This window comes from Shinella sp. GW821-FHT10F02 (assembly GCF_058809275.1).
Map to the genome: position 1 here is coordinate 336391 of NZ_JBXASL010000004.1, position 55430 is coordinate 391820.

Consider the following 55430-nt stretch of genomic DNA (forward strand, 5'->3'; position numbering starts at 1 on the left):
ATTGCGTGATCTCGCCGGGCGCTGCCCCTACCGAGGCGATCTCGACGCCCTGGCCGGGTGCCACCTGCCGCGTGACGCCGCCGCCGGTGACGTCCACGAGGCCATGCTCGACGAAGACCGCGAAGGCGCCGCGGCTGGGGCCTGCGAAGAACTTCGTGCCGCGCACGCCGATCATGCCGAAGGCGGTGCGCACCGTGAGGTCGATCTTGGCGAGGCCCTCCGGACGATCGAAGACCATCTGGCCGGTGCCGAGCTCGATGACGCCGCCCTGCCCGGCGATGAAGGTGTCAATCAGTAGTTCCGTCTCGCTGCCGAGCAGCAGGCTCGTATCGTCGCCGAGTTCGAGCGAGGCGAAGCTCTCCTTGCCGGTCTTCACGAAATCATGGTCCATGAGGCTCGCGCCGGCCTTCAGGCCTTCGAGCCGCTCCGCCTGCTTGCGGGTGACCTCACCGGTGATCTCCACCGCCTTGCCAATGATCGCATTGGCCTGCGTGGCGCGAACGCCGATGCCGGTCAGCGCAAGCGCCGCGCCGGCGATGAAGAACCGGCGGCTGAGGGTGACCGGAGAGAAAGCGTTGAGCGTTCGCATGACATGCCTTTCGCGCGAGCACAAACCCGACGGATGGAATTGAACCAATACAGGCCGACGCGTCAATCGCGTTTGCCGCCTGACCTGCAAACCATATGCGCCGCCCTGCCCCTCTCCCACTGTTCCCGCGGAAACAGCCTTGTTTCGCCGGTCCACTAAGGTGCGGTCATCCAACGAAGGGAGACGGATCATGATTTCGCGATCCACAGGAGTAAAGACGGCTGGCCGCGCCCTTTTCTTCGCGGTCCTGCTTTCCGGCGCCGCAGGCAGCGTCCAGGCCAACACGCTTTCGATCGAAGCCCGCTGCGATGCCAGCGCCGGCAGCCGCTACGACATGACCCGCAACACGGCCTTCGCGCCGGTTGCGCTTGAGGATATCGAGATCGGCGCGGCCCTTTCCGCCTGCCGCGAGGCCTACAATGCCGGCGGCGGTGCCCGCATGGCCTTCCAGCTTGCCCGCGCCCTGGAGCGCGCCGGCCAGGATCTCGAAGCCATGAAGCTCTATGCCGAAGCGTCGGCCCTCGGCCACACCGTTGCGATGGTGAATTACGGCGCCATGCTCGGCAAACGCGGCGATCCCGCCGCCGAATTCAGCCACTACAAGAAGGCCGCGGAACTGGGCGATATGCTCGGCGCCTACAATCTCGGCGTCGCCTATCGCGATGGCATCGGCACCGAGATCAACGGCGCGGAAGCGGCCCGCTGGTTCGACAAGGCGGCGGCAGCCGGCGACGAGACGGCGGCCTTCAATCTCGGCGTGCTGCTCGACGACGGCAGCCTCGTCACCGAGGACAATGCCCGCGCGGCGGCCTTCTACCGGCTGGCCGTCGAGGGCGGCAGCGTCGATGCGATGATCAATCTCGGCCTCATGCTGGAATCCGGCGAGGGCGTTTCGCAGGATCTTCCCGCTGCCGCCGGCTATTTCAAGCAGGCCGCCGACCGTGGCGACAGCTACGGCAAGCTGAAATTCGGCCTGATGCAGCAGAGTGGCACCGGCATCGTGAAGAATGTCGAGCAGGCGGTAAACAGCCTGGTCGCCGCCTTCGAGATGCGCGACGTCGATCTCGAAGTGATCCTGCGCGATGCGCCGGAAAAGCTCAGCGCCGATGCCCGCCTCGCCATCAAGCAGGTGCTGGCCCAGCGCAAGCTGATCGCCGGCGCCGAGAATGCCGAGATCGACCCGATCACGCTCGGCGCGATCGAGAAGCACTACGCGGAGAAATAAGGGTCAGCCGATCTCGCCGGCCTGCGGACCCCAGGTGTCCGTCATCGCAAAACCGTTGGCGAGCGGGTCGGTCGGATCGAGCGCGATTTGGTGCAGGCCAAAGGTCCAGCCGCGGCCGGTAATGGTGGGGATGATCGCCTTGCGGCCGGCAACCTCGGTTTCGGCCGCGAGCCCCACCTCGAACTCGGACCCGATGATCGAGCGCGAGCGGAACGTGTCGCCGACCTTGGCCAGACCACGGGCGTGCAGCGTCGCGAGGTTGGCGGAATTGCCGGTGCCGCAGGGCGAGCGGTCGACGCGGCCAGGCCACATGGTGGTGGCGGTGCGCACCAGGCCATCCGGGTCGCGATCGCGGAACATCACATAGGCGATGCCGCTGATTTCCGGGATTTCAGGATGCACAACCTTCATCGACTTATTGATGAGATCCTTCAGCGCCATGCCCGCATCGACGAGCGCGCGGGCATTCGCCTTCTCGATCTTCGTGCCGATCTGGTCGACATCGACCAGCGCATAGAAAATGCCGCCATAGGAAATGTCGAAGCGCACGCGGCCCCAGTGCGGCGTGTCGATCTCGACGTCGAGCGCCTCGACGAAGGAGGGCACCATGGTGAGTTTCACCTTCTCGCAGCGCCCGTCGCGGCAGGTCGCCGTCGCCTTGACCAGGCCGGCGGCGGTATCGAGGATCACCACCGTCTCCGGCTCCTTCATCTCGACGATGCCGGATTCGAGCAGCGCCGTGGTGACGCAGATGGAGTTGGAGCCGGACGAGGCGTGCGCCTGGTCCGCCTGCAGGATGATGAAGCCGGCATCGGCCTCCGGGCGCTTGGCCGGCACCAGCAGGTTGACCGAGCCGGTCGCGGCCGCGCGCGGCTCCAGGCAGAGGAAGCGGCGCAGGCTGTCATCGACCGTGTTGATATGGTTGAGCTGCTCGGCGATCGTGTTGCCGGGGATTTTCGGCACGCCGCCGATCGCCACCTTGCCGATCTCGCCTTCGCAATGAACGTCCAGCAACTGGATCGTGCGCTTCCATCTCATGTCGTCTCGCTCCGTCTTTGCCGGCTCGCCGGCGCTGTCGACTCTCTGATATATCAGATCGTCATCTGTTCCAACTGCTTTTCATGCGACAGCATTGCGCGCTACGAAATAGCGCCCGCAACGAGATCCTTTTCATGACCAAGCTCATTGTTTTCACCGACCTGCACATGGTGCCCGAGGGCACGACGATCATTGGCCTCGATCCTTACCAGCGGCTGCTCGCCGGCATCGAGCATGTCAACCGATACCATGCCGATGCCGACCGGGTCATCTTCACCGGCGACCTGACGCACCGCGCCGACACGATGTCCTACGAGCGGCTGCGCGACCTGCTCTCCCTGCTCGTGCCGCCCGCCGCCATCACCATCGGCAACCATGATTATCGCGAGCGTTTCCTGGAAACCTTCACTCATGTGGCGCCGGACGAAAACGGCTTCGTGCAGCAGGCGATCGACTTTGCCGATTGCCGCGTCGTGCTGCTCGACACGCTGTTCGCGCCGCCCTACGACTATCCCATGAGCCATGCCGGTTACCTCTGCGAGACGCGCCTCGCCTGGCTCGACCGCACGCTTTCAAGCGCCGGCGGCCGGCCGGTGCTCCTCTTCATGCACCACCCGCCGCACAAGACGGGCTTTACCGGCATGGACGCGATCCGGCTCGGCAACGAGGACGCCTTCTACGAGCTTGTGCTGAAACACGGCAATGTCCGCCATATCTTCGCCGGCCATGTGCACCGCACGATCGGCGGCTCGCATCGCGGCATTCCCTTCTCGATCTTCAAGAGCCCGGTGCACCAGCAGCCGATGCCCTTCGACGCGCCGAACGCCTCGCTCTCGGTGGACGAGCCGGCCGCCTATGGCATCGTCGTGGTGACGGAGGAGGGTCTACTGGTGCACCACGAGGATTATGAAATCGCGCGGCGCGATTCCGAAATTGCCTGAGGGCGCCGGTTAACGCGCGTTACACAACGTGAGACGCCCGGGCGCGGCCCTTGGGGAACCGCGCAGGGCCTATCCCGTTGTCTCCGCCGAAGGGGTGGGAAACCCAACTTTCGAAGGAGAAAGACATGCGCAAGATTCTCATGGCCGGTGCCGCCCTGGCACTCATCGGCGCCACGGTCGCCCATGCAGACGACGGCGACAAGGAAGTTCTCGGCGGTGCCGCCGGCGGCGCTGCGGGTGCTGCCGTCGGCGCCGTCGTCGGCGGCCCGGTCGGCGCCATCGTCGGCGGTGTGGCGGGTGTCGCAATCGGCGCGGAAGCCGCCGTTCCGGATGATGCCCGCGTCTATGTGATGGAAAACCCGACGCCGCCGGTGGTGCTGGAAGGCCAGGTCACCGCCGATACGCGCTTCGACGACACCGTCACGCTGACGCCGATCCCCGATCACCCGGACCTCGCCTATGTCTATGTCGATAATCGTCCGGTGATCGTGCGCACGGACAGCCGCCAGGTCGTCTACGCGCCTGAGGTCGAGACGACGGCGAGCATTTCCAGCGACATTCCGGAAGCGACCATCACCTATGTCGAGCGCCATCCGCTCGATCCCGTCCTGCTGGAAGGCCCGGTCGAGGCCGGCGTCGTGATCCCGGAAACCGTGCAGATCGTCGAAGTGCCGGAAAACCCGAACTACGGCTACATCTACGTCGACGAGCGCCCTGTTCTCGTCGACCGCGGCACCCGCGAGGTCATCTGGGTCCGCTGACCCTTGCGGGATGAGTGGAGGGCGGCCCTTGCGGGGGCCGCCTTTTCCATGCGCGCGGTTTACTGGCCTGTCGCGGTGACCGCCGTGTTCTCCACCGAACTGCCGAAGCGCAGCCATTGGTCGTTGTAGTTCTTGCGTGTCACCGGATCGAAGACGGCGATCGGCGTCGAGACCGCGATGCTGGCCGCACTGCCGACCGTCTGCGCCGTGCCGAGCGCCACGGCGCCCAGCCGGTCGCCGATGCCGACCTCGGAATCCGTGACGGTCTGGCCGGCGATCAGGCGATTGCCGATGAGCTGCACCACCTCCGGGCTTTCGGCAAACTTGCCGTGGTTCAGGCTGTCGCCGGATTTCAGCGCCGTGAGGTCGAGCACCGTGATGCCCTGCTTTTCCAGCATGGAGCGATAGGGCTCCTTCGACGGATCGATCTGGCCGAGGCGGTCGACATTGCCGGAAATGCGCCGTGACAGCGTCAGCGCCCGGTCGTCCTGCGAGACGAAGAGCGTGAAATTCGGCCGGTCATTGCCGATGGCGCGAAGCTGCTGGCCGAAGACGTCGACGTCGAGATCGGGCGAGGCCAGGATGACCTGCTGGATCTTCTTCGGCACGCGCCCGTCGCGGATCGCCATCTGGCGCAGCGTCTCGACCGCCAGCCAAGTGCCCATGGAATGGGCCATGATGGTGATTTCGCCGACTTCCGGCGTGTTGACGGCCGCGCGCAGCAACTCCTCCAGCGCATCGCGCGAATAGTTGGTGCTTTCCTTGTCGTAGGAATAATCGAAGATGCTGGCGCGCGACGGCCAGGTGAAGATCACCGGCGCGGCATCGGTCTTCGAATCGTGCACGATCTGCGCGAAACGGTAGACGGCATCCTCATAGCGGTTGTTGAAGCCGTGCACGAAGACGAGCACGCGGCGGCTCTTCGGCAGGTGCCCGTCGAGCCAGGCGCGGCCGGCCTTGGCGCTGTCGACCGGCGTCACGCTGACGGTGGAAAAATCCTTCAGCGGATCGGCGGGCAGCTTTTCGGGCCATTGCACCTGGCCAACCTTGCGCTTGTCATCCGCCGGAATGGAGATCGTGATCTCGCGCATCTGGAGATCGGAACCGCGCTCGCCGGAAAACAGCACGCCCGGCTGTTTCGAGGGCGCGCGCGTGGTGGCGACGAGCAGGTCGACCGTCGAAACCCCCGCCGGCGGCTCGCCGCCCGGCAGCAGCACGCCTTCCGGCCGGCCGGCACAACCCGCCAGCGCCAGCAGCCCGGCCATGATCACGCGACGCAATACGCGCGGCCTTTCGCGGTTCGTCATGCCCCGCTTCCTTCCGCTTTCCAGGTTTCGCCGGTGCGGCCTCACCCATTCGCCCCTGCTTAGCGGAGCGGCGGGCGGTTTTGAAGCGAAGCGAGGCGACGGGGGCCTTGCGCGCGGCATGAGCAAGGCAGGCCGTGGCATATCGGTCACGGCCGGCGGCCTTTTCAGGCCTCTGGCGGCCCCAAAGCCTCCATCATCCGGCCCCGGCCGACGCGGATGACGTTTTCCATGGCGCGCCGCGCACCGTCCTCGTCGCGACGGCGGATTTCTTCCACGATGCGCATGTGGCTGGCCGCGACATCGCCGATCTTGCCGCGATCGGCGGCCGGCGAGCTCAGCTTGAAGACGCCGGCAAGCGCCGCCTCGATGAGGCTGCCGATGGTGCGCATGAAGGGATTGCGCGAGGCCTCCATGACGGCGAGATGGAAGCGCAGGTCGGCAAGCGCCAGGGTTTCCGGCGTGTGATCCGGATCGCCCATGGCGACGGCGAGCAGCATCATCTGGTTGATATCCGCTTCTGCCGCATGGCGGGCAGCGAGCGCTGCGGCATGCGGCTCGAAACCGAGGCGGATGTCGCTCAGGTGGATGAGGAAACCGTCATCGACGCCCACGGCGAAATGCCAGGTGAGGATGTCGCCGTCGAAGAGGTTCCACTCGGCCTTCGGCATCACCCGGGTGCCGATGCGCGCCCGCGGCACGATAAGCCCCTTGGCGGCGAGCGTCTTCATCGCCTCGCGCAGCACGGTGCGCGACACGCCGAAACGCACCTCCAGCTCCGCATCGCCCGGCAGCGTCGCACCGACCGCGAATTCGCCGGAAACGATCGCCTTGCCGAGCGCGTCGACGACCTGCGAATGGCTGGAATGCGCCGCCGCACCGTTCATCATGGTTTCGAGCAGGCCCTTTTTGCGCACGGCTCCGCCCTCTTCGATGAAGGAAACTCCTCAGCAGTCCGCGTAAAACATCATATTATATTACTATCGTAAACCGCCAAATTCGCCCCCGTCCGCTTTCCGCCCTTGCGACAGACAAGCCTCAGGTAAGTCGGCGCCCGTAAGGAGGAGTGAAAGATTGCCGTCGCCTTGAGCGCAACGGGAACTCGCCAGGACAAAGGAACCATGCATGCTCAAGACCGTACGGCACGTCTTCCAGAACCCGTTCATCGCCAACGAATGCAATACGTTCGGCATCAATCCCGCGCCGATCCCGACGAACATCTACGAGACCTACGGGCAATGTAACGAGGACTTCATCGTCGAATCGGTTCTGCGCGCCCAGATGCGCCGCGCCGGCCGGTCGATGGACTCGATCCGCTACATCGAGATCGGCGCCAACCACCCGTTCCAGACGAGCGCGACCTACCTGCTCTACAAGCTCTACGGCGCCACGGGCGTGCTGGTGGAGGCGATCCCGTCGCTCGCCGAAACGCTGCAGAAGGCGCGCCCCAACGACACCGTCGTCAACTGCGCCATCAGCGTCTCTCACGAGAGGACGATCAAGCTGCACATCCACGAGAAGAACGAGCTGTCCTCCATTTCGACGGACCACATCTCGATGTTCCAGAATTTCGGCGGCACCGACAATATCGTCGAGTCCATCGAATGCGAGAACATGCACATCAACGACTTCCTGAAGAAGCACTACGGCACCCATTGCGACTATCTCTCGGTCGACGTGGAAGGCCTCGACGCCGCCGTGCTTTCGGAGATGGACCACGTCTTCCAGCCCACCATCATCCAGTGCGAACACGAGGGCCGCTTCGAGGAATTCGTGCAGATCCTCAAACCCCGCGGCTACGGCTTCCTCGCCCACACGGACGTGAACTCGATCTTCATCAAGACCACGGTGATCTGACGCTCAACGCGACCAGCAATCGCGAGCGAGAACTGAGAAGGGTCCGGATTCGGACCCTTTTTTTCTTTTCTGAGTACCGTCAAGACGCTAGCCAGGATCAACGTCGCTAGCATCCGGTGATTTTGGTGGGAAGAATCTAAGACCGGATTATCCGGACTGGAAGGAAATGGCGCACCCGAAGAGATTCGAACTCCTGACCCCCAGATTCGTAGTCTGGTGCTCTATCCAGCTGAGCTACGGGTGCGCTGGCAACAAGGCGTCTACTGCCCGGCTGCGAGGCGGTTCCTAAAGGGATCGCCGGCTTATTGCAAGCGGATTTCTGAGAAAAGATGTACTTTTTTCATCGTGCCGTCACATGCCGCCCGCAACGCGCGGCGATCAGGCCCGGTGGCGGAAGGCGTCGAGGGGGACGGGGCGGTCGGGCAACTCGATACGGAAGAGCGTGCCGGGCGTCGCCTTTTCCACAAGCGCGATCGTGCCGCCATGAGCGAGCACCAGTTCGCGGGCGATCGCAAGACCGAGCCCGGTGCCGCCGGAGCGCACGGAACCGCGGAAGGCCGCGAAGAGGTTGTCGCGCGCCTTGGCGGGCATGCCGGGGCCGTTGTCGTCAATGGCGATCGACACCACGCTGCCGGTGCGAAGCCCCGTGACGAGCACGGTGCGGCGGTCGGCGGCGGTATCCTGCGCCAGAGCTTCCACCGCGTTGCGGCAGAGATTGTGGATGACACGGAAGAGCTGCTCGCTATCGGCATCGACCTGGAGACCGGGCTCGACCTGGAGCACGAATTCGATATCGCCGCGCGCATCGATCGCCAGCACCTCGGAGACCTCCTGCACCAGCGGGCGCAGGGCCACGAAACGGCGGCGCGGCTCCGGCTCGCGCATGCGGCCGTAGGAGAGCACCTCGTTCGTGTAACCCACCGCCCGGTCGATGCTGCGCAAGAGTTTTGGCGCAACGCGTTTGACCACCGGGTCGTCGACATCCGACAGGCGGTCGGACATCAGCTGGGCGGAGGACAGGATGTTGCGCATGTCGTGGTTGATCTTTGACACGGCGAGGCCAAGGTCGGCGAGGTTCTTTTGTTCCTTCAGCGTGCGCTGCAGCGTCTGCTGCATGGCGGCCAAATGAATGCCGGCCACCGCGATCTCGTCACGCCCGCCGGAGGGTTTTAGCACACGGCTCGGATTTGATGGGTCGACGGCGAATTCCTGGATGTTCGCCGTCATGCGACGCATCGGGCGGATCAGCAGGCGGTTGAGCGCGAAGAAGATCGGGCTGGCGGTGACCAGCGAGATGATCATCGACAGGATGAAGACGTTGCGTGCATAGCCGAGCATGGCGCGGCGCAGAGCGCGTTCGTCGAGCAGCAGTTCGATGCGCGTGCTCGATTCGCCGACGGGGCCATAGACGCGGATGACACGGTCGCCGCCGAAGATCAGCGTGTCGAAGGCGTCGTAGACGGCGGTGAGTGTCGAGACGTCGGAGAGGTCGTATTCCGCATCGATGCTCGGCGGCATCTCGACGGCGGCGACCATGCGCGAGGCGTCCTGCTTCTTGAGGATGATCGCCTTGGCGCCGGTCGCCATCAGCGTCTCCTGCTGCACGGCGCGCGGCAGCTCCTGGTCCGGCAGGCCTTCGATGACGACGCTGGCGGCTGCCGCCGTGTTCAGGCGGTCGCGCAGCCATTGCAGGCGCATATTGGCGACCGAGGGCACGAAGATCAGCACTTCGGCAATCATGACGAAGACGGCGGTGAGGAGGAGCAGCCTGCCCGAAAGCCCGGACAGGAAGCCGACCGCCGGCACCGGCGTCTCGGTCAAGGACGGCGTCCCGTCTCTGTCCACCATGACTCAACTCCTGGACACGCCGCAGAACGGCAAACGGCGTCGCCATCCGAGGATCGACGACGCATTTTCGGCATCAGCCAATAGCCAATCATAGGAGATTACGGCAATTTTTCCAACGCCGTTGCAGGCCGCAACAAAAAGCGCGGCGATCCAACGACCGCCGCGCCTGGGTTCTGCGGATCCTGCCGGGGAATCCGGCTATCGATCAGAACTCTTCCCAGTTCTCCTGGGCGACGACCGCCGTTGCGGTGGCGCGGTTGCCGCCGAAGGCGCGGGTGACATTGCCGATCATGCGGCGGGCCGGCGATTCGACCGGGCGGGTATCGGCCCGGACCGGCGCCATGCGCTGCACGGTGTCGCCGGTGCGGAAGCGCCCCATGAGATCGGCCAGGCTGTCGGCCTCGCTCTTCAGCTTGTGCGTGGCGGCGGAGGTTTCCTCCACCATCGCGGCATTGTGCTGGGTGACCTGGTCCATCTGGTTGATGGCGGTGCTGATTTCCTGCAGGCCCGTCGCCTGTTCGCGGGCGGCGGTGGCGATGGCGTGGATGCGGTCGTTGATGGTGACGACGCGGGTTTCGATATCCGAAAGCGCCAAACCGGTTTCCTGCACATATTTCACGCCGACGGCCACTTCACTGCCGGACTTGGTGATGAGGCCCTTGATGTCCTTGGCGGCACTCGCGGCGCGCTGCGCCAGTTCGCGCACTTCCTGCGCGACGACGGCAAAGCCCTTGCCGGCCTCACCCGCGCGGGCTGCCTCGACGCCGGCATTGAGTGCCAGCAGGTTGGTCTGGAAGGCGATCTCGTCGATCACCGAGATGATCTGGCTGATCTCGTTAGAGGCCTGCTCGATGCGGCTCATCGCGCCGATGGCGTTGCGCACGATATCGCCGGACTGTTTTGCGCTCTGCGTCGCCTCGCCGACCATGCTGGTCGCCTCGTTCGCCCGCTCCGTCGAATTCTTGACGGCGGCGGTGATCTCTTCGAGCGCGGCGGAGGTTTCCTCAAGCGCTGCGGCCTGCTGCTCGGTGCGCTTGGAGAGGTCGTCGGAGGCGGTGCGCAGCTCGCCGGAATTGGCATTGATCGCGTCCGTCGAAGCACGCACCTCGCGCATGGTGCGCTGGAGGGTGGCGAAGGTGGCGTTGACGTTCTGCTGCAACTCGGCGAAGGCGCCGCGGAACGAACCGTCCATGGTCTGCGTCAGGTCGCCCTCAGCCAGCGCGCCGATGACGCGGCGGGTTTCGGCAATGCCTTCCTCGACGCCGGCAACGAGTTCGTTGACGCTGCGGGCGAAGCGGTTGAGGTCCTCGTTCTGGTAGTCCTTGCCGATGCGCGAGGAGAAATCGCCGGCGGCGGCGGCATGCACGACGGTGGCGATGGACGACTGGAGGTCGGCGCTCTTTTCGCGCAGCACCTGCTCCTGGGCGTTGAGATCGCGCACGGTGATGGCGTTCTGGCGGAAGATCGCGACGGCGCCGGCCATTTCGCCGATCTCGTCCTTGCGGCCGGCATAGGGCACTTCCGTGTCGAGGTCGCCGCCGGCAAGCCGGTTCATCGTGTGCGTGACGTTCTGGATCGGGCGGCTCAGCTCGTTGGTCGCGATATAGAAAGCCGCGCCGCCGCCGATGAGCAGGCCGGCGCCGACCGTGCCGAGCACCAGCGTCAGCATGAGGGTCTCGAAGGCGGCGATTTCGGCCTTGATCGCGGTCAGGTTCTCGTTGTCCGTCTGGACGACAGCATCGATTTCCTTCTGGAAGGCCTTGCGGTTGGCGCGGTTGAGCTCGTTGTTGCCCTGTTCGTTGGCGGCGGCGATCGAGACCGTCGTGCCGAGGCGGGCGGTTTCCGTGCGGAAGGTGCGGAATTCGGCGGAGCGCGCCACGACGGCGTCGAAGGCGGGCTTCTGCTCGGCGGGCACGATCGGCTGCCATTCCTTCAGCGTCTCGTCGATGCCGTTCAGTTCCTTGGCAATGCCTTCGGCGAATTTCTGTGCGCCTTCCATATCCTTGGAGGCGTAGATGCCGCGGGCTTCCATCACCACGGCGGTGACCTGGCGGTTCAGGTGCTCGCCGAGGAAGGCGCGGTCGGCGGCGTTCTCATACTGGTGGAGCTTCTCGCTGAATTCCGAGACCACATGCACGGCGATACCGCCGATGCAGACGGAGATGAGGCCCATCACGCCCACGATGAGGTAAATCTTGCCGCGTATTTTCACGTCGAACTCCAAAAGGCACGGATACAGGATCGACAAAACGGCACGCCCGCTCTGTCCGTGGATATGAAAGGTAAACGCTAAAGGTTAATTAGATTTTGAGGGAACCCGCTCAAACGGGAGGCGAGTGAATTTCCGCTAATATTCTGAAGTACGGAATTTCCCAAGAAAATCAGGCGATTTTCCTTACGTAAGGTGAGGCAAACATGACGATCTGCACGTTGCGCTCAACCGCAGGTGGCTGGCGTTTTAACGATTGTGACAGTTAAAGCCGTGGTCCGCCGGCAATTGACTTTCCACCGGCTTTGCCCTTATAAGCCGCGCACGTCTGGAAACTGCCTTCCCGCGAGGGCCGGGCTGTGCCGGACTTTGAACGCTGCTTGCGTTAACGCAAAACCCAAGAAGGGCCGCACACCGCGGTATTAAATAAATGACCAAGCGTACCTACCAACCCTCCAAGCTTGTTCGCAAGCGTCGTCACGGCTTCCGTGCCCGCATGGCTACCAAGGGCGGCCGCAAGGTTCTGTCCGCACGCCGTGCACGCGGCCGCGCAAGCCTCTCGGCCTAAGGCCGTGAATGCCCGGAACCGAGGCGACGGGCAATGACGAAAACTGTTAGACAATCTGCTGTCGGACGGCTGAAAAGCCGTCCGCAGTTTCTTTTTGTGCGCGAGGGAGAGAAGCGCAGGGGATCGCTGTTCCTTCTCGAAGTGCGCGACCGGCAGATGCCGGAAGAACAGCCCCGCGTCGGCTTTACCGTTACCAAGAAACACGGCAATGCCGTGGAACGCAATCGCATGCGGCGGCGCCTGAAAGAGGCGGTGCGGCTATCCGCCGGGTTTGCAATGGAGCCCGGACACGACTATGTGGTTGTCGCCAGACGGGACGTGTTGCACGCGCCGTTCAAAACCCTTGTGGCCGGTCTCAAGGAGAGGATCGCGACAAGGCAGAAACAGAAGCAGCAGCAGCGCCCTGCTGCTCCCGGGAAAGAGTGATGGAAAACAACCGCAATTATTTCGTGGCGATCGCGCTGTCCGTGCTGATCCTCGTTGCCTGGCAGTTCCTCTATGTGAACCCGAAGCTTGAAAAGGACCGCGCCGCGCTCGAAGCGCAGCAGGCCCAGAGCGGGCAGACGACCACCGCCGGCGGCACGACCACGACGGGCACGGGCACGGCGACTGGAACGGGCACGGCGACTGGAACGGGCACGGCGACGAGCGGCGCGCTGCCGGGCGGTGCCGCGACGGCCACCACGACCGAGACGCGCGAGGCAGCCCTTGCCAAGTCCGCCCGCGTCGAGATCGACACGCCCTCGCTTTCCGGCTCCATCGCGCTCACCGGTTCCCGCTTCGACGACCTGAAGCTCAAGGGCTTCCACCAGACCGTCGACAAGTCGAGCCCGATCATCACCCTGCTCAGCCCGGCCGAAGCCGAACACGGTTACTTTGCCGAAATCGGCTATGTCGGCAGCGAGACGACCGGCCAGGTTCCCGGCCCGCAGACGGTCTGGACGCAGGACGGCACCGGCAAACTGACGCAGACCACCCCGGTCAAGCTCACCTATACCAACGACAAGAACATCACCTTCACCCGCACGATCTCGGTCGACGAACATTACATGTTCACGATCGCCGACAGCATCGAGAACCGCACGGAAGCGGCGATCGCGCTGTCGCCCTACGGCCGCTCGACGCGCTTCTTCAAGCCGACGGAACCCTCCGTCTACGTGCTGCACGAAGGCTTCATCGGCGTGCTCGGCAATCTCGGCCTGCATGAGGTGAAGTACACCACGACCGAGGAAGACACGACGGTAGCGCCCGGCAAGGCGACCGGCGGCTGGCTCGGCATCACCGACAAATATTGGGCGACGGCCATCGTGCCGCCGCAGGCGACGCCCTACGAGACGCGCTTCTCCTACTTCAAGGACGGCCGCCCGCGCTACCAGGCGGATTACCGCCAGGACGACATTTCCATTGCGCCCGGCCAGACGATCGAGGTGAAGAACCTGTTCTTCGGCGGCGCCAAGGAAGTGCCGATCATCGACCAGTACGAGACGTCCTATTCGATCCCGCAGTTCGACCTGATGATCGACTGGGGCTGGTTCTGGTTCTTCACCAAGCCGATGTTCCAGCTGATGGACTTCTTCTTCCGCTATTTCGGCAATTTCGGCATCGCGATCCTGATCACCACGATCGTCGTCAAGGGCCTGTTCTTCCCGCTTGCCAACAAGCAGTACGCTTCCATGGCGAACATGAAGAAGATGCAGCCGAAGATGGAGGAGCTGAAGGCGAAGCACGGCGACGACCGCATGGCGCTGCAGCAGGCGACGATGCAGCTCTACAAGGAAGAGAAGATCAATCCGCTCGCGGGCTGCTGGCCGATCCTGCTGCAGATCCCGGTCTTCTTCGCGCTCTACAAGGTCATCTACGTCACGATCGAGATGCGGCATGCGCCGTTCTTCGGCTGGATCCAGGACCTTTCCGCGCCCGATCCGACGTCGCTGTTCAACCTGTTCGGCCTGCTGCCCTACGACGTGCCGCACTTCCTGATGATCGGCGTCTGGCCCATCATCATGGGCATCACGATGTTCCTGCAGATGCGCATGAACCCGACGCCGCCGGATCCGACCCAGGCGATGATCTTCACCTGGATGCCGCTGATCTTCACCTTCATGCTGGCGACCTTCCCGGCCGGCCTCGTGATCTACTGGGCCTGGAACAACACGCTCTCGATCATCCAGCAGGCGATCATCATGAAGCGCCAGGGCGTCAAGATCGAGCTCTTCGACAATCTCAAGGGATTGTTCGGGAAAAAAGCCGGATCACCCTGACGGCCCTTCCGACGTAACATCAGAAACCCCGGCCTCGCGCCGGGGTTTTCTTTTGCCGTTTTTTTATGCACGGCCCGCTTGCGACATCGCCTCGTCGCTGGCATGGAAGCGCCGCAGGCGCGGCTTCTGGCATGCTTGCGACAATCCCCAACCTGCGAGCGCCCCATGTCCGCCTCATCGCTTCCGCTCACCCCCACCGTTCCGGACAGCCGGGGGCAAGGGTATGGCGCCGCCCTGGTGCTCGGCTCCGCCGTCGTGTGGAGCTTTGGCGGCACGCTGGCGCGGTTTCTCACCATCGAGGACGGCTGGATCGTCGTCTTCTGGCGCTCGCTCTTCGCCGCCCTCTTCCTGCTCGGCTTCATGCTGGTGCGCGACGGGCCGCGCGGCACGGTGCAGCTCTTCAAGGGCATGGGCTTGGCCGGCGTCGCCGTCGGCGTCTGTTTCGCTGTCGCCTCCACCGCCTTCATCCTGGCGCTCGCCTATACGACCGTCGCCAATGTCGTGCTGATCCAGGCCGGCGTGCCGCTGATCGCGGCGCTGATGGCCTGGCTGCTCTTTCGCGAACGGATCGCCGTCCACACCTGGATCGCGATTGCGGCCGTGATCGGCGGCGTCGCCATCATGGTGTCGGAATCGCTCGGCGGCAGCGTGTCGATGATGGGCGACGCGCTCGCCATCCTGATTGCCTTCGCCTTTGCCACCGCGACCATCATCACCCGCCGCTTCGCCCATGTGCGCATGACGCCCGCCGTCTTCCTCGGCACGGTCATTGCCTGCCTCACGGCGGCAAGCCAGGCCTCCGGCTTTGCCGTGACGGCAAGCGAACTCGGCATCCTCATCGTCTTCGGCGCACTCAATTTCGGCCTTGGCCTTGCGCTCTTCGTCACCGGGGCGCGCCTCATCCCCTCCGCTCTTGCCGCATTGCTGGGCACGGCCGAGACCGTGCTGGGGCCTCTCTGGGTGGCCGTCATCCATGGTGAGATCCCCGGTCTGAGGACCGTCATCGGCGGCGTGATCGTGCTTGCGGCGCTGCTGTGTTATCTCGGCGTGGAGCTCTGGCGCCAGCGCCGCGCTTGACTTTCGCGGCCAAAACCCGGAAGCGGGGGGCTGACAACAAAGGCGAGATTTATGACCGAGACGACATCCCCGGACGACAAGCCGCTGTTCGGCAGGCCGTGGATCTTCATCCGCGGCGTGCCGGCCATGAAGTTCCTGCCGCCGGAAGGCCCGGCCGAGGTCGCCTTTGCCGGGCGGTCGAATGTCGGGAAATCGTCGCTGATCAACGCGCTCGTCGGCCACAAGGGCCTGGCGCGCACCTCGAACACGCCCGGCCGCACGCAGGAACTCAACTATTTCGTCCCGGACGGGTTTTCGGGGGCGGAAGGCGACCTGCCGCCGATGGCGCTCGTCGACATGCCCGGCTACGGCTATGCCCAGGCGCCGAAGGAACAGGTCGACAACTGGACCAAGCTCGTCTTCGATTACCTGCGCGGACGCTCGACGCTGAAGCGCGTCTATGTGCTGATCGACAGCCGCCACGGCGTCAAGCCGAATGACGAGGAGGTCTTCGCGCTGCTCGACAAGGCCGCCGTCTCCTACCAGCTCGTGCTGACCAAGACCGACAAGATCAAGGATGTCGGCGTGCCGCGCCTTGTCGAGGAAACGCTGCTGAAGATCAAGAAGCGCCCGGCCGCCTATCCGGAGGTGCTGGCCACCTCATCGGAAAAAGGCCGCGGGCTCGACAGCCTGCGCAGCGCCATCATCACCGCCATCCAGCGCTAGTTTTTCTTGCCGCATTGTCCGACGCCGAAGCGATGCCGCTTCGGCTGGAAATGCTCTAGTCGAAACGCGCCGCACCCGAAGCAATGACCGGGCCGGTCACGCTGCCGGTCTGCGAGCCGCCGAAGGGCTCGACGCTGACGGCAAGCTGGGCGCCCTGCACGAGGCGGGTGCGCATCTCCGCCGGCACCGCGAGTTCACCCTCGCCGGTCTGCGGCAGCACGCCGAGCGAGACCGGTGCCCTGCCCTCCTGCGTCAGCCAAAGTTCCAGCGACTTTTCCTTCTCCTTGCCGCCGGCGACGGGGGTAACGCGGATCGCGCCGCTCGTGTCGTCGTAGCGCGCCACCAGATTGACTGCCGCCCCCTCGCCCGTGAGATCCGCGACCAGCCGGCCGCCGCTCATCGGGCGCGGCGCCAGGAGCGCGCTCATCGAAAAGGCGAGGCCCGCGGTTACGGCAAAGGAGGCGAGGGCAAAGGCCCGCCAGAAGGCGAGCGAGCCCCAGCAGCCGCCGGCGACCTTGCCGGAAAACGCGGCGTCGCGCATATCCGCGCCGAGCAGGCGCTGCTCCATCGGGGAGCGGGCGCGCGGCGGCAGGTGCAGCGCCTCGTAGTCGTCGTTGAAGGTGGAGAGGTTTTCTTCCCAGCGGTTGACCATGGCGGCGAACTGGCGATCCTTCGCCAGCCGCGCCTCGACCTTGCGGCGGTCTTCGGCGGAAAGCACCCCGAGCACATATTCGCCGGCGATCACCTCGTCGCGGCGGGGGTCTTTCATATCTTTGTCAGGCGCCGTCATCGGCTCATGCACTCTCTCGATTTCGACCGGTTTCCGTCAGGCGCGGTCCTCGTCTTGCCTATATAAGCATGCAGGCGCGGTTTTGCTCATGAAACGAACGAGCAGCGCATCATATTCCCCATCGGCTTTCGTTGCCACCGATCCGGCATTGCGACGCGCCATCCTTTCTTCTTTTTCTCCCCCTGGGCCGCAATGTGGCCGACGGATCATTCCATCGTCACAAAACATGCGTTAAACAGGCGCCCACCCATTCCCACGAGGCCGCCATGTCCCTATCCGAAAGCGAAACCCAAGCCCGCCTTCTCGCGCAAGCCCTGCCCTACATGCAGCGCTACGAGAACAAGACCATCGTGGTGAAATATGGCGGCCACGCCATGGGCAATGCGGAACTCGGCAAGGCTTTTGCAAGCGACGTGGCACTGCTCAAGCAATCCGGCGTCAACCCGATCGTCGTGCATGGCGGCGGCCCGCAGATCGGCGCCATGCTGACCAAGATGGGCATCGAATCGAAGTTCGAGGGCGGCCTGCGCGTCACCGACCAGAAGACGGTCGAGATCGTCGAGATGGTGCTTGCCGGCTCGATCAACAAGGAGATCGTCGCGCTCATCAACCAGACGGGCGAATGGGCGATCGGCCTTTGCGGCAAGGACGGCAACATGGTCTTCGCCGAAAAGGCCAAGAAAACCGTCATCGACCCGGACAGCAATATCGAGCGCATCCTCGATCTCGGCTTCGTCGGCGAAGTGGTGGAAGTCGACCGCACGCTGATCGACCTGCTGGCGAAATCCGAAATGATCCCGGTCATCGCCCCGGTGGCGCCCGGCCGTGATGGCCACACCTACAACATCAATGCCGACACCTTCGCCGGTGCCATCGCCGGCGCGCTGAACGCCACGCGCCTGCTGTTCCTCACCGACGTGCCGGGCGTGCTCGACAGACAAGGCCAGCTCATCAAGGAGCTTTCGGTCGCCCAGGCCCGCGAACTCATCAAGGACGGCACGATTTCCGGCGGCATGATCCCCAAGGTCGAGACCTGCATCGACGCCATCAAGGCGGGCGTTCAGGGCGTCGTCATCCTCAACGGCAAGACCGCCCATTCCGTGCTGCTCGAAATCTTCACCGAACACGGCGCCGGCACGCTGATCGTGCCCTGATCTAGAAGAACAAAAGCCCGAGGATGCCGCAGACGATCAGCAGGCATCCCACCACTTCCGTGCGGTTCACCCGTTCGTGGAAGAGGAAATACGAGGCCATGAAGGTGAAGACCAGCTCGATCTGGCCGAGTGCCCGCACATAGGCGACCTGCTGGAGGCTCATCGCGGTGAACCAGCAGGCCGAGCCCAGCACGCCGGCAATGCCGACCAGCGCGGAGGAGCGCCAGCTTCTCAAGACCTGCACGATCTCGTTCTTGTCCTTCCACAACATCCAGACCAGCATGAAAGCGGTCTGGAAGGTTGTGACGCAGGCGAGCGTGACGGCGGCGTTCATGATCGGGCCGGGGCCGTCCAGCGACAGGGACGCGCTGCGATAGGCGACTGCCGAGACGCCGAAGACGGCGCCGGAGGCGATGCCGATCAGCGCGGTGCGGCTGCTCAGGGCGGCGAATGTGTTGCGCCAGGAGAGCGGCGCGCGGGCGACCGAGATCAGCATCACGCCGATGACGCCGACCACGATGGCGATGACGGCGCCGAAGGTGATGCGCTCGCCGAGCAGCACGAAGCCGAAGATTGCCGCCTGCACCGGTTCCGTCTTGGAATAGGCCGTGCCGACGGCGAAGTTCCGGAGCGAGAACAGGTAGACCAGCAGCATGGTCGCAAAGATCTGCGCGAGGCCGCCGACCACCGCCCAGAACGCGAAGGTCCAGTTGAGCACCGGGAAGGCAAAGCCGACGATCCAGTGCAGCACCACCACATAGAGGATCGCCAGCGGGAAGCCGTAGCCGAAGCGCACGAAGCTCGCGCCGCGCGTGCCGAGCTTGCCCTGAAGGTGCTTTTGCAGGGCCGAGCGCAGGTTTTGCAGGAAGGCGGCGGCGATGGTGATGGGGATCCAGAGTTCCATGCCCTGCCGCTAGCATGCGGGCCGGGCCAAATCCATCACCCGCGCCGTCCGCCACGGAAAATTCCGTTTCCCTCTGCTTTGGCCCGTGTCATAAGACGGCCCATGACCGACCTTCCGAGCAAAGCCGACTTCGCCCATGTGCGTGACTGGGTCTTCGACCTGGACAACACGCTCTATCCGCATCACGTCGATCTCTTCGCCCAGATCGACAAGAACATGACGGCTTACGTCTCGGCGCTGCTCGGGCTTTCGCGTGAAGACGCGCGCGCCTTGCAGAAGCAATATTATTTCGAGCACGGCACGACGTTGCAGGGCCTGATGCTGCACCACGGCGTCGATCCGACGGACTTCCTCGAAAAGGCGCATGCCATCAACTATGAGGTCCTGGCGCCCGACGTCGACCTCGGCGAAGCGATCAAGGCCCTGCCCGGCCGCAAGTTCATCTTCACCAATGGCAGCGTGAAACATGCCGAGATGGCCGCGCGTGCGCTCGGCATCTTCGACCATTTCGACGACGTGTTCGATATCGTGGCGGCGGAATATGTGCCGAAGCCGGCGGGTGCGACCTATGACAAGTTCATGGCGCTGCACCGGGTGGACACGAACCATGCCGTGATGTTCGAGGACCTGCCGCGCAACCTGCTGGTGCCCAAGGCGCTCGGCATGAAGACCGTGCTTTTGACACCGCGCGACGAGCATCACGAGTTCGCCGATGCCTGGGAAAAGCGCTCGGACGCGGACCAGCACATCGACTACATGACCTCGGACCTGACGGGTTTCCTCAAGGCGCTGCTCTAGATTTTTTGCCGCATTATCCGACGCCGAAGCGATGCCGCTTCGGCTGGAAATGTTCTAGCCCGCCACATTCCGGACACGGAAAAAACCCTTATTCGTCAAAAGGTTGAATTACCAATTTGTAACTGGCGCAAGCCGGCGTTCTCCCTATCCTGCCATCAGGGACGATGATGGATGGACAAGGAAACGACCATGACTGGAAAAGAACTTCTCCTCGGTGCCGTTGCGGCCGGACTTCTTCTCTCGGGCGCCACCGCCCCCGCTTTCGCCGCCAAGGGCGAAGGCAAACATGGCCAGCGCGGCGCTGCCATGATCGAGCGCCTCGACGGCAACAAGGACGGCAAGGTCTCGCTCGACGAATTCAAGACGAATGTTTCGGCAACCTTCAAGACCTTCGACGCCGATGGCAACGGCCAGGTGACGAAGGACGAGATCAAGGCCCGCCACGATGCCTTCCGGCAGGCCCGCAAGGCCGTCCGCGATGCGGCCGGCGCCGACAAGGACAAGGACAAGGCGATCGAGGCGCTACGCGCCGCAGGCCCTGTCATGCTGCCGGGCGCCGGGCGCATGTTCGACCGCGCCGATACCGACAAGAACGGCACGCTCTCCGAAGCGGAGGTTCTCGCGTCCGCTCAAACCATCTTCGAACGCCGCGACCGCAACAAGGATGGTGCACTCGACATGGCCGATGCCGGCCAGCACAAGGGCAAGGGCCATCACGGCAAGAACCGCGAGGATCGCGCCGAACGCATGCTGAAGCGCCTCGACGCCAACAGCGACGGCAAGCTCTCCCAGGACGAAATGCTGGCGCGCGCCTCGCAGACCTTCGAACGCTTCGACGCGGACAAGAACGGCGAGGTGACGAAGGCCGAGGTCGATGCGAAGCGTGACGCCTTCCGCGACGCCCGCAAGGCATTCCGCGAGGTCAAGACGACCGATGGCGAAGCCCGGCAGGAAGCCCGCAAGGCACTGCGCGACGCGCGCATGGACCGCATGGGCAGCCGCATGTTCGAGCGTGCCGACGCCGACAAGAACGGCACGCTGACCAAGGCGGAAATGGAAACGGCGGCCGCCACCATGTTCAAGCAGCGCGACGCCAACGCCGACGGCTTCATCACCGCCGACGAAATGGGCAGGCGCAGCAAATAATCAGCACGACCAACTCAAAACGCCCCGGCTGATTGCCGGGGCGTTTTTTTTGGACGCCGTCCCTCCCCACCACGTCATCCTCGGGCTTGACCCGAGGATCGATGCGGCACTCAGGGCGTGGATGCTCGGGTCAAGCCCGAGCATGACGGAGGAGAGGTGGCGGTCCGGCCAAGGCCGGTTCGTCTGTCTCAGCCGTGCGCCGCAGCGACGGCGACGCTTTCGGCTTCCAGCTTCTCGTAGAAGTCGACGATAATGTTCCAGGCCTCGTCGGCCGTCTCGACGAACTGCATCAATTCGACATCCCCCGGGGCAATTGTGCCGAAGGCGGCGAGTGCGTCGAAATCGATGATCTTGTGCCAGAATTCCTTGCCGAACAGGATGAGCGGCACCAGCGCCATGCGCCCCGTCTGCATCAGCGTGACCGTCTCGAACAGCTCGTCGAGCGTGCCGAAACCGCCCGGAAACACCGTGACCGCCTTGGCGCGCAGCAGGAAGTGCATCTTGCGGATCGCGAAATAGTGGAAGTTGAAGCTGAGCTCCGGCGTCACATAGGGGTTCGGCGCCTGCTCGTGCGGCAGCACGATGTTGAGGCCGATCGAGGGTGCGCCGACATCGGCCGCGCCGCGATTGCCCGCCTCCATGACACCCGGCCCGCCGCCGGTGACGACGACATATTCCTTGTAGTCCAGCTCGGCCGAGCGCTCGGAACACATGCGGGCGAATTTCCGCGCTTCCTCGTAGTAAACCGAGGCGGCTTCGAGATTGGCGCGCTGGGTCTCGTTGCGCGCCGCCCAGGCGTCCTGGCCGGGGGCCGGAATGCGCGCGCCGCCGAACATCACGACGGTCGACTTGATGCCGCGCTCGGCGAGCATCATCTCGACCTTCAGCAGTTCGAGCTGGAGGCGCACGGGGCGCAGCTCCTCGCGGCAGAGGAAATCGTCGTCGACATAGGCGAGGCGGTAAGCGGGGTTTGCCGATTGCGGCGTTTGCGGCACGACGGAGGCGCGGTGCTTGTCCTGCGCGCTGTCGGCCAACGGGTCCCAGACGCCGTCCTTGCGGCGCAGGTTCTTCTTCTTCAGTTTTGCCATGTCACTTTCCTGCTTTTCCGTCCTACGGGATTACCATTTCGCCCGTGCGACAGTATCTGCCGGAAAGGGGCTTCATCTTTCCCGGCACTTGCTCTAGAGCATTTTTTAGATTGATGAAATCAACCTTCCGGCATCCCGACCATCGAAAATAAGCGTCGAAGTTTAAGGAATTCCGATGAGCACATCCAACCTGTCCGCCCTTTCCGCCACCATCGACCGCGCCTTCGAGGAACGGGACAGCATTTCCACCGGCACGCGCGGCGAAATCCGCGATGCGGTGGAGACCGCGCTGAACCTGCTCGACACCGGCAAGGTGCGCGTCGCCGAGCGTGGCGAGGATGGCAACTGGACGGTCAACCAGTGGCTCAAGAAGGCCGTGCTGCTCTCCTTCCGCCTCAACCCGATGGAAATCGTCAAGGGCGGCCCCGGTGAATCCTCCTGGTGGGACAAGGTGCCCTCCAAGTTCGACGGCTGGAGCGTCAACGAATTCGAGAAGGCCGGCTTCCGCGCCGTGCCGAACTGCGTCGTGCGCCGCTCGGCCTATATCGCGCCGAATGCCATCCTGATGCCCTCCTTCGTCAATCTCGGCGCCTATGTCGGCGAAGGCACGATGGTCGATACCTGGGCGACGGTCGGCTCCTGCGCGCAGATCGGCAAGCATGTGCATCTGTCCGGCGGCGTCGGCATCGGCGGCGTGCTGGAGCCGATGCAGGCGGGTCCCACGATCATCGAGGATAATTGCTTCATCGGCGCGCGCTCGGAAGTCGTCGAAGGCTGCATCGTGCGCGAGGGCTCCGTGCTCGGCATGGGCGTCTTCATCGGCAAGTCGACCAAGATCGTCGACCGCGCCACGGGCGACGTCAGCTACGGCGAAGTGCCTCCCTATTCCGTCGTCGTCGCGGGCTCCATGCCCTCGGACAAGACCATGCCGAACGGCCTGCCGGCCCCCGGCCTCTACTGCGCCGTCATCGTCAAGCGCGTCGATGCACAGACCCGCTCGAAGACCGGCATCAACGAACTTCTGAGGGACTGAGCCATGGCAGCCGTCGAGGAGCAGAGGCCGAGCCTCGCCTGGCTCTTCTTCGGCTGGTCCGGCCGGGTGAGCCGGGCGCCCTTCGCGCTCGGCTGGGCCTTCTGGCTCATGCTGCTTTCGGCCTCGCTCGCCCGCATCATCATCGTGCCGAAGGAGGATCCGTCCTTCCTCCTCTGGTCCTTCGTCTTCATCGGCACGGCGATCGTCTCCACCGTCTCCTCCGTCCTGCTGACGGTCAAGCGGCTGCACGACATGAACCTGCCGGTGCCGCTGATCATCTGCCTGTTCATCCCCGCCATCTCCTTCTTCGCGCTCATCGCCTTCCTGGTCTGGCCCGGCACGAACGGGCCGAACGAATATGGCGACCAGCCCAACCGCCCGAAGGACTGACTGCGGCTCGTGACAGGCCCCGGGCGATCGGCTAAACCTCAAACCCACGTCTCCCCTCTCGCGTTGTGACCGCATGCCCATGACCTCTGCCGATCCGATCGCCAATCTCGCCACGCTCATCCGCTGCCCCTCCGTGACGCCCGCCGAAGGCGGCGCGCTGACGGCGCTTGCCGCCATGCTGGCGCCGCTCGGCTTCACGGTGGAGCGCATGACGGCGAGCGAGCCCGGCATGCCGGATATCGAGAACCTCTACGCCCGCATCGGCACGGAAGGCCCGCACCTGATGTTCGCCGGCCATACGGATGTGGTGCCCGTCGGCGATGCCGCCGCCTGGACGCATGACCCGTTCGGCGCCGATATTGCCGGTGGCGAGATGTTCGGCCGCGGCGCCGTGGACATGAAGGGCGGCATTGCCTGCTTCGTCGCCGCCGTTGCGCGCCATATCGAAAAGAACGGCCCGCCGAAGGGCTCCATCTCCTTCCTCATCACCGGCGACGAGGAAGGCCCGGCCGTCAACGGCACGATCAAGCTCTTGCAATGGGCGGCGGAACGCGGCGAGCGCTGGGATGCCTGCCTCGTCGGCGAGCCGACCAATCCGGACCAGCTTGGCGACATGATCAAGATCGGCCGCCGCGGCTCCGTCTCCGGCACGATCACCGTGCACGGCGTGCAGGGCCACGCCGCCTATCCGCATCTCGCCGACAATGCCGTGCGCGGCGTGATCGCGCTCACCGGCGCGCTGATGCATCCGCCCTTCGATGCCGGCACCGAGAGTTTCCAGCCGTCGAACCTCGAAGTGACGACGATCGATGTGGGCAACCGTGCCACCAACGTCGTGCCGTCGCAGGCGAGCGCAAGCTTCAACATCCGCTTCAACGATACCTGGACTGCCGAAACCGTGATGCAGGAGATCGTGCGCCGGCTCGATGCCGCCGCGCGCGACGAGACGTTGCGCCCCGGCCGCGAACCCGTGCGCTACGACGTCAAATGGGCTGAGCGGCCGAGCCACGTCTTTCTCACGCGCAACAACCAGCTGATCGCCTCCATGTCCGGCGCCATCGAAGCCGTCACCGGCCGGGCGCCAAAACTGTCGACGACCGGCGGCACGTCCGATGCGCGCTATATCAAGGATTACTGCCCGGTGGTGGAATTCGGCCTTGTCGGCCAGACCATGCACATGGTGGACGAGCGGGTGGTCGTTGCCGACCTCGAAACGCTGACCGTGATCTACCAGACCTTCATCGAACGCTGGTTCGGCGATGCCCGGGCTTGACGAGGTCCTGCACTACCTGACCGGTGTCTTCCTGCTTGTGCGACAGAAGCAGGACGGCTTCGGCTGGCTGGACCTGACGCTACGCGGGCTTACGCGCTCCTTCTGGGCGATCGTCTGGTGCCTGCCCGCCTTCGCCGTCATCTGGGCCTCCTGGCGCCTCTATTATCTCGGCAGCATGCCGGCGGGAACGCCGGCGGGCGTCGCCTTCTTCGTCAAGCTGCTGGTGATCGATCTTGCGGGCTGGCTGCTGCCGCTGGTGCTGCTCGCCGTCGGCGCCCGCCCGCTCGGCTATGGCAAACAGCTCGGCGTGGTGGTGACGGCGAGCAACTGGATCGCCGTGCCCTTCGCCTATGCCGCCGCCGTCCCCTTCGCGATGACGCTCCTGCTGCCCGAAAGCGCGCCCTTTGCCGGCCTGCTGCTCTATGCGGTGTTCGGCGCCAGCGTCGTGCTGCAATTCCGCCTGGTCTGGATGTGCGTCGGCAAGCAGACGCTGCTCGCCGCCGCCATCACGGCGATCTTCGTGCTGCCGCCGATGATCGCCGGGCAGGAATTGCAGCGCATTCTGGGCACGCTGCCGGCTTAGTAGTCCACGGCCATGAAATAGAGCCCGTCCGGCGGCGCCACGGGGCCGCAGGCCTTGCGGTCGCGCGCTTCGAGGGCGGCGCGCACGTCCTCCACCGACCACTTGCCCTCGCCCGCGAGCTTCAGCGTGCCGGCGAAGGAGCGGATCTGGTTGTGCAGGAAACTCTGCGCCGCAACGCGCATCTCGATCAGATCGCCGCTGCGCGTCACCTCCAACCGGTCGATGGTGCGGATCGGGCTGTTCGCCTGGCACTGGGCGGCGCGGAAGGTGGTGAAATCATGTTTGCCGACCAGCACCTGCCCCGCCGCATGCATTGCCGCGTGATCGAGGTCCTTCGCGACGAACCAGGCTCGGTTCGCCTCCAGCGCCAGCGGCGCCTTGCGCGAAATGATGCGGTAGAGATAGTGCCGCCTTTTAGCCGAGAACCGCGCGTCGAAATCCTCCGGCACCTCCGCCGCATCGAGGATGGAGACGCGCTCGCGCGCCATGCCGAGATGGGCGTTCAGCGCGTTGCGGAGCGTGTGTTCTTTCCAGGTGCGCGAGAGATCGGCATGGGCGACCTGCCCCATGGCATGCACGCCGGAATCGGTACGCCCCGCGCCGCGGATCGAGACGGCCTCGCCCGTCAGCGACAGGATCGCCGCCTCGATGGCGCCCTGCACGGAGTGGCCGTTGTCCTGCCGCTGCCAGCCGACATAGGGCGTGCCGTCATATTCGACCAGGAGCCGGTAGCGCGGCATCAGGCGATGACCTGGCCGGACGCGACCGGTGTGCCGCGCAGGAAATCCGCCGCATCCAGCGGCTTGCCGCCGGCCTTCTGCAAGCGCACGAGCCGCACCGCGCCACCGTCGCCGCAAACAATCGTCAGCCGGTCGTCGAGCACCCTGCCGGCGGCCTTGGTGGCGGTTTCGTCCGCCCGCTCGCTCGCCAGAACCTTGACACGCTCCGGCTTGCCGGCAACCGGCAGCTCGAACCAGGCGCCGGGAAACGGCGAGAGGCCGCGGATATGGTTATGCACGTCGCGCGCGGCGCGCGAAAAATCGATGCGCGTCTCCGCCTTGTCGATCTTGGCGGCATAGAGCACACCCTCCTGCGCCTGCTCCGTCAGCGGCAGGTCGCCGGCTTCCAGCTTCGCCATGGCCTCCGCCATCAGCGCGCCGCCCGCCTGCATCAGCGCATCGTGCAGTTCGCCGGCGGTCATGGTCTCGCCGATCGCCACGCGGGCGGTCAGCGCGACGGGGCCGGTATCGAGGCCCTTGTCCATCTTCATGACCATCATGCCGGTTTCGGCATCCCCCGCCATGATCGCCCGCTGGATGGGTGCCGCACCCCGCCATCGCGGCAAAAGCGAGGCGTGGCCATTGTAGCAGCCGAGCCGCGTGCCGTTGAGGATCGCCTCCGGCAGCAGCAGCCCATAGGCGACGACGACCGCGACATCCGCATTCAGCGCGCGAAATGCGGCGCGATCGACCTCGTCGCGAAAATTGACCGGCGTGAAGACCGGAATGCCGAGCCGTTCGGCGGCCTGATGGACGGGAGACTTCACCAGTTCGAGGCCGCGGCGGCCGGCGGGGCGCGGCGGCTGCGAATAGACGGCGACGATCTCGTGGCCGGCGCCGGCCAGCGCCTCAAGCGTGGCGACGGAGAAATCCGGTGTGCCCATGAAAATGATGCGTAGGGCCATCGGTCAGCCTCCGTGTGAAATGGTGCGGACCGGACCGTGATGCCCGGTCAGATCGCCTTGCTGCCGCGCAGCTTTGCCGCCTTGGTGAACTTGCGGATCACGATCTCGCGCTTCAGCTTGGAAATATGATCGATGAACAGCACGCCGTTCAGGTGGTCGATCTCATGTTGCAGGCAGGTGGCGAGCAGGCCGTCGGCCTCGGTCAGCTGTTCCTTGCCGTCGCGGTCCAGGTGCTTCACCGTGATCGCCGCCGGGCGCTCGACCTCGGCATAATAATCCGGGATCGACAGGCAGCCTTCCTCGTAGACGGAACGCGTATCGGAGGAGGTCACGACTTCGGGATTGATGAAGACGAGCGGCGCCTTGTCCTCGCCGTCCTTCGACACGTCCAGCACGAGCATGCGGCGCGCAACGCCGATCTGGATGGCGGCAAGGCCGATGCCCGGCGCATCATACATGGTTTCCAGCATGTCGTCGGCGAGCTTCTTCACCTCGCTGTCCACGGTCTCGATAGGCTTCGAGACCTGGCGGAGGATCGGATCGGGGAGGATAATCAGCGGCTTGATGGTCATGCGCCTCCTTAGCGCGGTTTTTTTGCGCTTTCAATCGGATTTGCCCAGCTATACGCGCGCGACGCCGCCAATTTGTTCACGGTATGATCTGGTTTTCGCCTGAAAGCGTGCTATGGTCCGGCCATGATCGATCCCGCCTTTGACACGATGCTGACCTCCTTCCTTGCCCGGCTCGGCGGCACCGGGCCGGCGCTCGTGCTGCTGGCAGCGGTCCTTCTCGCGGTCTTCGGCCTGATCTCGGCCCGCCGCGGCCAGGCGCGCCAGCGGGAAGCGGCGGTGATGGCGGAGCTGCGCTTTGCCGAGCTGATGAAGGCCCAGACGGAGATGCAGGGCCGCGTCGCCGCGATGGCGGAGGTTTTCGGCAGCAAGCAGTCCGAGACCAACCAGGCGATCAATTCCCGCCTCGACGGTCTCACGCAGCGCCTCGGCCAGTCGATTTCCGAACAGACGCGCTCGACCCATGAAAACCTGCGGCGCCTGCAGGAGCGTCTCGCGGTCATCGACACGGCGCAGACCAACATCCAGTCGCTCGCCAAGGACGTGGTCGGCCTGCAGGCGATCCTCTCCAACAAGCAGACGCGCGGCGCCTTCGGCCAGTCGCGCATGGAGACGATCGTCGCGGATGCCATGCCGCACGGCGCCTACCAGTTTCAGGCGCAGCTTTCCAACGGCGTGCGCCCGGACTGCACGATCCGCATGCCGAACGGCCAGCCGCCGCTCGTCGTGGATGCGAAATTCCCGCTGGAGGCCTGGAATGCCATGGCGGACGGGCGCCCGCCGGAAGCCGCCAAGGTCGCCGCCCAGCAGTTTCGCCGCGACATGGAGACCCATATCCGCGATATCGCCGAAAAATACCTGCTGCCCGGCGAAACGCAGGACACCGCCTTCCTTTTCGTGCCGTCGGAATCGATCTTCGCCAGCATCCACGAGAATTTCGAGGGCGTCGTGCAGCGGGCGCACCGCGCGCGCATCGTCATCGTCTCGCCATCGCTGCTGATGCTCTCCGTGCAGGTGCTCCAGGCGCTGCTGAAGGACCAGCGCATGCGCGAGCAGGCCCATGTCATCCAGGGCGAGGTCGTGCGCCTGATGGACGACCTGACGCGGCTCGACGACCGAGTGCGCAAGCTGCACGGCCATTTCACGTCGGCGCAGAAGGATGTCGACCTGATCCTCACCTCGACCGAAAAGCTCGCGCGGCGCGGCGCACGCATCGGCGACATGGAATTCGAGGCGGTTTCGGGCGTTTCCCCGCCGGCGGAGAAGACTGTCGAGAGTCGAACGGGCCAACTGCGCCTGAGGGTAGTTGACGAGGACTGACCGCCTCGGGCAGTGTCCGGCGGAAACGACAAGGGGCACTTCTCATGATCACCGTCTTCGGCTCCATCAACATGGACCTCATCGCCACGCCAGACCGCCTGCCGAAGCCCGGCGAGACGGTGATGGGCACGAGCTTCACCACGGCTGCCGGCGGCAAGGGCGCCAACCAGGCGCTGGCCGCGCGCCGCGCCGGCGCCATCGTGCGCATGGCGGGTGCGGTCGGCGACGACCGGCTGGCGAGCCAGGCGCTCGCCCTTCTGGCCGATGCCGCCGTCGACCAGAACGGCGTGCGCGTCGCGGCGGAAGCGACCGGCACCGCGCATATCCTCGTTGCCGCCGATGGCGAGAACGTCATCGTGGTCGTGCCCGGCGCCAATGGCACAGTGACCGGCGAGGACGCCAAGCGGACGATCGGCGCGATGTCGCGCGGCGACTACCTCATGCTCCAGTTCGAAATCCCCGCAAGCGCCATCGAAGCGGCCCTTGTCGGCGCCAAGCAGAAGGGCGTGACCTCGATCATCAACATCGCGCCCTTTACCGGCGACGCCAAGCGCCTCGGCGCCATCGCGGATATTCTCGTGGCCAACGAGACGGAGTTCGACCTCTTCATCGGCAAGGGCGAGCTTTCGGACGAGGAACGGGAGGCGACGATGCGCGCGCTGCACGCCCAGAGCGGCCAGACGATCATCGTCACCCTCGGGGCCGATGGCGTCGTCGCCATCCGCAAGGGGGAGATCCACCGCGCCAAGGGCCTGGCCATCGAGCCGGTCGACACGGTGGGTGCGGGCGACACGTTCTGCGGTTATCTTGCCGCCTCGCTCGATGCCGGCCTCGCCTTCAAGGACGCGCTGCGCCGCGCGGCCGTCGCCGGCTCGCTCGCCTGCCTGAAGCCCGGCGCCCAGCCTTCCATCCCCTTTGCAAGCGCCGTCGACGCCGAAATCTAGCCTCAGGATTTCGCAAATGGCACAGCAGGCGTCGCATCCTTGTGACGCCTGCAAATTCAGCCGGTTGGGCCGATTTGTTGCCGGGAAATTTGGCTCTTTATTAATATTTTATGGGTTACTGAAGTCTTAGACAGCGTGCCTTGAAAGGCGCGTTCCGTCTCTGGCGCTGGTCGCGCGCCCCGCCCTCCATGATGGAGACCACCCCGCTTTCGAATGTGCTCCTTCGCGGCTGCCCGCGCCGCGGACGTTTCTGCTCGTGAGGATTTCATGTTCAATTTCAAGGCCAAGTCGCTCGCGACCAAGCTTATCGCCGTCACCGGCGGCACGATCGCCCTGGTGATGCTCGCCTCCAACACCGTGCTGATCAGCGAGACGCAGAGCCGTGTGGCCGATCTCGTCTATTCCGAAGCCGACACCCAGGCCAAGGCGATCGCCGCCGATATCGCCGCCGATATCGGCGCGCTGGCAGGTGCTGCCCGCGCCATGGGCGGCGTGATCGAGCAGGGCCATTCCTCCGGCCTGATGGACCGCAAGGAAGTCGTCAATATCCTCAAGGCGAACACCGAAAAGAACAGTTTTGCGCTCGGCAGCTGGTTTGCGGAAGAGCCGAACGCCTTCGACGGCAAGTCGAAGGAGACGCCCGCGCAGCTGGAAACCGGCACGTTCAAGGACGGTACGTTCAACCCCTACTGGACGAAACGCCAGGACGGCTCGATTTTGCTGTCGACCTTCGAATCCGACTACAAGGCCGAATGGTATTCGCTGGCCGCCAAGAGCGGCAAGGGCGCCATGAGCTCGCCTTATGCCGAAACCACGACGGGTGAAAACTTCACGATGGCGTCGATTGCCTACCCGGTCGTTTCCGGCGGCAAGTTCATCGGCGTCACGGGTGTCGATGTCTCGCTGAAGACGCTCTATGAGAAGCTCAGCAAGATGAACCCGTTCGGCACCGGCCGCGTCATGCTGCTGTCGCAGACCGGCAACTGGATCGTCGCGCCCAATGCCGATCTCCTCATGAAGCCCTATGAGGGTGAAGGTGTCGACATCGTCAAGGAGGCGCTCGCCACTGGTAAGGCCGGCCGCATCGAAAACCTCTCCTTCGACGAACTCGCTTCCTTCGACCGCCTGGTCTACCCGTTCGCGCTTCCCGACATCAACACGACCTGGCTCGTGCTGCTCGACGTTCCGCGCGCTGCGATCAACGCGCCGGTCAACGACCAGACCTATATGATGATCCTTGGCGGCCTGATCGTTCTCGGCGCCGTGCTGCTCGGGCTCTATTTCGCCGTCCGCATCTTCGTGCAGAAGCCGCTCGCCGGCCTCGTCTCGGACGTCGCGACGCTCAGCAATGGCGTCTATACCCAGCCGATCGCCGGCCAGGACCGCTCGGACGAAACGGGCTCGGTCGCCAAGGCGCTCGAAGGGTTCCGCCATCAGCTCGCCGATACCAAGCGCTTGGAAGCGGAAGCCAACAGCCAGCGCCAACTGACGGAAGCCGAGCGCGGCCGTTCGGAAGCCGAGCGCGCCGAATCGAGCGCCCTCCAGCGCGATATCGTCGGCCGCCTCGCCGATGGCCTCGCCCAGCTCTCCTCGGGCAACCTGAACTTCCGCCTCTCCGGCGATTTCCCGGGCGAGTACGGCAAGCTCAAGACCGACTTCAACTCGGCGATCGCCAGCCTCGAAGAGACGATCCAGACGGTCAACGCCTCGGTCGGCAATATCGGCGGCGGCACCGGCGAAATCTCCAAGGGCGCGGCCGATCTCTCGCACCGCACCGAACAGCAGGCGGCAAGCCTCGAAGAGACCGCGGCGGCACTCGACCAGCTCACCTCGCAGGTCAATTCGAGCGCTGAAAACGCCCGCGTCGCCGCCAAGTCGGTGGAGACGGCGAGCAACGACGCCAGCAAGTCCGGCGAAGTGGTACAGAAGGCGATCGACGCCATGCGTGGCATCGAAAAGTCCTCGACCGAGATTTCCAACATCATCGGCGTGATCGACGACATCGCCTTCCAGACCAACCTCTTGGCGCTCAACGCCGGCGTGGAAGCAGCGCGTGCCGGTGAAGCCGGCAAGGGCTTTGCCGTCGTCGCCCAGGAAGTGCGCGAGCTTGCCCAGCGCTCGGCCAATGCCGCCAAGGAGATCAAGACGCTGATCAACACCTCCGAGGTGCAGGTCCGCGAAGGTGTCGATCTCGTCGGCAAGGCCGGTGGTGCGCTTGAAAACATCGCCGACCAGGTCATCCAGATCAACGGCCTCATCCGCCAGATCTCGGGTTCCGCCTCCGAACAGGCCGTCGGCCTCAAGGAGATCAACGCGGCCGTCAACCAGATGGACCAGGTGACCCAGCAGAACGCCGCGATGGTGGAAGAAACCACCGCCGCCAGCATGGCGCTGAACGACGAGGCTCAGATGCTGAAGTCGCTCGTCGCCCGCTTCCGCGCCGGCAATGGCGGCATGGCCGCCAGCCAGCCCGTGCAGCAGTCGGTGCGACGCGACGTCCAGCCGCAGCGCGCCGCCTATCAGGCGCCGCGCACGACGGCCCGTGCCATGCCGCAGGTCGCCGGCAACACGGCGCTTGCACAGGACGACTGGCAAGAGTTCTGAGGCTTATAACAGCAAATAAAAAGGCCGGCGGAGACGCCGGCCTTTTTCGTTGGGAGCACTATTTCCGCTCGGTCGGCTGCGCCTGCAATCGTCCGCGGGAGCGCGAGCGGCTGGCGCTTGCCAGGCGCTGCGTGGCCTCCTTCAGTTCCAGCTCGGAAAAGAGGGCCTGGTATTCCGGCCGCAGCATCAGCGCCTCCATGGAGAGCTCCGCCTTGCCGGCGTCGAGCAGGCGTTCGAGGCCGGTCGTGCCGGGCTTGAAGACCAGTTCCTTCGCCGCCGCCACGCCGCCATTGAGCAGCACGAAGCGGCGCAGCAGCACCGGGCGGAAGCCGAGCGCGGAGAAGCGGTCGTAGAGGCCCATCATCTCCTTGTGGAAGCGGCCCTCGGCACCGGGCGCCGCATTGCGAGGACCGGGCATCAGAGGCGGCCGACGCGCTCGGTGAGCAGCGCGAAGAAGCCGTCGGCGTCGATGTCCTTCATGACCCGGGCATTGTGCTTGCGGCCGGTGACCTGCCACCAGTCGACGACGGTCATGCCGACAGTAAGCGGCGACGCCACCTCCACCTCGACATTGCAGTCGCGGCCGGAAAAAAGCTCCGGTTTCAGGAGGTAGGCGACGACCGTCGGATCGTGCAGCGGGCCGCCGTCGGAGCCGTATTTCTCGATGTCGAAGCGCTCGAAGAAATCGAGCATCTCGACCAGCGCGATCGCCGGACGGCTGCCGATGGCGCGCAGCTTGGCCATCCGGCTCTTCAGCGTCAGCACCTTGTGGGTCACGTCGAGCGGCATCATAACGATCGGGATGCCGGACTTGAAGACCGCGGCGGCGGCTTCCGGGTCGACATAGATGTTGAACTCGGCGGCCGGCGTGATGTTGCCGCCCTCGAAGAAGCCGCCGCCCATCATGACGAGTTCGCGCACGCGCCCCGCGATCTCCGGCGCGCGCTCAAGCGCAGTGGCGATGTTGGTGAGCGGCCCGAGCGTGCAGAGCGTGACGGAGCCTGCAGGCTCGCGCTTCAGCGTCTCGCTGAGGAAATCGACGGCGTGCTGCTCCTGCAGCGGCATTTGCGGCTCGTGCAGCTCGGGGCCGTCTAGGCCGGTCTTGCCGTGCACATGCTCGGCGGTGACGAGCGGGCGGGCGATCGGCCTGTCGGCGCCGGCGAAGACCTTGATGTCGGGGCGGGAGCAGAATTCCAGGATGATGCGGGCATTGGTGGAGGTCCGCGAAAGCGGCACGTTGCCGGCGACGGTGGTAATGCCGAGGATCTCAAGTTCGGGGCTGCCGAGCGCCAGCATGATCGCGGCGGCGTCGTCCTGGCCGGGATCGGTGTCGATGATGATTTTGCGTGGCTCAGACATGCCGCTTGCGTCCCTTGTCTCTTCCTTTTTCCCACCGACATTCGGCAGGCGAAGCGGCGACTATATTTGCGAAATCGCCGATCGCAAGCGTCTTGCGCCCCCGCGCCGCAATCACCATATTGCACCCGAAGGGATGCCGAGGTCGGGTCCCCTCACGGTCGCTTGAAGCCAAGGACTAGACGATGTCACGCATGACCCCTTTCACGAGCCCGCTGCTCCTGGGTTTCGACGCCATGGAAAAGACCCTTGAGCGTATCGCCAAGGGCAACGATGGCTATCCCCCCTACAATATCGAACGGCTGCGGCCGAACGGTGATACGGGCGCGCCGGAGCTTCTGCGCATCACGCTCGCCGTCGCGGGTTTTTCGGAAGAAGAGCTCGACGTGACGACGGAGGAAAACCAGCTCGTCATCCGCGGCCGCCAGGTCGACAGCGGCGAGCGGGATTATCTTTACCGCGGCATCGCGGCCCGCCAGTTCCAGCGCACCTTCGTGCTTGCCGACGGCATGCGCGTTTCTGGCGCGGAGCTGAAGAACGGCCTGCTCTCGGTCGATCTCGTACGGCCGGAGCCGATCCGAATGGTAAAGAAAATTAACATTTCCGTATCAGACTAGATCATGAGCCGTTCCCGCGGGAACACCCGCCGGATCGTCTCGAGCGTAACCTGATCGCCTGACGCACCGATGGGCCATTGTGGCCGTGGGCGTCCGGTGGCCGGCAAGTGCCGGTATTGCCATGGAGGCAAAGATGGGACTGAAGACTGTAACCCCCAGTGTTTCGAAGGCAGATCTTGCGCATCTCGGCGCAGGCGAAGTCGGGTATATTCGCAAGATGAAGGCGGACGAAGTGTCGCGCGTCTTCCCGGAAGCCCCGGAAATCGACCCGAGCCTCGACCTCTGGGCGCTGTTCGGCGCCGACGGCACGCCGATCCTGCTCACCGACAACCGTTCGAGCACCTTCTACAAGGCGGCCGAGGACGACCTGCGCACCGTCAGCCTGCACTGATACCGGATTGAAACCTTCCGTCAGGACCGACGGAAGGTGAGATAGGCCGATCCGCGGCCCTCGCGCTTGGCTTTCGCCTCGTAGCGCGTGCCCGGCCAGCCGGCAAACGGCGTCAGCCAGTCGACCGCGTTTTCGGCGGTCCACACGAAAGCGGGATGTGCCCCGCAATGCATCAGCGTCCAGTTGACATAGGTGTCGATGTCGGACGCGAAGCAGAAGAGCCCGCCGGGCTTCAGCACCCGGGCAAAACGGTCCAGATTGACCCTGGACACGAAGCGCCGCTTCCAATGTTTCTTCTTCGGCCAAGGGTCTGGATAGAGCAGGTCGATCTGGTCGACCGACGCCGCCGGCAGCCAATCCAGAAGCACCGTCGCATCGTCATCATAGAGCCGGATGTTCTTCGCGCCCGTGTCCTCGACACGGCCGATCAGCTTCGCCATGGAATTGACGAAGGGCTCGACGCCGATGAAGCCGGTCTCCGGCTGCTCCTGCGCGCGATGGATGAGATGTTCCCCGCCGCCGAAGCCGATTTCGAGGCGCATGCGGGTCGGCTTGAAATCGTAAAGCGTCGTGATGTCCGCCGGGGCCGGGGTCGAAAGATCGACCTTCAGCTCCGGCAGCAATGTTTCGAGATGCTGCGCCTGCCGCTCCCGCAACGGTTTGCCCTTGCGGCGACCGAAGAAGGCTTCGCTCGCGCGGCTGGGGCGCTCTGCATCGCTCATGGTCGCCTCAGTGCTTCAGCGCGTCCTTGAGGGCCTTGACGAGGTCGAGGCGCTCCCAGGAGAAGGAACCGTCACGGCCGGCCTTGCGGCCGAAATGGCCATAGGCGGAGGTGCGGGCGTAGATCGGCTTGTTGAGGTCGAGATGGCGGCGGATGCCCGACGGCGACAGGTCCATGACCTTGCGGATCGCATCCTCGACGGCGTCTTCGCTGACCTTGCCCGTGCCGTGCAGGTCGACATAGACCGAGAGCGGCTGGGCGACGCCGATGGCGTAGGAGAGCTGGATCGTGCAGCGGTCGGCAAGGCCGGCGGCTACGACGTTCTTGGCGAGGTAGCGCGCGGCGTAGGCGGCCGAACGGTCGACCTTAGTCGTGTCCTTGCCGGAGAAGGCGCCGCCGCCGTGGGGTGCCGCACCGCCATAGGTGTCGACGATGATCTTGCGGCCGGTGAGGCCGGCGTCGCCATCCGGGCCGCCGATGACGAACTTGCCCGTCGGGTTGATGTACCAGACGCAGTCGTCGGCGATCTTCAGGTCGTGCAGCGCTTCGCGAATATAGGGCTCGACGACTTCGCGGACCTTCTTCGAATCCCAGCTTTCATCGAGATGCTGGGTGGACAGAACGATCGAGGCGACGTCGGCCGGCTTGCCGTCGACGTAGCGCACGGTGACCTGGCTCTTGGCGTCCGGGCCGAGCTTGCCGGCATCGCCCTCGCCCTTCTTGCGGGCGGTGGCGAGAAGCTGGAGGATGCGGTGCGAATAATAAAGCGGCGCCGGCATGAGTTCCGAGGTTTCGCGGCAGGCGTAACCGAACATGATGCCCTGGTCGCCGGCACCCTCATCGCCCTGCTTGTCGGAGGCGTTGTCGACGCCCTGGGCGATATCGGCGGACTGCGAGTGCAGCAGCACGTCGATCTTCGCCGTCTTCCAGTGGAAGCCGTCCTGCTCGTAGCCGATGTCGCGGATCGCCTTGCGGGCGGCCGACTTGAACTTCGAGGGGTTGATGACGTCGTTGCCGTCCTTGTCCTTCTTGAGCAGGCTCGGCGGCAGGCGCACTTCACCGGCGATCACCACGCGGTTGGTCGTCGCAAGCGTCTCGCAGGCAATGCGGACCGACCACGGATCGACCTTCGACTTCACGGCTTCGCGGTAGACCAGATCGACGATTTCGTCGGAGATACGGTCGCACACCTTGTCCGGATGCCCCTCGGCGACGGACTCGCTGGTGAACAGATAGCTGCTGCGCATGCGGGAATTCCCCTCAAAGAAAATGGACTTCGACGTTGTTATTCAGTTCGCAGGGGAAAAACAAGCACAGAAGGACATAAGAATATGTTTATGTCCTGAACTTTCAGGCGCTATTCCGCCTGGGATACGCCAAAAATATGATGCCCCCTACGCACAAAAAGCGGCCCCGAAGGACCGCTCTTTCATCCACCGCCAGGAGAAACCGATTATTCGATCTCGGCTTCGGCGGCGAGTGCCTTGACCAGGTCGACGAGCTTGCGGCGCACCTTGGGATCGCCGATCTTGACGAAAGCCCGGTTGAGCTGCAGGCCCTCGGAGGACGACAGGAAGTCGACCACGTAGTTGGAGCTCGATGCTTCGGCGAAGCCGACCTGCGTGTCCGCGTGGTCGCCCGGCGCGTCCTCGAAGAAGAACGCGACCGGCACATTGAGAATGCTGGAAATGTTCTGCAGGCGGCTGGCGCCGACACGGTTCGTGCCCTTCTCGTATTTCTGGATCTGCTGGAAGGTGATGCCGAGGCTTTCGCCCAGCTTCTCCTGGCTCATGCCGAGCATGGTCCTGCGAAGCCTGATCCGGCTGCCGACATGAATATCGATCGGATTCGGCTTCTTTTTGTTTTCCATCATCACTGTGTGTCCTAACGCGCGGAAATGGCCCCACCCTGCCGGCAGCCTTAACGAAGACTTAACGTCACGTTGTATGCGCAACCCCTGAAGGGCGCCACAATACAGGAAAACGGCCGGCGGCGTGCACTATGCTATTTTAGGGGTTTTGGGTCAATTCACCCTGTTTCTAAAACCAATGCGAGAAATGCTCGCCGTCGCAAAGAGCATCGCCACTACAACCAGAAACGACCAGTTCTGCCACTTTGCCCGCTCGCCGGCGGCAAACTTGCCCGGAAGGGTTGCATCCACAAAGCCCGGAACATCATGCGCCATGCCCGAAAGCACCTGTCCCTTGGCATCGACGATGGCCGAAATGCCGTTATTGGCCGCGCGAATCAGTGGCAGCCCCCGCTCGACGGCGCGAAGGCGGGCCTGGTGGAAGTGCTGGTAGGGGCCCGGTGAGTTGCCGAACCAGCCGTCATTGGTGACGTTGAGCAGGGCGGCGGCGGTGTCGGCCGAGCCGTTGATCTCGGAGGGGAAGATCGCCTCGTAGCAGATCAGCGGATAAAAGCCCTTGCCGAGCGCCGTCAAGAGCGGGTGCTCGCGGGCCGCGGAGAAACCGCCCGGCATGGCGACGGCACTCACGCCGAGGCCTTCGAAGAAATCGGCAAACGGCATGTATTCGCCGAAGGGCACGAGATGCACCTTGTCGGCCGCGCCGATGATCTGGCCCTTGCCGTCGATCGTGTAGATGGAATTGTAGTAGCGCGGCGCCTTGCCGGTGCCGGCACTTTCCGTGCGCACCGCGCCGGCGATCAGCACCTGGTCGTCCTCCAGAACCTCGGCGATGCGCACGAGCGCGTCCGGATTATCCGTCAGGATGAAGGGGATGGAGGTTTCCGGCCAGACGACGATATCGGGCCGCTTGCCGCCCTCTTCGGGTGCGGCGGCACTCAGCGACAGGTGACGTTCGAAGATTTGCGCACGCGCGGAATCGTCGAGCTTCATCGCCTGATCGATCACCGGCTGGACGAGACGGATGACGGTCGTCTCGCTCTCCGGCGCCGGCACCACATTGAGGGCGTAGTAGCCGTAGCCGGCATGGGCGGCAAAGAGCAGCGTGGCGAGCGTCAGCCCGACGCCGCGGCCGCGACGCGTGCCGAGAAGTGCAGGTGCTGCGAAGACGAAGACCGCGAGGGCATTGATGCCGGCAATGCCCAGAAGACCGGCGGACTGCATGAGGAGCGGCACGGGCATGGCGCCATAACCGACGGCGTTCCAGGGAAAGCCGGTGAAAAGCGTGCCGCGCAGCCACTCGCCGATGCCGAAAGCGAAAGCGAGTGCTGCGATGCGCCCCATGCCATCCGACCAGAACAGGCGGGCGAGTGCGGCGGCGAAACCGTAATAGAGCGCGAGGAAGGCCGGCAGGCCGAAGACGGCGAGCGGCAGCGCCCAGGCGAAATCGTCCGCCTCGACGAGCAGCGCATTGCCGAGCCACCACAGGCCGCCGACGAAATAGCCGAAACCGAAGAACCAGCCGATGCGGAAAGCGGGCGCCAAGCGTCGGCTAAACCCTGCACCGGGGGCCGCGGTCGCGCCATCGAGCAGCCAGACGAGAAGCGTGAAGGACACAAAAAGGGCGGCGAAGAAGCCGAAAGGCGGCAGCGCCAGAACCCCGATCAAGCCCGCAAGAAATGCCGCAAGCGCCCGTCTCGTCCCAGACAGGAGCATGACCGTGCCCGCGAGCCGCTCCATGCCGTCCCCTTTTTTCCCCGAATCAGCCGGCGCCAGTCTTCCAAAAAATCAACGCCTTGTCCCGCTTTACGGCGGAGCAAGGCGTGGGTCACTTCAAAAGACAGGATCGGGGCTGCCTATTCGGCATTCGCCCCATCGTTTTGTTGCTCCGGCACTTTCGGCCGATCGGCGCCAAAGGCCGGGGCCTCGCCTTCCGGCTTGCGCTCGCGGCGGCGGACGGAACCGGCGCGTTTGCGCGTGACGCGCACCCGCTTGACGCGGCGCGGATCGGCATCGAGCACATGGAATTCGAAGCCCGGCACCGCCTGCACCACCTCGCCGCGCACCGGAATGCGGCCGAGCGAGGCGAAGATCAGGCCGCCCAGCGTATCGGCGTCTTCGAGCTGGTCGCGAATGTCGAAATCCGAACCGATCACTTCCGCAAGCTCTTCGAGCTCGACACGCGCATCGGCGATGAAAACGTCGTCGCTGACGCGCTGGATCATCGCCTCGTCGTCGTCGTGTTCGTCCTCGATATCGCCGACGACCATCTCAACGATGTCCTCCAGCGAAGCCAGACCATCCGTGCCGCCATATTCGTCGATGACCAGAGCCATCTGCGTGCGGTCGGCCTGCATGCGCGCCATCAGGTCGGCGGCGAGCATGGAGGGCGGCACGAAGAGGACCTGGCGGATGATGCCGGCCTCGGCGACCGTCTTCGACAGATCGACGCGGCCGAGGTCGAATTCCGCCTTCGGCGTGCGCGGCGGCTTTTCGCCATTGGCGGGCGCAGCCTTTACGCCGGTGCGGCGCTTGTTGCGGGCCTGTTTGGTGACATAGGCGAGAAGGTCGCGGATATGGACCATGCCGCGCGGATCGTCGAGGCTCTCATTATAGACCGGCATGCGCGAGCGGCCGGAATCCTCGAAGATCACCATCAGCTCGGCGATCGTGATGTCCTGGTCGACGGCCTCGATATCGGCACGCGGCACCATGACGTCCTCGACCCGCACCTCGCGGAAACGAAGAATGTTGTGCAGCATCGCCCGTTCTTCAGGCGCGAAGGCGGGTTCGCCTCCTTCGTCCTCCGTCATCAGGGCTGCTGCAAGGTCCTTGCGCAGGCTGGAGGCGCCGGTCATGCGCCAAAGCCGGGCGGCGCGGGACCAGAACGATGATCGGCCCCCGCTTTCCTGCTTCGGCGCGCTGCTACTACTGCCCGCCTCGTCGCTTGAGGCGTCCGCCTCGGTCTTTTCCGTCGCTACCGACTGGTTTCTGAAGTCGCTCATTGGTCCAAACTATTCATCGGGGCCATCCCCGTATGGGTCAGATAGGCCAAGCTCGGCAAGAATGCGAGTCTCGAGCCCTTCCATTTTTTCCGCCTCGTCGTCTTCCATGTGATCATAGCCGAAGAGATGCAGAAATCCATGCACCAAGAGATGCGTGAGATGATCGTCGAAAGATTTGCCGAGTTCGCCCGCTTCGCGGCTCAGCGTCTCCTGCGCAAAGATGATGTCGCCGAGCATCGGCCCAGGCATTTTGCCGGGCGTCAGCGGGAAGGCAGGGAAGGACAAAACGTTGGTCGGCTTGTCCTGGCTGCGCCATTCGGCATTGATGCCGCGGATTTCGGCGTCGCTGGTAAAGACCAGCGAGACTTCCGGCGCGCCCGTCTTCGGGAATGGCTGCTTTTCCTCGCGCACGAGAAAGCTCGCCGCAGTGCCGAGCACACGTTCACTGGTCGCGCGCAAAATCTCTTCCGAGGGCCAAGTGCCCTCTTCAACAGAAATCTGGATGTCGAGTTCGCTCATTGGACTTTTGGACCGCCTCAGCGGTCCATCTGCTCGCTTTCGTCCTGCACGGCCGTCTGGGCTTCGTAGGCCCGGACGATGCGGGCGACCATCGGGTGACGCACGACGTCGGCATCCTTGAAGCGGATGACCGAGACACCTTCGACGCCCTTGAGGATCTGCAGGGCTTCGACCAGGCCGGACTTGACGCCGCGCGGCAGGTCGACCTGGCTCGGGTCGCCGGTGACGATCATGCGGCCGTTTTCACCGAGGCGCGTCAGGAACATCTTCATCTGCATCGAGGTCGTGTTCTGCGCCTCGTCGAGGATGACGGCCGCGTTGGCGAGCGTACGGCCACGCATGAAGGCGAGCGGGGCGATTTCGATGACCCCGGCGGTAATCGCCCGCTCCACCTTGTCGCCGGGCATCATGTCGTAGAGCGCGTCGTAGAGCGGCCGCAGGTACGGATCGACCTTCTCCTTCATGTCGCCCGGCAGGAAGCCAAGGCGCTCGCCGGCTTCGACGGCCGGACGGGAGAGGACGATGCGGTCGACCGCACCGCGCTCCAGAAGCTGGGCGGCATGCGCCACCGCGAGATAGGTCTTGCCCGTGCCGGCCGGCCCGACGCCGAAGACCAGCTCCGAGCGCTCCAGCGCGCGGATATACGCATCCTGCATGGGCGTGCGGGCGGCGATAGTCTTCTTGCGGGTGGAAATCTGCGCCATGGTAAGCTTGGCCTTGCGCTCCATGGTCGGCAGCGAAAGCTGGTCGTCGGCTGCGATCGCCATGCGGATGGCGCCCTCGACATCGGAAAGCTCGATCGAGCCGCCGCTCTGCAGGCGTCCATAGAGGTAATCGAGCGCGCGGCGGGCCTGGTTGGTCGCCACCACGTCGCCGGAAATCGAGACGGAATTGCCGCGGGCGCGGGCATCGATGCCGAGGCGCTGCTCGATGAGCTTGAGATGCTGGTCGAACTGGCCGAAGAGCTCGCTTGCGTATCGATTGTTCTCGAAAGTCAGCACGAAGTGATTGGCGTCGGTCTGGGTCTTCGACTGGCGCGGCGATGACGTCATCAGTTCGTGTCCGTTCAAGCGGTCGTGCTCCTTGCGGTTAAGCCCGTCACCTCGATCGCTTCGGCGAAGAGGCTGTTGGGGCCGGCATCCGTGATTCGTACCCTGATAATGTCACCGATTTCCGACGCTTTTGCATCAACATTCACAGGCTGCAGCCAGGGCGACCGGCCGACGAGCTGTCCGGGCATGCGTCCAGGCTTCTCCAGGAGCAGGTCGATCTCCTTGCCGATGCAGGCGCGGGCGAAGTCGCGCTGCTGGCGAAACAGCAAAGCCTGCAATCTTTCAAGGCGTTCCGACTTCACGTCCTCCGCGACATGGCCGTCCATCTCCGCGCCTGGCGTGCCGGGGCGGATGGAATATTTGAACGAAAATGCCTGTGCATAACCGACCGTCTCGATGAGGCGCATCGTGTCTTCGAAGTCCTGGTCGGTCTCGCCGGGGAAGCCGACGATGAAATCGCCCGAGATCGCAAGCTCCGGCTGGATGGCGCGGATGCGTTCGATGAGGGCGATATATTCGGCCGCCGTGTGCCGGCGGTTCATGGCCTTGAGGATGCGATCGGAGCCGGACTGCACCGGCAGATGCAGGTAGGGCATCAGCTTCGGGAGGTCGCGATGCGCCTCGACGAGGCGGTCGTCCATGTCGCGCGGGTGGCTGGTCGTATAACGCAGCCGGGCGAGACCCTCGATCTCGGCGAGGCGATAGAGCAGGTCGCCAAGGCCCCATTCGGCATCGTCCGGGCCGAGGCCGTGCCAGGCATTGACGTTCTGGCCGAGCAGCGTGATCTCGCGCACGCCACCATCCACCAGCCGTTCAGCTTCCGCGACGATCTGCGAGACGGGGCGGGAGACTTCGGAGCCGCGCGTATAGGGCACCACGCAGAAGGTGCAGAACTTGTCGCAGCCTTCCTGCACGGTGAGGAAGGCGGTAACGCCGCGGGCGCGGGTCTTCGCCTTTTCCGGCGGGGGCAGGTGCTCGAACTTGTCCTCGATCGCATAGTCCGTCTCAACGACGCGCTCGCCGCCCTTGGCGCGACGCAGCGCGTCCGGCAGGCGGTGATAGGTCTGCGGGCCGATGACGAGATCGACGGCCGGCGCCCGGCGCAGGATTTCCTTGCCCTCGGCCTGGGCGACGCAGCCGGTGACGCCGATCACCATCTCGCGGCCGTCCTTCGCGCGCGCCTTCTTCATGTCGCGCAGGCGCCCGAGCTCGGAATAGACCTTTTCCGCCGCCTTCTCGCGGATGTGACAGGTGTTGAGGAGGACGAGGTCGGCCTCTTCCAGCACGTCCGTCGCCTGGTAGCCGTCCTTCGAGAGCGCATCCGTCATGCGCTCGCTGTCATAGACGTTCATCTGACAGCCGTAGGTCTTCACGAAGACCTTGCGGGTGTTGCTCATGACAGGCGGAGAAAGGGTTTGTTCGCTCATGGCCGCTTCCATAGGGCAAAAAGCCCGGAAAATGAAGCCCCGTTGGCTCAGCGGCCGCGCAGGCGCGCGCCCAGCATGGCGCGGATGCGCGCCTCGACTTCACGGCTCACCTGCTTGCGGTTGCTCGCCCGCGTGTAATCGACGCGCTCGCCGAAATCGACGTCGACGTCCACCGCCCCTTCCCGCGCCACGCCGAGCAGATGCGGCAGGAGTTCGATATCGCCCGGCCAGGCGGCAAGCGGCCGGTGGAAGCGGCCCATCGCCATGCCGTGCACGCCGGTATAGGCGATGGAGACCGGCTGGATATGCACGACGCCGTTGGGCGCATGCGGCACGGCGGAGGCGGCTGCGCCGAACAGCGAGGTCTTGATCTCCAGCAGGCGGTTGCCGTCCGAGGTCGTGCCTTCCGGAAAGAGCACGACGATCTCGCCATCCGTCATGCGCCGCGCGATCTCGTTCACCTGGTCGCCGGTCTTCTGGCGCTGCTCGCGCTCGACGAAGATCGTCGCCTGCAAACGCGCGAGCAAGCCGAAGACCGGCCAGTCGCGCACCTCGGCCTTCGCAATATAGACGACGTCGGCGACCGAACCGAGCACCATGATGTCCTTCCACGAGGCGTGGTTTGCGGCGATCAGCAGCGGACGGCTGGGCTCCATCGTGCCATGCACGCGCACCTTCAGGCCGAGCACGCGGCAGGCGACGCGATGCCAGAGGCGCGGGATGCGGCGGCGAATCCTCAGGTTGAAGCGCAGGCCGACCAGCTGGATCGGCAACAGGACCAGCGTGACCACGACGAGTGTTATGAGCGCGATGGCGAGGCGGAGCCAGGTGATCAAAGGATCACCGGCGCACGATCGGAAGCGGGCGTCACTCGCCCTCCTTGAGCGGCACGCCGTAGAGTTCCAGGCGGTGGTCGACGAGGCGGAAACCATGCTCGCGCGCGATGCGCTCCTGCAACGCCTCGATTTCCGGCGAATGGAACTCGATGACCTGGCCGTTCTTGAGGTCGATCAGGTGGTCGTGGTGTTCGTCCGGCACCGTCTCGTAGCGCGAGCGGCCATCGCGGAAATCATGCCGCTCGATGATGCCGGCATCCTCGAACAGCTTCACCGTGCGGTAGACGGTCGAGATGGAGATACGCGCATCGACCGCGGAAGACCGGCGATAGAGCTCTTCCACGTCCGGATGGTCGGCCGAGCCCTCCAGCACGCGCGCGATGACGCGGCGCTGCTCGGTCATGCGCATGCCGCGCTCGACACAAAGTTCTTCCAGCGATTTCTCGACTTCCGTCATCGGACCCGCCCTTGTTCGTTCAGCCGTCGGTACGGGAACTAGCGAAGATCGCGCCGCAAGACAAGCGCCGTGGACCGGTGGCCATCGGCCGCGGCATAATAGGCCTTGCGCTCGCCGACCTTGGCGAAGCCGAGCTTGGCATAGAGCCCGCGGGCAGCGACATTGCCCTCATCGACTTCCAGGAAAATATCCTCCGCGCCGCGCATCTTCGCCTCGCGCAACGCCGCCTGCATCAGCCGCCAGCCGAGGCCGGCACGTTCGAAACGTTGGTCGACGCCGATGGTCAGGATTTCCGCCTCGCCAGCCGTGGCGCGCACCAGCACGAAGCCGCCGGCCACGCGGCCGAGCGCGCCTTCCTTCAGCGCCAGGAAGCCGAAGACCGGCTCCTGCGACAGCAGGGAATGGAACTCGCCATCATTCCACGGCTGGGAAAACCGGGCGCGGTGCAGCACCGCGGCAAGGCCGGCATCGGCCGTTTCCAGCGGAAAGATATCGAAGGCGGGCTTGCGGTTGAAATAGTCGGTGAGCGCCATGGCTCACGCCCTCCGGATCGCGAAACCCGCCTGCGGCTTGGCATCGGGACCGCGCAGGTACAGTGGCTTCGGCAGGTGTTCCGCCGGGTCGAGCCGGGCGCCGAGCCGCGCCACGGTGGCGATGGACACGCTGTCAGCCCCCTGCTCGGCGTCATCGCGCAGCAGCGCGGCGGCAGAGCCGGCAATCGCGCCGTCATGGCCGGCTGCCAGGCGACGTGCTTCCTCCACGGAGGCGATCGACGGCGGTGAAACCGCAGCGCCATCGGCGGCAAAAGCCTGCCAGTAGACCTCGTCGCGCTTGGCATCCATCGCGACCAGCTGGGGCCTTCCCGCCCCCCGGTCGGCGGCAAGCGCCACAAGGGTCGAGACGCCGACTGCGGGCACGCCGAGCGCCAGCGCCAGGCCGCGCGCGGCAGCGACGCCGACGCGGATGCCGGTAAAGGAGCCGGGGCCGACGGTGACCGCGATCCGGTCGATGTCCTGCAAGGTGATGCCGGCAGCGTCCAGCGCCGCATCGACGAAATCCATCAGCCGCTCGGCATGGCCACGGCCGATATCGGCGCCGGCGGCGCCGAGGATCCTGTTCTCATCGGAATGATAAAGCGCCGCGTAACAACCGATGCCCGCCGTATCGATCGCCAGAACGATCATGCCGGGCATCCAGGGTTCGCGGAGCAGGCCTTACATGACGGCTTCAACTTCCTGCACTTCCGGTACGAAATGGCGGAGAAGGTTCTGCACGCCGTGCTTCAACGTCGCCGTCGAGGACGGGCAACCCGAGCAGGCGCCCTTCATGTTGAGGTAGACGACACCGTCGCGGAACCCCTTGAAGGTGATGTCGCCGCCATCCTGCGCCACGGCCGGGCGCACGCGGGTGTCGAGCAGTTCCTTGATCGTCGCGACGATCGTCTCGTCGCCCGCCTCGAAGAACTCGCCCTCTTCCGGATCATCGCTTGCGCCAAGCGCGCCGCTCGCCACGACCGGCTGGCCGGACATGAAATGTTCCATGATGTTGCCGAGGATGGCCGGCTTCATATGCTGCCAGTCGGCATCGTCCTTGGTGACGGTGATGAAATCATAGCCGAGGAACACGCCCTTGACGCCCGGAACGCCGAAAAGGCGGGCGGCGAGCGGCGAAGCGGCGCGCGCTTCCGTCTCGTCACGGAACTCGGCCGTGCCGCTCTCCAGCACCACCTTGCCCGGCAGGAACTTCAGGGTCGACGGGTTCGGCGTCGCTTCGGTCTGGATGAACATCTTTCTCTCCGTGCGGCCGGGCACTTCGGTCGGCCAGAATACTTAGAATGGTTCAAAAGAAGATAGGCGTTTCCGCGCCCTTCTTCAAGACCAAAGGATCAGCTCAGAGCGTCCAGTTCCTCATCGGAAAGCTGGTCCGGAATGACCGTCACCGGGATCGGGAAGGCCTGTCCGCGGCTTGCCAGAGACGAAACCAGCGGCCCCGGCCCTTCCTTGGCGGACCCTGCGGCAAGAACGAGGATCGCGATGTCGCGGTCCTCCTCGATCAGCCCGTTGATGGCTTCGCTCGCGACACCCTCGCGGATGACCATTTCCGGCTCGATGCCGATCGATTCCCGCAGCGCCTGCGCCGCCTTGGTGAGCACGGATTCCGCTTCCTCGCGGGCTTCCGCCCGCATGATCTCCTCGACGCCCAGCCATTGCTGGAAGTCGCCATTGGCGATCACATAGAGCAGGACCACGCCGCCATTGGAGTTCTTCGCCCGGCTTCCCGCATAGTGGACGGCGCGCTGGCATTCCGGCGTGTCGTCGATGACCGCCAGAAACTTCCGGCGGTGGCCTTCAAGGCGGGAAAGTCGTCGAGAAACCATGCGGCCCCCTTCTCTCAAAGACGTTTCAGGGCGACCTTACTGCACAAAACCGATGATGTCGCGAACTTCCTTCATCGTCTTTTCGGCACGCGCACGCGCCCGTTCGCCGCCATCGCGCAGGATGCCGTCGATATGGGTCGTGTCGTCCATCAGGCGGCGCATCTCGTCGGTGATCGGCGAGAGAACGGTGACCGAGAGGTCGATGAGCGCCGGCTTGAAGACGGAGAACTGCTGGCCGCCATATTCGGAAAGCACGTCCGCCTTACTCTTGTCGGAGAGCGCGGCATAGATGCCGACGAGGTTGTCCGCCTCCGGCCGGCCCTTCAGGCCTTCGACCTCGCTCGGCAAGGCGTCCGGATCGGTCTTCGCCTTGCGGATCTTCTTGGAGATCGTCTCGGCATCGTCGGTGAGGTTGATGCGCGAGAGATCGGAGGCATCCGACTTCGACATCTTCTTCGTGCCGTCGCGCAGGCTCATGACGCGCGGCGCCGGGCCGCCGATCAGGGGCTCGACCATCGGGAAATAGGCGTGCACCGGCTCCTCGCCGACGACGGTGTCGACGCCGGTGCCGGCCTTGCGGATATGGTCACCGAAATCGATGTTGAACTTCTGGGCGATGTCTCGGGTCAGTTCCAGGTGCTGCTTCTGGTCGTCGCCGACGGGCACATGGGTGGCGCGGTAGACGAGGATGTCGGCGGCCATCAGGCTCGGATAGGCGAGCAGGCCGAGCGAGACCTGCTCGGCATTCTTGCCGCCGGTCTTGTCCTTGAACTGGGTCATGCGCTCCATCCAGCCGATGCGCGCCACGCAGTTGAAGATCCAGGCAAGCTCGGAATGCTGCGGCACGGCCGACTGGTTGAAGACGATGTGCTTCGTCGGGTCGATGCCGGACGCGATGAAGGCGGCGGCGATCGAGCGGATCTGGCCGCGCATGTCCTCATGCACGAGCTGTGCCGTCAGCGCATGCAGGTCGACAACGCAGTAGATGCAGTCGTTATCGGCCTGCAGCGCCACGAACTTGCGGATCGCACCGAGATAGTTGCCGAGGTGGAGATTGCCGGTCGGCTGGACGCCGGAGAAGACGAGAGGCTTGAATGCGCTCATGACGGTGTTCCTTCAGGCGGGTGGAGGGCCTGATCCTGTTGCTGATCTGGTGGCGCTTATGCACGGCACCGCGGCATGGATCAAGAGGGGGAAACCGGCGCGCCCGCGCTCATCAGAAAGTCCTTATAAAAGACATGTTCCGGTCGTTCTGTCCCTGCGGGGATTTGAGGGGAGGCCGGTCCCGACCGGCCGTTTTGTGACGAAGGGGCGCAAAACGGGGAGAGCACCGTGCAAAAGAACGGTTCCATTCTGCTTGCCTGCGTGGTCGCGCTGACATCGATTTTCGCGACCGAAACCCTGGCCAGCCGCATCCACAAACATGTCCTGCGAAACGACAAGGGGAGCGTGGCGAAGATCTACACCGTCCAGACCACGCGCGTGCGGCACCGATGTTTTCCAGGCAAGCTGAGAGCCGTGCTGTCCCATATCGCCCGCCAGGTCGGACGCCGGCCGCTCGTCACATCAGGCCATCGCTCGAACGGCCGCCGCGGCTCCTACCACCGCAAATGCCTCGCCGCCGACATCCGCATTCCCGGTGTCTCCGTGAAGCGGATCATCGCCGCCGCACGCTCGGCGCCGGCCATCGGCGGAATCGGCACCTATTGCAACGGCATCGTCCACGTCGACGTGGGACCGCGGCGCAGCTGGCACTATTGCGGCGGGCTCGCGCGCCTGACCAAACGCGCAAGACTCGCCACGCGCTGATTATTCCGGCGAGCCTTCTTCCGGCGGTGCGGCTTTCGGCTTGCGCTTGAGATTGCGCCGAAGCATGCCGAGATCCGCGCCGCCGATGAGGAAGGCGACGGAGAAGTAGACGACCATGGCGAAGGCCACGAGCAGGCCGAGCGCCAGGACCTGCTCATAGAGCGGCGAGGCCGGCGCGAGGCGATCGGCGAGATAGAGCGAGGCGTAGTTGAGCGCGACCGCCATGACGACGGTGGCGATCAGGAGCCGCGCGATGCGCCAGGCGAGCGCCTTTTCCAGCGGCCAATGTCCGCGGCGCACCAGCGTCACGAAGAGCAGGAGCGCCGTCACCCAGCCGGAGACGGCCTCCGCGGTGGCGATGCCGCGCTCGTGGAACAGCGGGAAGAGCGTGACGGCGAGGATGCAGTTGAGGACGACCGAAAGCAGCGTGATGCGCATCGGCGTCTTGGTGTCCTCGCGGGCGAAGAAGCCGGGGTTCAAGGCCTTGATCATCACGAAACCTGGCAGGCCGAGGCCGTAGATGGCGAGCGTGCCCGCCACGATCGCCGTCGTCTCCGTGCCGAAGGCGCCGCGTTCGTAGAGTACGCGCACGATCTCGTCGGAGATCACCCAGAGGGCACCGGCGGCGGGCAGCGTCAAGAACAGCACGAATTCCATCGAGCGGTTCTGCAGGTTGCCGGCCTCGCGTTCCTGCCCGCCCTTCAGCGCGCGCGCCAGCTCCGGCAGCAGCACCACGCCGACGGCGATGCCGACGACGCCGAGGGGAAGCTGGTAGACGCGGTCGGCATATTGCAGCACGGAGATCGCGCCATCCTTGGTGGAGGCGATCATCTGGCCGATGATCTGGTTGATCTGGGTGATGCCGCCCGTCACCGCCGCGGGAAAGGCGAGCCAGAGCAGGCGCTTGACGTTTGGCGTCATGCGCGGGCGGCGAAAACCGATCCTGATGCCGGCGTGACGCACACCGGCATAAAGCACGGCCATCTGAAGGAGGCCCGCGCCCAGCACGCCCCAGGACAGATACCACGCCGTATCGAGCGGCGAGGCGCCCTGCCAGAGCGCGAGCCCGAGCGCGCCGATCAGCATGACATTGAGGAAGACGGGCGCCACGGCGGCGGCGAAATAGTGGTGCAGCGAGTTCAGCATGCCCGACAGCATCGCCGTCAGCGACATACACATGAGATAGGGGAACATGACGACGGCGAGCTTGACCGTGATGTCGAATTTTTCCGTGTCGCCGACGAAGCCCGGCGCGATGATCCAGGCCACGATGAGCGGCATCATCAGCTCCATCGCGATGGTCAGCAACAGGAGCACGGAGAACAGCACGCCGAAAACTTCTTCGGAAAACCGCTTGGCGCCCTCGATGCCGCCGGCCTCGATTTCCTTGGCGAAGAGCGGCACGAAGGCGGCGTTGAAGGCACCCTCGGCGAAGAGGCGTCGGAAGAGATTCGGGAAGCGGAAGGCGGCGTAGAAGGCGTCGGCCATCGGCCCGGTGCCGAGTGCCGCCGCCATCAGCGTTTCGCGGGCGAAGCCGAGCACGCGGCTGCCGAGCGTCGCGCCGCCCACGGTCGCGAATTTCCTGACGAGACTCATTGTTCTGCCCTGATCCTTTTCGGCGTGGCCGCGGCGGCGGGCGCGATCATGCCGGGCGGCATGCGGTCGCGCACCTCGTCCGCCTCGTCCGCCATCACGGCCTTCAGCCGCGCGGCGATATTGGCATGCCGGTTGTCATTGGTGACCTTCTGGCCGACCAGGTCGGTGACGTAGAAAGTATCGATGACCTTCTCGCCGAAGGTGGTGATATGCGCGGACGTTATGTCGAGCGACAGGTCCGACAGCACCGCCGTCACCTCGGAAAGCAGGCCCGGACGGTCGAGGCACTCGATCTCGATGACGGTGAACTTGTTCGACAGCGTGTTGGAGATGGTGACGGCCGGCGACACGGTGAAGGTGCGGTTGCGCTTGCGGCTTTTGGTGCGCGTAGCGATGACTTCCGGCAGGCGCTTGCGGCCGGACAGAACGTCCTCGATCATCCGGCCGATCGTGCCTGCGCGGCGCGTCTCGTCCGCATCGTTCAGGAATTCGCGGTTGACGAGGATGGTGTCGAGCGCACGACCATCGGAGGTGGTGAAAATCTGTGCGTCGACGATGTTCGCTCCCGCCGCAGCGCAGGCGCCGGCGATCACGGTCAACAGGCGAGGATGGTCGGGCGACAGCACCGTGATCTCGGTGATGGCGTGGAAGGAGTGCGTGCGCACCATGGTCGCGAGCGGCTTGCCCGCCTTGTCCGCCTCGCGGATGAAGGCCGCATGACGCACCTGATCCTCCAGCGATACCGTCAGGAGGTAGGGATCGTAGTGCAGCTTGGTGGAGGCCTTGCGGTCTTTCTGGCTCCATTCGGCGGGCAGCGCGTTGAACAGGATATCGCGCGCAGCCTGGGCACGCTCCTTGCGCGACAGTTCGGAGAAGCCGCCGGAGATCAAGAGTTCCGTCTCGTAGTAGAGCGTGCGCAGCAGCTGGCCCTTCCAGCCGTTCCACACGCCGGGACCGACGGCGCGGATATCGCAGACCGTCAGCACCAGCAGCATCTTCAGCCGCTCCATCGACTGCACCTTCTCGGCGAAGTCGACGATGGTCTTGCGGTCATTGAGGTCGCGGGTCTGCGCGACCATGGACATGGTGAGGTGTTCCTCGATCAGCCAGACCACCAGCTCCGTCTGCTTCGGCGAAAGCCCGAAGCGCGGGCAGAGTTTGCGCGCGACCTTGGCGCCCGCTTCGGAATGGTCCTCCGGCCGGCCCTTGGCGATATCGTGCAGCAGCACGGCGACATAGAGCGGGATGCGGTCCTCGATGCCCGGCACGATCTGATGGGTCAGCGGATGAGCGTCCTTCTCGCGGCCCTGGTCGATATTCGCGAGCACGCCCACGGCGCGGATCAGGTGTTCGTCGACCGTGTAGTGGTGATACATGTTGAACTGCATCATCGCGACGATCTTGCCGAAATCCGGGATGAAGCGGCCGAGCACGCCCGCCTCGTTCATGCGGCGAAGGATCAGCGCCGGGTCGCGCGGCGAGGTGAGGATCGACAGGAAGAGCCGGTTCGCCTCCTCGTTTTCGCGCAGCGCCGCATTGATGAGCTTCAGCGAGCGCGTCATCTGCTTCAAGGCATCGGGATGGAATTCCAGCCCGTTGATATCGGCGATGTGGAAGAGCCGGATGAGGTTCACCGGGTCGCGCTTGAACACCTCCGGGTCAGCGATGGTAATGCGGCCGCGGTCTTCGAGAAAATCCAGCGTGCCGGCGATCTTGCGCGTGCGGCGGGTGAAGCGGCTGATGACGGCCGAAATGCCGGGCGCTTCCTTGGCCTGCTGGTCCTCCAGCGTGGCGCAGAAGATGCGCGTGAGATCGCCCACGTCCTTCGCCACAAGGAAATAGTGCTTCATGAAACGCTCGACGGCGGAGAGGCCCGGATGCGGCTGGTAGCCGAGGCATTCGGCGATCTCGCGCTGGATATCGAAGGACAGCCGCTCCTCCGCCTTGCCGGTCAGGAAGTGCATGTGGCAGCGCACGGCCCAGAGGAAATCATCCGCCTTCTGGAACAGCTTGTATTCCTGGCGCGAGAGCACGCCGAGCTTCACCAGCTCGGCCGGGTCGCGGATGTGATAGAAATATTTGGCGATCCAGAACAGCGTGTGCAGGTCGCGAAGGCCGCCCTTGCCTTCCTTGACGTTCGGCTCGACGAGGTAGCGCGTATCGCCGGCCTTGCGGTGGCGCTCGTCGCGCTCGGCAAGTTTCGCGGCGATGAATTCCGGGCCGGTGCCGCGCATGATCTCGCGGTCGAAGCGCACGCCGAGTTCTTCGAACAGCGCCACCGAACCGCAGATATAGCGGGCTTCGAGGATCGCGGTGCGGATCGTCATGTCGCCCTTGGAGAGCTGGATGCACTCCTCCAGATTGCGCGTCGCATGGCCGACCTTGAAGCCGAGATCCCACAGGATATAGAGCATGAATTCGATGGCCGGCTCGCTCCAGGCGGCCGGTTTTGCCGGCAGCAGGAAGAGCAGGTCGATATCCGAGCCCGGCGCCAGCGTGCCGCGGCCGTAACCGCCGACGGCCGTCACCGTGATGCGCGCTCCCGGCGGTGCCTGGCCGGCGCTGAAGACGTGGTTCAGCGCAAAATCGTGCAGGACGGCGATCAGCTGGTCCTGCAGCCAGGAAATGCGCGCAGCGCATTGCAGGCCGCTGCCATCGGCAAAGAGCAGCTCGCGCGCCCGTTCGCGGCCCGCGGCGTTGACCGCCTTGAATTCGGCCAGAAGCTCGCGGCGCAGGCGGTCGCGGTAATCGGCATTGGTGCTGGCGATGAATTCGCATTTGGCGCGCAGCGCCGGCACGTCGAGAAGGCCGGAATCGGCCGGTGCCAAGAGCTTGTGTTCCATCGGATGCCGGCCTGCGTCCCGCTTGTCCTCGATCGCCCGTTCGGTTCGCATGCGCTATAAACCCTTTCAGCGCGAGAAGACAGCCATCCTACACGCTAGCGATTGCCAAGTTCTTTCTTCAGCGCATAGAGCGCATCGAGCGCCTCGCGCGGTGTCATATCGTCCGGGTTGAGGTCCTTCACAAGCCCCTCGACCTTGGACGGGGCGGAACTGCGCTGAACCTCCTCGCGGCGCACCGCGACCTGGAAGAGCGGCAGATCATCTATCAGCTGGCTTGCCGGATTCTTGCGGTCCGCATCCTCCAGCTTGGCGAGCACGTCTTTTGCACGCGCCACCACCGAGGCCGGCAGGCCGGCAAGCCGCGCCACCTGGATGCCGTAGGAGCGATCCGCGGCACCGGGGCCGACCTCATGTAGGAAGATCACGTCGCCGTCCCACTCCTTGACGCGCATTGTGGCGTTGGAAAGGCGGCCAAGCTTCTCCGAAAGCACGGTCAATTCATGGAAATGCGTGGCGAAAAGCCCGCGGCAGCGGTTTGCCTCATGCAGGTGCTCGACGGCGGCCCAGGCGATGGAAAGGCCGTCGAAGGTGGCGGTGCCGCGGCCGATTTCGTCGAGGATGACGAGCGAGCGATCGGTCGCCTGGTTGAGGATCGCCGCCGTCTCGACCATTTCCACCATGAAGGTGGAGCGGCCGCGGGCAAGATCGTCCGAGGCGCCGACGCGCGAAAAGAGGCGATCGACGATGCCGATATGGGCGCTTTCGGCCGGCACATAGGCGCCCATCTGCGCGAGAATGGCGATGAGGGCGTTCTGGCGCAGGAAGGTCGACTTACCGCCCATGTTCGGGCCGGTGAGCAGCCAGATCGCGCCATGGCCTTTGCCGTCCGCCGGCGAGAGATCGCAGGAATTGGCGACGAAGGCGGCGGCCTGCTGGCGGCGCAGCGCCTGCTCGACGACCGGATGGCGCCCGCCGACGATGGCAAACATGGTGGAGCGGTCGACGATCGGCCGGCAATAGGCCTGCTCTTCGGCAAGCGCCGCAAGCCCCACCGACACATCCACGACCGCGAGCGCCCGCGCCGCCGCCTTGATGGGCTCCGCCTCCGCCACGACCGCCTCGACAAGGCCGTCGAAGGCGGCAAGCTCGATGGCGAGCGCCCGGTCGGCAGCGTTGGCGATCTTGGTTTCCAGTTCGGAGAGCACCGTCGTGGTGAAGCGCATGGCGCCGGCCATGGTCTGGCGGTGGATGAAACGCGCCTTCGCCTCGTCGCCATCGGTGAGCGCGGAAGCATTGCCGGCGGAAACCTCGATGAAATAGCCGAGCACATTGTTGTGCTTGATCTTCAGCGACTTGACGCCCGTCTCCTCGGCATATTGCAGCTGGAGCCCGGCGATGACGCGGCGGGACTGGTCGCGCAGTGCCCGCATCTCGTCGAGTTCGGCATTCGCCCCCTCGCGGATGAAGCCGCCGTCGCGCTTGAGCAGTGGCAATTCGTCGGCGAGCATGACCGCGAGGCGGTGCGAGAGATCGAGCGGCAGGTCGGCGACGGCCGTGCGGGCGGTGGCAAGTTCCCCGTCGAGCGCCTCCACCGCCATCGTCCGCGCGATTTCGGCGGAGGTGGACAGGCCTTGCAGGATCGCGCCGAGATCGCGCGGGCCGCCGCGGCCGAGCGCGATACGCGACAGTGCGCGCGGCATGTCGGGAAGCCGCTTCAGCGTGGAACGCAGGTCCTCGCAGAAGGACGGGCGGTCGGCGAGGGTCGCAATCGAATCGAGCCGGGCGTTGATCGTCTCCGGCTCGGTCAGCGGCGACATCAGCCGTTCGGCAAGCAGGCGCGCGCCGCCGCTCGTCACCGTGCGGTCTATGGCCTTCAAAAGGGTGCCGCTGCGCT

The 55430-nt window shown here is 64.8% G+C and carries 54 protein-coding genes and 1 tRNA gene (2 of these 55 only partly in view); 22 read left to right on the top strand and 33 right to left on the bottom strand.

From position 1 onward, the window contains the following. Nucleotides 1-589: the 5' portion of a FecR family protein gene (locus AC1RWL_RS14760; protein ID WP_493095125.1), read on the bottom strand. 50 nt of this gene lie to the left of the window's left edge; the window shows 589 of its 639 coding nt (coding positions 1-589); its start codon is at nt 587-589; its stop codon lies beyond the left edge, outside the window. Between the two features lie 190 nt (nt 590-779). On the opposite strand from AC1RWL_RS14760, the gene AC1RWL_RS14765 reads away from it, so the two are divergent. Continuing rightward, nucleotides 780-1814: a tetratricopeptide repeat protein gene (locus tag AC1RWL_RS14765; protein WP_493095126.1), complete on the top strand. Its 1035-nt coding sequence runs from the start codon at nt 780-782 to the stop codon at nt 1812-1814. A gap of 3 nt (nt 1815-1817) precedes the next feature. Here the strand turns inward: AC1RWL_RS14765 and AC1RWL_RS14770 are convergent, their stop codons facing one another. After that, the gene (locus tag AC1RWL_RS14770; protein WP_435266688.1) at nt 1818-2852 is read right to left on the bottom strand and encodes a proline racemase family protein; all 1035 of its coding nucleotides are present in this window, start codon (nt 2850-2852) and stop codon (nt 1818-1820) included. A gap of 134 nt (nt 2853-2986) precedes the next feature. On the opposite strand from AC1RWL_RS14770, the gene spdA reads away from it, so the two are divergent. Both spdA and AC1RWL_RS14780 read left to right on the top strand, forming a co-directional pair. Beyond that, nucleotides 2987-3793 (top strand): 2', 3'cyclic nucleotide phosphodiesterase SpdA, encoded by an 807-nt coding sequence (gene spdA / locus AC1RWL_RS14775; protein ID WP_493095127.1) that lies wholly within the window; start codon nt 2987-2989, stop codon nt 3791-3793. A 125-nt stretch (nt 3794-3918) separates the two neighbouring features. Continuing rightward, nucleotides 3919-4554 carry a DUF1236 domain-containing protein gene (locus AC1RWL_RS14780; protein WP_435266690.1) on the top strand — a complete coding sequence of 212 codons (636 nt, stop codon included), beginning with the start codon at nt 3919-3921 and terminating at the stop codon, nt 4552-4554. Between the two features lie 59 nt (nt 4555-4613). Here AC1RWL_RS14780 and AC1RWL_RS14785 read toward each other — a convergent pair whose 3' ends face one another. Both AC1RWL_RS14785 and AC1RWL_RS14790 read right to left on the bottom strand, forming a co-directional pair. Further along, entirely contained in the window at nt 4614-5861 is a 1248-nt protein-coding gene (locus tag AC1RWL_RS14785) for an alpha/beta hydrolase (RefSeq protein WP_439625577.1), read from the bottom strand. A 164-nt stretch (nt 5862-6025) separates the two neighbouring features. Next, nucleotides 6026-6748, bottom strand: coding sequence for a FadR/GntR family transcriptional regulator (locus AC1RWL_RS14790; protein ID WP_493095312.1), 723 nt, complete (start codon nt 6746-6748; stop codon nt 6026-6028). 235 nt (nt 6749-6983) lie between these two features. On the opposite strand from AC1RWL_RS14790, the gene AC1RWL_RS14795 reads away from it, so the two are divergent. Then, nucleotides 6984-7715 (top strand): FkbM family methyltransferase, encoded by a 732-nt coding sequence (locus AC1RWL_RS14795; RefSeq protein ID WP_493095128.1) that lies wholly within the window; start codon nt 6984-6986, stop codon nt 7713-7715. Nucleotides 7716-7882: 167 nt separating this feature from the next. Here the strand turns inward: AC1RWL_RS14795 and AC1RWL_RS14800 are convergent. The 3 genes from AC1RWL_RS14800 to AC1RWL_RS14810 form a co-directional block, all read right to left on the bottom strand. After that, a tRNA-Arg gene (locus AC1RWL_RS14800) sits at nt 7883-7959 on the bottom strand. Between the two features lie 134 nt (nt 7960-8093). Then, nucleotides 8094-9563: a sensor histidine kinase gene (locus AC1RWL_RS14805; RefSeq protein ID WP_493095129.1), complete on the bottom strand. Its 1470-nt coding sequence runs from the start codon at nt 9561-9563 to the stop codon at nt 8094-8096. A gap of 205 nt (nt 9564-9768) precedes the next feature. Further along, nucleotides 9769-11775: a methyl-accepting chemotaxis protein gene (locus AC1RWL_RS14810; RefSeq protein WP_493095130.1), complete on the bottom strand. Its 2007-nt coding sequence runs from the start codon at nt 11773-11775 to the stop codon at nt 9769-9771. Nucleotides 11776-12202: 427 nt separating this feature from the next. Here AC1RWL_RS14810 and rpmH point away from each other — a divergent pair, with 427 nt between their 5' ends. The 5 genes from rpmH to yihA all read left to right on the top strand — a co-directional run bounded on the left by rpmH (nt 12203) and on the right by yihA (nt 16383). After that, entirely contained in the window at nt 12203-12340 is a 138-nt protein-coding gene (rpmH, locus tag AC1RWL_RS14815) for a 50S ribosomal protein L34 (RefSeq protein ID WP_083242913.1), read from the top strand. A gap of 33 nt (nt 12341-12373) precedes the next feature. Continuing rightward, nucleotides 12374-12766 (top strand): ribonuclease P protein component, encoded by a 393-nt coding sequence (gene rnpA / locus AC1RWL_RS14820; RefSeq protein WP_493095131.1) that lies wholly within the window; start codon nt 12374-12376, stop codon nt 12764-12766. Then, entirely contained in the window at nt 12766-14601 is a 1836-nt protein-coding gene (gene yidC, locus AC1RWL_RS14825) for a membrane protein insertase YidC (protein WP_493095132.1), read from the top strand. The genes rnpA and yidC overlap by 1 nt, the downstream gene beginning before the upstream one ends. Nucleotides 14602-14766: 165 nt before the next feature. Then, complete coding sequence (locus AC1RWL_RS14830; protein ID WP_256118031.1) at nt 14767-15678, top strand: DMT family transporter; 912 nt, start codon at nt 14767-14769, stop codon at nt 15676-15678. Nucleotides 15679-15729: 51 nt separating this feature from the next. Continuing rightward, the gene (gene yihA / locus AC1RWL_RS14835) at nt 15730-16383 is read left to right on the top strand and encodes a ribosome biogenesis GTP-binding protein YihA/YsxC (protein WP_439614912.1); all 654 of its coding nucleotides are present in this window, start codon (nt 15730-15732) and stop codon (nt 16381-16383) included. Nucleotides 16384-16438: 55 nt separating this feature from the next. Here yihA and AC1RWL_RS14840 read toward each other — a convergent pair whose 3' ends face one another. After that, entirely contained in the window at nt 16439-17173 is a 735-nt protein-coding gene (locus AC1RWL_RS14840; RefSeq protein ID WP_493095133.1) for an anti-sigma factor, read from the bottom strand. Nucleotides 17174-17439: 266 nt separating this feature from the next. Here AC1RWL_RS14840 and argB point away from each other — a divergent pair, with 266 nt between their 5' ends. Continuing rightward, nucleotides 17440-18327, top strand: coding sequence for an acetylglutamate kinase (gene argB, locus AC1RWL_RS14845; protein WP_493095134.1), 888 nt, complete (start codon nt 17440-17442; stop codon nt 18325-18327). 1 nt (nt 18328) lies between these two features. Here argB and AC1RWL_RS14850 read toward each other — a convergent pair whose 3' ends face one another. Then, the gene (locus AC1RWL_RS14850) at nt 18329-19231 is read right to left on the bottom strand and encodes a DMT family transporter (RefSeq protein WP_493095135.1); all 903 of its coding nucleotides are present in this window, start codon (nt 19229-19231) and stop codon (nt 18329-18331) included. A gap of 102 nt (nt 19232-19333) precedes the next feature. On the opposite strand from AC1RWL_RS14850, the gene AC1RWL_RS14855 reads away from it, so the two are divergent. After that, the gene (locus tag AC1RWL_RS14855; protein WP_493095136.1) at nt 19334-20029 is read left to right on the top strand and encodes a pyrimidine 5'-nucleotidase; all 696 of its coding nucleotides are present in this window, start codon (nt 19334-19336) and stop codon (nt 20027-20029) included. A 189-nt stretch (nt 20030-20218) separates the two neighbouring features. Next, nucleotides 20219-21175, top strand: coding sequence for an EF-hand domain-containing protein (locus AC1RWL_RS14860; RefSeq protein ID WP_493095137.1), 957 nt, complete (start codon nt 20219-20221; stop codon nt 21173-21175). Nucleotides 21176-21363: 188 nt separating this feature from the next. Here AC1RWL_RS14860 and AC1RWL_RS14865 read toward each other — a convergent pair whose 3' ends face one another. After that, nucleotides 21364-22263: an LOG family protein gene (locus tag AC1RWL_RS14865; protein WP_435266701.1), complete on the bottom strand. Its 900-nt coding sequence runs from the start codon at nt 22261-22263 to the stop codon at nt 21364-21366. Between the two features lie 175 nt (nt 22264-22438). On the opposite strand from AC1RWL_RS14865, the gene dapD reads away from it, so the two are divergent. The 4 genes from dapD to AC1RWL_RS14885 all read left to right on the top strand — a co-directional run bounded on the left by dapD (nt 22439) and on the right by AC1RWL_RS14885 (nt 25542). Next, the gene (gene dapD, locus AC1RWL_RS14870) at nt 22439-23296 is read left to right on the top strand and encodes a 2,3,4,5-tetrahydropyridine-2,6-dicarboxylate N-succinyltransferase (RefSeq protein ID WP_493095138.1); all 858 of its coding nucleotides are present in this window, start codon (nt 22439-22441) and stop codon (nt 23294-23296) included. Between the two features lie 3 nt (nt 23297-23299). Continuing rightward, on the top strand, nt 23300-23686 hold the full coding sequence (locus tag AC1RWL_RS14875; RefSeq protein ID WP_256118043.1) for a DUF805 domain-containing protein: 387 nt from the start codon (nt 23300-23302) through the stop codon (nt 23684-23686). A gap of 79 nt (nt 23687-23765) precedes the next feature. Beyond that, nucleotides 23766-24959 carry a succinyl-diaminopimelate desuccinylase gene (gene dapE, locus AC1RWL_RS14880; RefSeq protein ID WP_493095313.1) on the top strand — a complete coding sequence of 398 codons (1194 nt, stop codon included), beginning with the start codon at nt 23766-23768 and terminating at the stop codon, nt 24957-24959. Continuing rightward, nucleotides 24946-25542, top strand: a complete 597-nt coding sequence (locus tag AC1RWL_RS14885) for a hypothetical protein (RefSeq protein WP_493095139.1) — start codon at nt 24946-24948, stop codon at nt 25540-25542. Before dapE ends, AC1RWL_RS14885 begins: the two co-directional genes overlap by 14 nt. Here AC1RWL_RS14885 and truA read toward each other — a convergent pair. From truA to def, 3 genes are read right to left on the bottom strand one after another with little or no spacing between them, the layout of a single operon-like run. Further along, nucleotides 25539-26282: a tRNA pseudouridine(38-40) synthase TruA gene (gene truA / locus AC1RWL_RS14890; protein WP_493095140.1), complete on the bottom strand. Its 744-nt coding sequence runs from the start codon at nt 26280-26282 to the stop codon at nt 25539-25541. The genes AC1RWL_RS14885 and truA overlap by 4 nt on opposite strands. Further along, nucleotides 26282-27226, bottom strand: coding sequence for a methionyl-tRNA formyltransferase (gene fmt, locus AC1RWL_RS14895; protein ID WP_493095141.1), 945 nt, complete (start codon nt 27224-27226; stop codon nt 26282-26284). Before fmt ends, truA begins: the two co-directional genes overlap by 1 nt. Nucleotides 27227-27273: 47 nt before the next feature. Beyond that, on the bottom strand, nt 27274-27798 hold the full coding sequence (gene def, locus AC1RWL_RS14900; RefSeq protein ID WP_439625606.1) for a peptide deformylase: 525 nt from the start codon (nt 27796-27798) through the stop codon (nt 27274-27276). A gap of 123 nt (nt 27799-27921) precedes the next feature. Between def and AC1RWL_RS14905 the strand changes: the two genes are divergently transcribed. The 3 genes from AC1RWL_RS14905 to AC1RWL_RS14915 all read left to right on the top strand — a co-directional run bounded on the left by AC1RWL_RS14905 (nt 27922) and on the right by AC1RWL_RS14915 (nt 32663). Continuing rightward, nucleotides 27922-29115: a DNA recombination protein RmuC gene (locus tag AC1RWL_RS14905; protein WP_493095142.1), complete on the top strand. Its 1194-nt coding sequence runs from the start codon at nt 27922-27924 to the stop codon at nt 29113-29115. A gap of 44 nt (nt 29116-29159) precedes the next feature. Then, nucleotides 29160-30059 (top strand): ribokinase, encoded by a 900-nt coding sequence (locus tag AC1RWL_RS14910; RefSeq protein ID WP_439614903.1) that lies wholly within the window; start codon nt 29160-29162, stop codon nt 30057-30059. A gap of 267 nt (nt 30060-30326) precedes the next feature. Then, the gene (locus tag AC1RWL_RS14915) at nt 30327-32663 is read left to right on the top strand and encodes a methyl-accepting chemotaxis protein (RefSeq protein WP_493095143.1); all 2337 of its coding nucleotides are present in this window, start codon (nt 30327-30329) and stop codon (nt 32661-32663) included. Between the two features lie 58 nt (nt 32664-32721). Here the strand turns inward: AC1RWL_RS14915 and AC1RWL_RS14920 are convergent, their stop codons facing one another. Continuing rightward, nucleotides 32722-33081, bottom strand: a complete 360-nt coding sequence (locus AC1RWL_RS14920) for a hypothetical protein (RefSeq protein WP_493095144.1) — start codon at nt 33079-33081, stop codon at nt 32722-32724. After that, nucleotides 33081-34022: a nucleoside hydrolase gene (locus AC1RWL_RS14925; RefSeq protein ID WP_493095145.1), complete on the bottom strand. Its 942-nt coding sequence runs from the start codon at nt 34020-34022 to the stop codon at nt 33081-33083. Before AC1RWL_RS14925 ends, AC1RWL_RS14920 begins: the two co-directional genes overlap by 1 nt. Nucleotides 34023-34204: 182 nt before the next feature. Between AC1RWL_RS14925 and AC1RWL_RS14930 the strand changes: the two genes are divergently transcribed. Together AC1RWL_RS14930 and AC1RWL_RS14935 are read left to right on the top strand one after the other, a co-directional pair. Next, complete coding sequence (locus tag AC1RWL_RS14930) at nt 34205-34636, top strand: Hsp20 family protein (protein ID WP_327506619.1); 432 nt, start codon at nt 34205-34207, stop codon at nt 34634-34636. A 133-nt stretch (nt 34637-34769) separates the two neighbouring features. Beyond that, nucleotides 34770-35027, top strand: a complete 258-nt coding sequence (locus AC1RWL_RS14935) for a BQ00720 family protein (protein ID WP_319323808.1) — start codon at nt 34770-34772, stop codon at nt 35025-35027. A 20-nt stretch (nt 35028-35047) separates the two neighbouring features. Here the strand turns inward: AC1RWL_RS14935 and trmB are convergent, their stop codons facing one another. From trmB to trpS, 15 genes are all read right to left on the bottom strand, one after another. Continuing rightward, nucleotides 35048-35749, bottom strand: coding sequence for a tRNA (guanosine(46)-N7)-methyltransferase TrmB (gene trmB / locus AC1RWL_RS14940; protein WP_435266712.1), 702 nt, complete (start codon nt 35747-35749; stop codon nt 35048-35050). Nucleotides 35750-35756: 7 nt separating this feature from the next. Beyond that, nucleotides 35757-36995, bottom strand: a complete 1239-nt coding sequence (gene metK, locus AC1RWL_RS14945; protein WP_256118056.1) for a methionine adenosyltransferase — start codon at nt 36993-36995, stop codon at nt 35757-35759. A 206-nt stretch (nt 36996-37201) separates the two neighbouring features. Then, nucleotides 37202-37621, bottom strand: coding sequence for a helix-turn-helix domain-containing protein (locus tag AC1RWL_RS14950; protein WP_435266713.1), 420 nt, complete (start codon nt 37619-37621; stop codon nt 37202-37204). Nucleotides 37622-37771: 150 nt separating this feature from the next. Beyond that, on the bottom strand, nt 37772-39355 hold the full coding sequence (lnt, locus tag AC1RWL_RS14955) for an apolipoprotein N-acyltransferase (RefSeq protein WP_493095146.1): 1584 nt from the start codon (nt 39353-39355) through the stop codon (nt 37772-37774). Between the two features lie 116 nt (nt 39356-39471). After that, a complete protein-coding gene (locus tag AC1RWL_RS14960) occupies nt 39472-40620 on the bottom strand; it encodes a hemolysin family protein (protein ID WP_493095147.1) in 1149 nt (382 codons plus the stop codon). Between the two features lie 9 nt (nt 40621-40629). Continuing rightward, a complete protein-coding gene (gene ybeY, locus AC1RWL_RS14965) occupies nt 40630-41139 on the bottom strand; it encodes an rRNA maturation RNase YbeY (RefSeq protein WP_493095148.1) in 510 nt (169 codons plus the stop codon). 17 nt (nt 41140-41156) lie between these two features. Further along, nucleotides 41157-42209, bottom strand: coding sequence for a PhoH family protein (locus tag AC1RWL_RS14970; protein WP_256118064.1), 1053 nt, complete (start codon nt 42207-42209; stop codon nt 41157-41159). Then, nucleotides 42206-43618, bottom strand: a complete 1413-nt coding sequence (gene miaB / locus AC1RWL_RS14975; RefSeq protein ID WP_493095149.1) for a tRNA (N6-isopentenyl adenosine(37)-C2)-methylthiotransferase MiaB — start codon at nt 43616-43618, stop codon at nt 42206-42208. The genes AC1RWL_RS14970 and miaB overlap by 4 nt, the downstream gene beginning before the upstream one ends. 47 nt (nt 43619-43665) lie before the next feature. Next, nucleotides 43666-44454 carry a lyso-ornithine lipid O-acyltransferase gene (olsA, locus tag AC1RWL_RS14980; RefSeq protein WP_493095150.1) on the bottom strand — a complete coding sequence of 263 codons (789 nt, stop codon included), beginning with the start codon at nt 44452-44454 and terminating at the stop codon, nt 43666-43668. A 31-nt stretch (nt 44455-44485) separates the two neighbouring features. Continuing rightward, a complete protein-coding gene (locus tag AC1RWL_RS14985) occupies nt 44486-44911 on the bottom strand; it encodes a Fur family transcriptional regulator (RefSeq protein ID WP_256118069.1) in 426 nt (141 codons plus the stop codon). 38 nt (nt 44912-44949) lie between these two features. After that, nucleotides 44950-45444: a GNAT family N-acetyltransferase gene (locus tag AC1RWL_RS14990; protein ID WP_493095151.1), complete on the bottom strand. Its 495-nt coding sequence runs from the start codon at nt 45442-45444 to the stop codon at nt 44950-44952. A gap of 3 nt (nt 45445-45447) precedes the next feature. Beyond that, complete coding sequence (gene tsaB, locus AC1RWL_RS14995; RefSeq protein WP_493095152.1) at nt 45448-46095, bottom strand: tRNA (adenosine(37)-N6)-threonylcarbamoyltransferase complex dimerization subunit type 1 TsaB; 648 nt, start codon at nt 46093-46095, stop codon at nt 45448-45450. 30 nt (nt 46096-46125) lie between these two features. Then, nucleotides 46126-46698, bottom strand: coding sequence for a NifU family protein (locus tag AC1RWL_RS15000; protein WP_256118075.1), 573 nt, complete (start codon nt 46696-46698; stop codon nt 46126-46128). A gap of 98 nt (nt 46699-46796) precedes the next feature. Continuing rightward, nucleotides 46797-47288, bottom strand: a complete 492-nt coding sequence (locus AC1RWL_RS15005) for a universal stress protein (protein WP_256118076.1) — start codon at nt 47286-47288, stop codon at nt 46797-46799. Between the two features lie 36 nt (nt 47289-47324). Then, nucleotides 47325-48392 carry a tryptophan--tRNA ligase gene (trpS, locus tag AC1RWL_RS15010; protein WP_493095153.1) on the bottom strand — a complete coding sequence of 356 codons (1068 nt, stop codon included), beginning with the start codon at nt 48390-48392 and terminating at the stop codon, nt 47325-47327. A gap of 228 nt (nt 48393-48620) precedes the next feature. On the opposite strand from trpS, the gene AC1RWL_RS15015 reads away from it, so the two are divergent. Next, a complete protein-coding gene (locus AC1RWL_RS15015) occupies nt 48621-49097 on the top strand; it encodes a YcbK family protein (protein ID WP_256118079.1) in 477 nt (158 codons plus the stop codon). Here the strand turns inward: AC1RWL_RS15015 and murJ are convergent, their stop codons facing one another. From murJ to mutS, 3 genes are all read right to left on the bottom strand, one after another. Continuing rightward, nucleotides 49098-50693, bottom strand: a complete 1596-nt coding sequence (murJ, locus tag AC1RWL_RS15020) for a murein biosynthesis integral membrane protein MurJ (protein ID WP_493095154.1) — start codon at nt 50691-50693, stop codon at nt 49098-49100. Beyond that, nucleotides 50690-53536 (bottom strand): [protein-PII] uridylyltransferase, encoded by a 2847-nt coding sequence (locus tag AC1RWL_RS15025; protein ID WP_493095314.1) that lies wholly within the window; start codon nt 53534-53536, stop codon nt 50690-50692. Before AC1RWL_RS15025 ends, murJ begins: the two co-directional genes overlap by 4 nt. A gap of 95 nt (nt 53537-53631) precedes the next feature. Continuing rightward, nucleotides 53632-55430 carry the 3' portion of a DNA mismatch repair protein MutS gene (mutS, locus tag AC1RWL_RS15030; protein WP_493095155.1) on the bottom strand. 940 nt of this gene lie beyond the right edge of the window, so only the last 1799 of its 2739 coding nucleotides appear in the window; the start codon falls outside the window, past its right edge; it ends in the stop codon at nt 53632-53634.

Excerpts from the sequence above, each read along its gene's own strand:
- AC1RWL_RS14765 (WP_493095126.1), top strand. The coding sequence starts at position 780 with ATGATTTCGCGATCCACAGGAGTAAAGACGGCTGGCCGCGCCCTTTTC.
- AC1RWL_RS14770 (WP_435266688.1), bottom strand. The coding sequence starts at position 2,852 with ATGAGATGGAAGCGCACGATCCAGTTGCTGGACGTTCATTGCGAAGGC.
- spdA (WP_493095127.1), top strand. The coding sequence starts at position 2,987 with ATGACCAAGCTCATTGTTTTCACCGACCTGCACATGGTGCCCGAGGGC.
- AC1RWL_RS14780 (WP_435266690.1), top strand. The coding sequence starts at position 3,919 with ATGCGCAAGATTCTCATGGCCGGTGCCGCCCTGGCACTCATCGGCGCC.
- AC1RWL_RS14785 (WP_439625577.1), bottom strand. The coding sequence starts at position 5,861 with ATGACGAACCGCGAAAGGCCGCGCGTATTGCGTCGCGTGATCATGGCC.
- AC1RWL_RS14790 (WP_493095312.1), bottom strand. The coding sequence starts at position 6,748 with ATGATGAACGGTGCGGCGGCGCATTCCAGCCATTCGCAGGTCGTCGAC.
- AC1RWL_RS14795 (WP_493095128.1), top strand. The coding sequence starts at position 6,984 with ATGCTCAAGACCGTACGGCACGTCTTCCAGAACCCGTTCATCGCCAAC.
- AC1RWL_RS14805 (WP_493095129.1), bottom strand. The coding sequence starts at position 9,563 with ATGGTGGACAGAGACGGGACGCCGTCCTTGACCGAGACGCCGGTGCCG.
- rpmH (WP_083242913.1), top strand. The coding sequence starts at position 12,203 with ATGACCAAGCGTACCTACCAACCCTCCAAGCTTGTTCGCAAGCGTCGT.
- rnpA (WP_493095131.1), top strand. The coding sequence starts at position 12,374 with ATGACGAAAACTGTTAGACAATCTGCTGTCGGACGGCTGAAAAGCCGT.
- yidC (WP_493095132.1), top strand. The coding sequence starts at position 12,766 with ATGGAAAACAACCGCAATTATTTCGTGGCGATCGCGCTGTCCGTGCTG.
- AC1RWL_RS14830 (WP_256118031.1), top strand. The coding sequence starts at position 14,767 with ATGTCCGCCTCATCGCTTCCGCTCACCCCCACCGTTCCGGACAGCCGG.
- yihA (WP_439614912.1), top strand. The coding sequence starts at position 15,730 with ATGACCGAGACGACATCCCCGGACGACAAGCCGCTGTTCGGCAGGCCG.
- AC1RWL_RS14840 (WP_493095133.1), bottom strand. The coding sequence starts at position 17,173 with ATGACGGCGCCTGACAAAGATATGAAAGACCCCCGCCGCGACGAGGTG.
- argB (WP_493095134.1), top strand. The coding sequence starts at position 17,440 with ATGTCCCTATCCGAAAGCGAAACCCAAGCCCGCCTTCTCGCGCAAGCC.
- AC1RWL_RS14850 (WP_493095135.1), bottom strand. The coding sequence starts at position 19,231 with ATGGAACTCTGGATCCCCATCACCATCGCCGCCGCCTTCCTGCAAAAC.
- AC1RWL_RS14855 (WP_493095136.1), top strand. The coding sequence starts at position 19,334 with ATGACCGACCTTCCGAGCAAAGCCGACTTCGCCCATGTGCGTGACTGG.
- AC1RWL_RS14860 (WP_493095137.1), top strand. The coding sequence starts at position 20,219 with ATGACTGGAAAAGAACTTCTCCTCGGTGCCGTTGCGGCCGGACTTCTT.
- AC1RWL_RS14865 (WP_435266701.1), bottom strand. The coding sequence starts at position 22,263 with ATGGCAAAACTGAAGAAGAAGAACCTGCGCCGCAAGGACGGCGTCTGG.
- dapD (WP_493095138.1), top strand. The coding sequence starts at position 22,439 with ATGAGCACATCCAACCTGTCCGCCCTTTCCGCCACCATCGACCGCGCC.
- AC1RWL_RS14875 (WP_256118043.1), top strand. The coding sequence starts at position 23,300 with ATGGCAGCCGTCGAGGAGCAGAGGCCGAGCCTCGCCTGGCTCTTCTTC.
- dapE (WP_493095313.1), top strand. The coding sequence starts at position 23,766 with ATGACCTCTGCCGATCCGATCGCCAATCTCGCCACGCTCATCCGCTGC.
- AC1RWL_RS14885 (WP_493095139.1), top strand. The coding sequence starts at position 24,946 with ATGCCCGGGCTTGACGAGGTCCTGCACTACCTGACCGGTGTCTTCCTG.
- truA (WP_493095140.1), bottom strand. The coding sequence starts at position 26,282 with ATGCCGCGCTACCGGCTCCTGGTCGAATATGACGGCACGCCCTATGTC.
- fmt (WP_493095141.1), bottom strand. The coding sequence starts at position 27,226 with ATGGCCCTACGCATCATTTTCATGGGCACACCGGATTTCTCCGTCGCC.
- def (WP_439625606.1), bottom strand. The coding sequence starts at position 27,798 with ATGACCATCAAGCCGCTGATTATCCTCCCCGATCCGATCCTCCGCCAG.
- AC1RWL_RS14905 (WP_493095142.1), top strand. The coding sequence starts at position 27,922 with ATGATCGATCCCGCCTTTGACACGATGCTGACCTCCTTCCTTGCCCGG.
- AC1RWL_RS14910 (WP_439614903.1), top strand. The coding sequence starts at position 29,160 with ATGATCACCGTCTTCGGCTCCATCAACATGGACCTCATCGCCACGCCA.
- AC1RWL_RS14915 (WP_493095143.1), top strand. The coding sequence starts at position 30,327 with ATGTTCAATTTCAAGGCCAAGTCGCTCGCGACCAAGCTTATCGCCGTC.
- AC1RWL_RS14920 (WP_493095144.1), bottom strand. The coding sequence starts at position 33,081 with ATGCCCGGTCCTCGCAATGCGGCGCCCGGTGCCGAGGGCCGCTTCCAC.
- AC1RWL_RS14925 (WP_493095145.1), bottom strand. The coding sequence starts at position 34,022 with ATGTCTGAGCCACGCAAAATCATCATCGACACCGATCCCGGCCAGGAC.
- AC1RWL_RS14930 (WP_327506619.1), top strand. The coding sequence starts at position 34,205 with ATGTCACGCATGACCCCTTTCACGAGCCCGCTGCTCCTGGGTTTCGAC.
- AC1RWL_RS14935 (WP_319323808.1), top strand. The coding sequence starts at position 34,770 with ATGGGACTGAAGACTGTAACCCCCAGTGTTTCGAAGGCAGATCTTGCG.
- trmB (WP_435266712.1), bottom strand. The coding sequence starts at position 35,749 with ATGAGCGATGCAGAGCGCCCCAGCCGCGCGAGCGAAGCCTTCTTCGGT.
- metK (WP_256118056.1), bottom strand. The coding sequence starts at position 36,995 with ATGCGCAGCAGCTATCTGTTCACCAGCGAGTCCGTCGCCGAGGGGCAT.
- AC1RWL_RS14950 (WP_435266713.1), bottom strand. The coding sequence starts at position 37,621 with ATGATGGAAAACAAAAAGAAGCCGAATCCGATCGATATTCATGTCGGC.
- lnt (WP_493095146.1), bottom strand. The coding sequence starts at position 39,355 with ATGGAGCGGCTCGCGGGCACGGTCATGCTCCTGTCTGGGACGAGACGG.
- AC1RWL_RS14960 (WP_493095147.1), bottom strand. The coding sequence starts at position 40,620 with ATGAGCGACTTCAGAAACCAGTCGGTAGCGACGGAAAAGACCGAGGCG.
- ybeY (WP_493095148.1), bottom strand. The coding sequence starts at position 41,139 with ATGAGCGAACTCGACATCCAGATTTCTGTTGAAGAGGGCACTTGGCCC.
- miaB (WP_493095149.1), bottom strand. The coding sequence starts at position 43,618 with ATGAGCGAACAAACCCTTTCTCCGCCTGTCATGAGCAACACCCGCAAG.
- AC1RWL_RS14985 (WP_256118069.1), bottom strand. The coding sequence starts at position 44,911 with ATGACGGAAGTCGAGAAATCGCTGGAAGAACTTTGTGTCGAGCGCGGC.
- AC1RWL_RS14990 (WP_493095151.1), bottom strand. The coding sequence starts at position 45,444 with ATGGCGCTCACCGACTATTTCAACCGCAAGCCCGCCTTCGATATCTTT.
- tsaB (WP_493095152.1), bottom strand. The coding sequence starts at position 46,095 with ATGATCGTTCTGGCGATCGATACGGCGGGCATCGGTTGTTACGCGGCG.
- AC1RWL_RS15000 (WP_256118075.1), bottom strand. The coding sequence starts at position 46,698 with ATGTTCATCCAGACCGAAGCGACGCCGAACCCGTCGACCCTGAAGTTC.
- AC1RWL_RS15005 (WP_256118076.1), bottom strand. The coding sequence starts at position 47,288 with ATGGTTTCTCGACGACTTTCCCGCCTTGAAGGCCACCGCCGGAAGTTT.
- trpS (WP_493095153.1), bottom strand. The coding sequence starts at position 48,392 with ATGAGCGCATTCAAGCCTCTCGTCTTCTCCGGCGTCCAGCCGACCGGC.
- murJ (WP_493095154.1), bottom strand. The coding sequence starts at position 50,693 with ATGAGTCTCGTCAGGAAATTCGCGACCGTGGGCGGCGCGACGCTCGGC.
- AC1RWL_RS15025 (WP_493095314.1), bottom strand. The coding sequence starts at position 53,536 with ATGGAACACAAGCTCTTGGCACCGGCCGATTCCGGCCTTCTCGACGTG.